Below are 57,671 nucleotides of genomic sequence, written 5' to 3' on the forward strand. Positions count from 1 at the left end.
CTAAAGTTCGACTAGACAAAGTTAAAAACGCAATCAGAACACAATTTCCCATATATTTCATAAAAAATCGCCTTTTTCTCTTGACAGAGCCATTCTTTTAGTGTATATTTGTGCAGTATGCGCCGCAGTTTCATGCTTGTCTGCGGAAAGGAATTATATGCTTGTACCCCTGTTTGCCCAGAGTCGGCCACATTATCTATATCGCCTAAAAATGCTGTTTTGGAGGTTTTTATGCCCGTTGGGGTTGTCTTTTTGTTGCCAAAATTGTATATTATTACACATAATGTGTAAATAGGAGGCGTATGGAAGCGCAAAACGACGAAATCGTAGCCTTTTCCACACCTCCGAAGGACCCTGTCGAAATATGGTTGCAACTGCTGGATTACTGCAAAAAGAAGCGCGCACGGATTCAGTTATACGCCAAGGCCCCAACCGAAGAGGTGAGCTACCGACTGAATATCATCAATCCCCGCGAGGATATTTGTCGATGGCTTTTGCAGATCAAGGAAACACCCGAATGCCTGGAGGTAAAACCCCTGCGCAGACCTGAAGTCGGCGTTGTCGGAACCCCAGTATACGCCTACAGCATTCCCTACAATGATCAACACTACTACCTAGCTTTATGCGAAAAGACCAACCAAAAGGATGAAAAGATTATCACGATAATGTTCATTAAGTCATTAAAAATGGACAACCGTTTCCCGATACTATAGAGGTTCTTATGACTACAAAATGCCCTGTTTGCGATTCTGAAAATATCGAGATTAAAAAGGACTACAGAAAACTGACCGTGCCTTTCGCGGAATCAGTCCTGCAAGAAATCTCCGTATGCCATTGCAAAGACTGCCTGTCGGACATTCTGCTGGATTCCGAACCGAAAAAAATCGTGCAAAGCAGAATGCTCGAGCGAGCTAAAGAAAGCGTCCCCGCCCTGCTGAAAAAAGTTAACGATAACGGCTATTCCGATAGCCGCCTGGAACGGGCCTTGAGCTTGGCCCCGCACACCATCAACCGCTGGAAGCAAGGAGTCCAGCTGTCGGCAGCGGCAATTGCGCTGTCTCGCTTCATGTCTATTTTGCCGGAACTGACCCTTGCTGCGGAGGCAGGCTTTAATGAAGCATATGCCCGCAAGGCCATTGTCAAAAAGACGTTAGATAAGATTGCTGCAATGAGTTCTGCAGCAAAGTCTTTCTATGTGAATACGGATTCATTCTCCGCATTCGGAGTAGTTGCAATGAATAATGTTGAAAATACTGAAAATTCCGGATTGGCCAATTTCGCCCAACCAGCTTTGTTGGAGGTATAAAATGAAGGTTAAATCTTTTGTTCTCTGCGAACAGGTTCGTCAAGAAAACACGGGAAAGTTCATGCTGATTGGCGTGTTCGGCACAGACGCCATTGTCAATAACTTGCCTGCAGAAACCCGCTGGATTAACCCCGTTTTCCTCAGCATTTTCTCTACCCTTGAGGTCGATCGCGAAACAGACGCCGGTTTATATATTGTCAAAGATGAAGTTGACAATGGCAAATCCCTTGTTCCAGAGATGACTCTTGAGATAAAGAAAGACGGCGCCACACACTTCCCGCTACCTCTAAATGTGGGACTGTTACTCAAAGGACCGTCAAACGTCTGTTTGAACATTTATAAAAAGGACACCATGGAATTGGTGGCTGAACTAGGGCGATTTTCCGTAATCGAGCCAAAACAGTAACATCAAAGGGCCCTTTCTAAACTATATTGTCCTTATAACCATAAGGGCAATTTTTTTTATGATTCCGAGCATTCTGGCCAAGCAGATCGAGAAAGGTCTGGGCGACTACATCAAGACGACGTTCCCGATGGCAAACGAACCGTTCAAGGGTTCCGTGGAACGAATGCTAGCCGGCCAAAATGCGGTAAATCACGAGCCCTTTATCGCAGTAAAGTTGCCGTTTCGCACTACCGAGAAAGCGGAATACCCCTTTGAGTCGATCCATTCCAAGGACATCCCTTACATCCATCAGACCAAGGCCTTCGAAAGGCTTTGTGGCGACGACGGACGTTCCTCCCTGATCGCGACTGGCACAGGTTCCGGAAAAACGGAATGTTTCCTTTACCCGATTCTAGAATATTGCTACAAGCATCGCGGCGAAAAGGGAATCAAGGCACTACTGATTTACCCGATGAACGCCCTGGCGACCGACCAGGCAAAGCGCATCGCTTCGCTCATTTTCAATAGCCCGGAACTCAAGGGCAACGTGACCGCAGGCATGTTTGTCGGTGGCCAAGAAGAAAAACCTTCGCTAGTAATGACCGAAACAGATGTCATTACGGACCATGATACCATATTGAACAATCCGCCCGACATCTTGATGACTAACTACAAGATGCTGGACTACCTGTTGGTTCGCCCGAAGGACGCTCCCCTCTGGGAAGACAACAAGCCCGAAACGCTCAAGTATATCGCCGTTGACGAACTCCACACCTTTGACGGAGCTCAGGGCACAGACCTCGCCTGCCTTTTGCGCAGACTCAAGGCCCGCCTCTTTATTCAAAAAGGGTTCCTGTGCTGTATTGGAACGTCCGCAACGATGGGGTCGAAAGACAATTCGCAAAAGATTCGCGAATATGCGCAAGAAGTTTTCGGAGAAACATTTGACAATGACTGTGTCATTACTGAAGACCGTCTGACACCATCGGAATTTTTCGAGCATAGCGAAAGAACATTTAACGCACTACCAAATTCCGAACAGCTTGATGAACTGAACCGACTCGTGACCGAAGGCGACGAAGCTTGCTATTTGAATTTCGCCGTCAAATGCTTTTTCCCTGAATTTAATGATGACCTCGCAACTCCTGAAGGGCGAATCAGCCTCAGCTCAATGCTGATGCACCACGCCTTGTTACAAGATGTAATCAAGTTCATGGGAGGATCATTTTTTCAAATTGCACAGATTATCGAGCCGCTAAAAAATACACATCCTGAACTTACTTCCGTCAACGATCCCGACGCCTTACTCAACGCTCTGTTCGCCCTAATATCACATGCAAGAACAGGGACTCCCGAAAAAAAGCCAAGGCCTTTCCTGAACGTCCAGGTGCAATTGTGGATGCGAGAGTTGCGCCGTCTAGTCGCTCTCGTTTCTGAAAACGATATCCAGTATTCTATCGCCAACGACCTGAACAAGGAACAGGCAAAGCATTATCTGCCTGTGGTAAACTGCAGAGATTGTGGCGCAACGGGATGGGTATCCCTTTTAAACGAACGGAACAATGCTACTGTCGGAAACCTAGACGCTTTCTATAACCGCTACTTTAAAGCCGACGACCGCATCGCGATGCTATTCCCGGGTAAACAAGTTCAGGGAACGGGGACATTCCAAAAATCGACAATTTGTCCGCACTGTTTACAGGTCGCATTGAACGAAAATGTCAAACAATGCGAAAAATGCGGCACCAATACTATACAAGTTGTAATTCCACTAAAGCCGTCTTCTACCGGTCGTGAACGCAAAATGTACGCCTGCCCGTTCTGTGGTAGCCGTAGAGGCCTTTCGTTGATGGGCTTGCGCAGCACCACGGAAATCAGTGCGACTCTTTCGCAAATGTTCGCCTCCAGGTTCAACGACGATAAAAAGACGCTAGCCTTCTCTGATAGCGTGCAGGACGCAGCACACAGGGCTGGATTCTTTAACGCTCGCACCTGGAATTTCGGATTACGAACGGCAATACAACATTACGTGCAAGACGGCGGTTCCGGGAAAAATTTTGCAGCGTTCCAAGATGACTTTGTAGAATATTGGCACGGTAAAATGAGCAATGAAGATTTCGTAAGTTTCTTCATTCCGCCCAATATGGTATGGATGCCCGCATACGAAGAGATGCTTGCAAAGCGCACCCTCGCCAATAATGCAGAGACACAAAACTTAATCAACTTGATCGAAAAGCGTTTACGTTACGAGTTGATGTTAGAAATCGGCATCAAGTCTAATATTGGCCGCACACTGGAAAAATCACATTGCATTTCCATTGAATTTGACGATTCTGAACTGCAGCATGTCGCAGAAATTGTTCGCGAGCGAATTGTCAACGAACTTGGCTCACGCAGTTTTGATTCTCCTGAAAAAGTTTTCGATATCGTAAAAAAATTTGTGAATACGCTGCGCACAAACGGAGCATTTAACGACGAATCGCTTTATGGATTTGTCGTCTCCGGAACAGAATACCTGTTGACAAACGAGAAACACCTCTGGATGCCCGGCAAACAGGGCAATTTGAATGTTCCGCACATTCCTATAAAGGTCGAATCAAAAAAGCCGAAGTCATCTTACTTTGATTCCTTTGCCGATAACAAATACACCAGGCTTATCGAAGAAGCAAATACTGAATTGTTGAAAAATTCAGATAGTGCAGTTCAAATTGCAAATATAATCGCAGACGAACTCATCAATGCAAATATTCTACAAGCCATAGGAAATCCTGATGGATATATCGCCTATGGCCTAAACAAGTTCAAACTAAAGATTGTAAATACAACAGGCGAAATTTCCCAGGATTACTATGGAAATCTTTATAGCCGGGGCGACTTAGCCAGGGTAAACGCAGCCGAGCATACGGGCTTGCTGGAACGCAATACTCGCGAAAAAATCGAAATCGATTTTAAGCGCAAAAAGGACTCCCACAAAATTTGGGACCCGAACTTACTTTCTTGCACGCCGACCCTGGAAATGGGTATCGACATCGGCGACCTTTCAACAGTAGTTCTTTGCAGCATTCCACCCGCACAAGCACAATATGTGCAACGTACAGGGCGTGCAGGCCGTACCGACGGGAATGCCTTGACCTTATCTGTTGCCAACGCAAAGCCACATGATCTGTATTTCTATGCAGATCCGATGGACATGATTCAGGGGACTGTCGCACCGCCCAAGGTATTCTTGAAGGCCTCCGCAGTTCTGAGCCGTCAGTTCCTGGCTTTCTGCCTTGATTCCTGGATTCGCAAAGGCATTCCCGAAGACGCTATTCCTCGCAATATCGGCATGGTTCTTACAAAACTCGATAAGCGCGATTCGGCAACATTCCCGTTCAACTTCCTTGCCTTTGTCAAGAATACGCTCAACAAGCAGTTGCGTTCGTTCCAGGAAATGTTCTCTAATGAACTGGACGATGCAACAGTACGTGAATTGGAATTATTCGCACGGGGAAATAGCGATACTGAAAGCCCGATGTATCTGAAAATTTTGGAATCCTTCGAATCTCAAAAGAAACAGAAAGCATCGTTACAGGCAAATTGCAGGAACCTGAAAAAACAGATTGATGAACTTAAGGCGAAACCGCAAGACAGTTCATATGACGAGCAAATACGAGAACTGAAAGCAGAACGCGGAGCATTGCTCGATGTCCTTCGCGAATTGGGACGAAAAGATATTTTCAATTTCTTCTCTGACGAAGGCCTGCTGCCCAATTACGCCTTCCCGGAAGCAGGAGTTTACCTAAAGGCCGTATTAAGCCGAAAAATCCAGCAGGCAGAATCTACCGATAGCGATGGAACACAACGCCGTTACGAGAAACGCGTTTACGAATACAACCGACCCGCAGCATCGGCGATTAGCGAATTCGCTCCGCTGAACAGCTTCTATGCAGGCGGACGCAAGCTGACGATAGACCAGATTGATCTATCGACAACAAAATCTGCCAAGTGGAGACTTTGCCCTAACTGTTCGCACGCCCAGTTAGAATCCGAAGTGACAAATAGGGCCGCATGCCCCAACTGTGGTTGCACAGGCTGGGCAGACTACAATCAAGTCCGCTCAATGCTCAAGGTTCAACTGGTTTATTCCAATTCCGACTACAACAAGAGCATGATTGGCGACGAAAGTGAAGATCGGGCCAACGTATTCTATTGTAAGCAGCTGCTTGTAGATGTCGACGAAGACCACGATATTCAAAGTGCATACCAAATGGACAATGACGAGTTCCCATTTGGTTATGAGTTCGTGAAAAAAGCGACCCTCCGCGAAATCAATTTTGGCGAAAGCGACAACTTCGGCGATAAATTAAGGATTTCGGGAGTAGAAGACATTCGCAAGGGTTTCAAGGTTTGCAAATGCTGTGGAAAAATCCAGCCCGAAAAAGGCCCTGCCCAGCATAGCTATGCCTGCAAATACAAAAAATCGGACATTCCAAAAACTGAATCCGTTTATGAAGATTGCTTATTTCTGTATCGCCAATTCGATACAGAAATTTTGCGACTGTTGATTCCCGCAACAACCACAGAACCCACACAGACTCGTACAGATTCCTTTAAAGCAGCCTTTATGCTAGGGATGAAGGAATATTTCGGAAACGTGGACCACCTGCGTGCAACTGTGAGCGATGTTCCCGTAGAAAATGCGGATTTCCGAAAGCAATATCTGGTAATCTACGATTCGGTTCCTGGTGGAACAGGTTACCTTAAGCAATTGATGCACGATGAAAATGCATTGATAAGCATTTTCGAAAAAGCCCTAGATGTTCTTGAAAAATGCAACTGCAAAAACGACCCACAAAAGGACGGCTGCTACCATTGCCTTTTTGCATACCGCGACAGCAAAAAGATTGGAAACCTATCTCGGAGCACAGCAATCCGCCTAATCAAATCCATTTTGAGTGGCAAGGAAAACATCAAGAAAATCGACAAACTCCGCAGCATCTCCGTCAATTCACTGTTTGATAGCGAATTGGAACAAATGTTTGTCGAAACATTCCGTTCTATGGGCAATGATTCCCGCAAAATCGATGTCACGGACGACATGATTAACGGAAAGAAAGGCTATATCGTAACAATACGAACCGCCGAGCATACGGCCACATGGTCTGTAGAACCCCAAGTGGAACTTGACGAAACCGAAGGCGTTTATGTTAAATGCAAGCCTGATTTCATCTTGACTCCTTTGCATGCAGGTTCACAAAAGAAAATTGCCATTTTTACAGATGGATTTCAATTCCATAAGGATATCGCCGCCGCTGATACGTTAAAACGTGAGGCAATACGCCGTTCCGGTAAATATCGAGTGTGGTCGCTAAGCTATAAGGATGTTCAGCAAGAACAACTCAAACAAAGCAACTACGCTTCGGCATCGCTTGTCGCAAACAACATGCCGATGGGCACAAAAATGTACAACCCGACAATTAATGCGGGAAACGCAAGCTGTCTAAAACCGGAATCAATGACTCCATTTGAACTTTTGATTCAGTACATGGAATTACCTGAAGCCGAAAAGCTCTTTGCGACTCAAGCAAGAGCATATTCCTTGTCTCTGCTCGACATGTCAAAATTCAAAAATGACAAGGCGTTTGACGATTGGAAATCTACGGTAGAATGGATTGACCAGCAGACCCACTACTGCGATGCCGAATTCGCTTTTGGCAACACGATGTTTGGGAAATGGAATCCCGGAGAACATTTCCGAGATCTAGATATATATGCAGGGATTTCAACAGCAGATGCAAATAAGAACGCATCCGTTCCTGTTGCATGCGTACTGAGGGATGACGAAATCCTGCGTTCTGCAGATGATTACGAATCAAACTGGAACGAACTATGGCATTTTATGAATGTCATGCAATTTGCGGAAAAGTTTATCGCCGTATCGTCAACAGGAATCAACCAGAACGTTTATCTGCATATGCCCATTCCATCGCAAGAGGCAGAAGCAGAAACTACGATTGAAAAAACGCCTTGGGGCGTTATTCTTGAAGAATTGTTTGATGACGAAGCTAGACAATTTGCAGAAAAAGCAAAAACGCAAAACATCCCCGTCGCAGATGAAGTCGGCTACGATTTGGTTAACGAAAATGGAGCCGTTATTGCCACACTGGAACTGGCTTGGACAAGCAAAAAAATATGCTTCATGACGCAAGAGCAGCTTGCCGATAAAGACGCCGTTGAAAAAGACGGCTGGATTATAATTTCAATAGAATCTTTGGACAACAAGGACCTATTCGGAGGAATGACTAATGGCTAATACCGCAAAAGTCGCAATATCTACGGATTTTCTCTCTGCATTTGCAGTGCTGCCCAAGAAAATTCAGGGCAAGGTTACCGAATTTGTAAACAAGTTCCGCAATAACCCAAAGGCTCCGGGAATCAATTACGAAAAACTCGGAGGTATCGACGACAAGATCCACTCCGTCCGTATTGACGACGCCTATCGCGGAATCGTTGTCCGCCAAGAGGAAACCGGAGTCTATTTGCTTCTGTGGGTAGATCACCATGACGAAGCCTACGCCTGGGCCAAAAGAAAACGTTGCGAAGTAAACCCGCAAACTGGCGCAGTCCAAGTTTTCGACGTCCAGCAAGTCGAAGAAAAAGTCAAAAAAAGTGTCAAACTTTTATTTGCAGATGTCAGCGATTCCGATTTAATAAAGTTAAGCCTACCCGAGATCCAGTTGCCCTTTGCAAGGAGCCTCGAAACCAAGGAACAATTCTTTGATGCCGAGAAGGTTTTCCCTCACGATGCATTTGAAAACTTGACATGGATTGTAGAAGGCTTCCCTGTCAACGAAGTACTGGAAATGGTGGCAGAAAACACTGCAAGCACCGTAAAATCCGATAGCCTTGCAACAGCCTTGGAAACACCCGAAAGCCAGAAGAGTTTTGTTATTGTTGATGGCGAAGATGAACTTCGTAGAATTATGGCTGAGCCGCTTGAAAAATGGCGTGTATTCTTGCACCCGTCCCAGCGAAAGGTGGTCCAGAAAAATTTCTCTGGGCCGGCAAGAGTCCTTGGCGGCGCGGGCACAGGAAAAACCGTTGTCGCCATGCATAGGGCAAAATACCTTGCAAGCAAACTGGGCGACAAAGATAGAATCCTGTTCACCACTTTTACCGCAAATTTGGCTAATGACATCAAGGAAAACCTGAGAAAGATTTGTTCTGTCGAAGAAATGCGACGCATCGAGGTCATCAATTTTGACGCTCTAGTAAGCCAATATCTCAGGGAACAAGGATTTTCTGCTGTTGTAAAATACGGTGAAGACATTCAAAAACTTTGGAGCGAAGCCGTTGCAGAAGCATCCGAAAATCTGGATTTCGATGTAGATTTCTTTGAAGAAGAATGGAACCGTGTGGCAATTGCCAATGAGGCGTTGACCGTAGAAAAATATGTAAAGGCGCCCCGAGTCGGACGTGGCACTCGCCTAGACAGAAAAAAGCGTTTAGCCATTTGGAAGGTCTTTGAATGCTACATTAATTTGATGCGAGAAAACCATGTACGAGATGCCAACATGGCAATGTACGAATGCTCTTTGCTGTTGCAAAAGAACAAGAAAGCAAAATACGCCCATATTGTAGTCGACGAAGCTCAAGATTTCAGCGACAACGCGTTCAGGCTGATTCGTTCATTCGCCGGAGAGGAACGAGAGAACGACATTTTTATTGTCGGCGATTCTCACCAGCGAATATATAAAAATAAGCCCATGCTTTCTCGGTGCGGAATCAATATTCGTGGACGCAGTAGCTATCTGAAAGTAAACTATCGCACCACAGAAGAAATTCGCAAATACGCATTCGCCTTGTTGAACGGAATTTCCTTTGATGATTTAGACGACTCGTTTGATGTTGGAGACAAGTGCCGTTCGCTAACTCACGGAACCGCTCCTGTAATTCAAAATTTCAAAGACTTCGACAATGAATTTGATTACATAATCAATGAAATTAAGCGGTTGAATAATGAAGGCGAAGCGCTAAGTAGCATTTGCATTGTAGCAAGAACACAGAAGTATGTGGATATGTACAGCGATGCCCTGAACGCTGCGGGAATGAAGGTGTATGCAATCAAGCGGAACAAATCAGATGACCGTTCAAACGACGGCATTCGTGTCGCCACGATGCACCGCGTGAAAGGTTTGGAATTCAAGTACGTATTCGTAGCGGCAATCAATAATGGTGTTATGCCTCTGAAGTCCGCAATAAAAAACACCGACGAAATTAGTAAGCAGGAGTCGCTCACTTCCGAAAAATGTCTCCTATACGTGGCAATGACCCGCGCGCAAAAAGGCGCCTACATTACCAGCTACGGGAAGAAATCGGAGTTTATTGGATAGAGTTGCAAGTATTTGGTCAATTGACAAACATTCTCTGGATGTTAGCTAATTTCTATAGCCAAGAAATTTCTGCATTTCAGCGAAAGTGACATAGCCATCCTTTTTAGCATCAACCAATTTCTCCCATTTCCCTAGATTATCCCTTATTCGAGAATTAATAAGTTCTCGTAAAGTACAATTTGACGAATCGAGTTCATAAATCCATTTTCCTTTCCTTATTTTTTTGTACACCATGCAAACACTATCGGCATCACTTTGCCTACTACAAGTGTTCCCTTTTCGATAAACCATGTCAATCATCTTGCCGACTTTAATACATCCACTCCTTATGGCATCATCATTATGCGTTAATTGACAAATAATTGCATCTTTATCTCGGATTCGCGTTTTATATAATGTATCAAGAAAATGCAATTCTTTTTTTCGTTCACCCTTTTTACCAGGCAATACTTCTGTTAAAAAGTCGAATTTCATTCCATAATTTTTTTCTATAGACTCTTGCATCTCTGGATAGCCATCATCATCTTCACTCCATAAAACAAAAATAACATCATTTACATCCTTTCCTAATTTCAACAGGTCAACAACACTATCCTTGATTATTTCTTCTTTCTCAATTTGCCGAATTCGTTTTTTATTCCATTCAAACCGACTCTTTAAGCGATCCCATTCAGCATCACTTTTTTCAGATACGAGAAGTGATTTATCAAATAGGCCATCAAACCAATCTACGGCTTTATCTACTGCAGCCTTAGAACCCTTTCCATTTACAGTATCAATGAAATTCGCAGCCTCAAGAGTTCCGCAACCCATTCCATTCTTGGAATAGTTTGCAGACGTAATAATGAGCCGTTTGTCATCAAAAATATAGACTTTGGCATGCAAGCCACTAAAATAACGTACATTATTTTCGTCAGCAACTTCTTCCAAAATCTTTTGTATTGTTGTTGGATTACAGCCAGCATTCTCTAAGTCACAAACAAGTCGAACGTCCTTATCTTCTAAAGCCTCAATAATTTTAAATTTCAATGATTCCGAAATAAATGGACAAGCTATTTTTACACTAACAGCATCTCTAAGCCATTCTCTGAATTTATTGCCTACATTAGACTTGATTGTTCCATCTTTTTCAATTTCATCAAACACTAACATATTCTTTTCCCTTAAGTTTATGCTTTTAATATATACACAAATAATCCAAATGTTCCACCAACACCAGAAAAGGTGGTATTATGGATCGTTTCCGCATAAAGGCGGAGCGGTCCTTTTTTTATGTAAAAGGAGCCCAAAATGCCGAAATAAGCCAGAATTTATAAACACATCCATTGATAAATAAACAAATATGTTGTATTTTAATCTATGAAGTTTAAAGAAATCTGCGACTACGCAAAGAAAAGAGGTTGGGCTCCAAACCTATGAATTACGCAGCGAAAATTGAGAAAGACAAGGACATGGGTTTCGTGGTTTCGTTCCCCGACCTGCCCAACGTGAACGCGTTCGGCGACACGCAGGAGGAGGCCCTCAGGCAGGCGAAGGATGCCCTCGACGGCGCGATGGAATGCGACCTGGATTTCGGCAACACGATGATTCTCCCCAAGACAATGCCCGATTCCGACAAGGGGCTCTACCCGGTCGAACTTTCCCCGCGAATCGAGATTGCATATAAACTATTTGAAGCGCGCAGGGGACAAAAGAAGAGCGAGGTGGCGCGTCGCGCAAACATCACCCCGCAGGCTTACCAGCGTTTCGAGACTCCGAAGGGCTCGCCTTCCGTCGAGACGCTCTATAAGCTGGCGCACGCCCTTGGCAAGCAGCTCGTGGTCGAGTTCGTGTAGTTCGTATTCCGCACATGAGTAGTTGTCAAGGAATACTTGACAACTACTGAACACGAGCTCCCTTCATTTTTACTCGGTCACTTCGACGAGCACTTCGGCAGGCTCAGTGACCTTTTGTTACCCTAACTGTCCGGGCAGTACCAGCTTTTCCTTCTGCGGAAACTCCTTATCGTACTTCTCGAACGCCTCGGGGTTGCGCATGGCGACAAAGTACGGTTCGGGGTCGCGGTAGCTGCCGGTGATTCCGTCGAGGAATCCTTCTTGCAGTTCCTTGCAGAGGAAGTAGGGCGCGTCGCTGTCGGGGTCGTCGGCGTAGCGGATTCCCTTGGAGCTTGCGGCCACAAAGCCGCTCTTGCCGTAGAACGCGATGTTCCCGCAAATCAGCAGGCAGCCAGCACCCATTTCAGCGGCGAGTCGCATGGAATAATCGAGCAGAATTTTGCCGTAGCCTTTGCGCTTGTAGTCGGGGCGAATGCTAATGGGCCCGAAGGTCATCATGCGGATTTTGCGTCCGTCATCGGCGTCGATGTGCGACCACGCGTACATCACGTGCCCGATGATTTCGCCGTCCACTTCCAGCACGAGCGAGAGTTCCGGCACAAAGTCGGGCTCGCTCCTGTAGCAGTGCAGCACGTAATGCTCGGTGCATCCGGGACGGTACACGTTCCAGAAGGCTTCGCGGGTAAGGTTTTCAACGATTTTAAAGTCGCGCGGTTGTTCCGTGCGGATGGTATAATTTTCCGCAATTTTGTCCAATTTTTCCATGCACCCCTTCGTATAGATTTCGGGCATCACCGCGGCGCACTTAACCAACGTCGCGAACGAAACATTAACAAAGGAGTAAAATCATGGAAAATGCTATTCTCGGTAACGATATTTTCGAAAAATTCAACGAGGGCGAGCTTAGGCTCTCGGGCAAAACGGTCGCTTTCAAGGATATCGTCTGGTCCAAGCACCCGACTTTCGAGGGCGTAGAACTCAAGCATATCATCAACGCGAAAGAAACCGGCGGCACGTTCAGCTATCATTTGGTGAGAATCGCGCCAAACAAGAGCATCAAAACGCACATTCACGAAACCCAGCTCGAAACCCACGAGGTTATCGCAGGCAGCGGCATTTGCGTCAATGACGGCGCCAAGCTCGAATATACTCCGGGAGTTATCTCGATTATGCCGGCAAAAGTCCCGCACCAGGTAGATGCTGGCGACCAGGGGCTTTATCTGTTCGCGAAGTTCATGCCAGCGCTTTGTTAAGGAGATCCCCACCTTGGTGGCCATGCGCACTAAGCACTAAAAATGCTAAGTGCTGTCCGCCCGCTTACGCGGGGATGACAGAAAGAGTGATGTTAGCTATCCTTCACCGCTTTCTTGTATTCTTTCGGAGAAAGGCCGACGACTTTTTTAAAGCAGCGGTCCATGTGGCTTTGGTCGTAAAACCCAGCGTCAAAGGTCACCTCGGCTGCGGGCCTTTCTTTGAGCAACTTTTGCGCCTTGCGGACTTTGCACTGCATCTGGAACTGGTGCGGCGTGAGTCCGAAGGCCTTTTTGAATTCGCGTATCATGTGGAACAGGCTAATGCATGCATCATGCGCCATTTGTTCTATCAGGTAAATGTTTTCGGGATTTTCAAGGATGCTTTTTTGCAATTCATCTAACCGCGCGACGGTACTTTCATAATCCCGCGCACAACCCTCAGCAACAATCTCGTCGGGCTCCAACGCGGTACACAGAACCACCATTGAATAGCATTCATCGCCTACGGTCTTGATTTCGTGCAACGTATTCGGAGGAATCTGGAACTGCTCTCCGGCGCCATAAATTTTCGCCTCACCGTTCAGCACCATGCAAACGCGGCCCTCTTCAATATAGCCCACGGTCATGTGCCCGGTATGCGTGTGCGGCGGGTACGACTTGCGCCAATCCTTGTAACGCACGCATTCAATCCGGTCGTTCTTTTTACTGTACGAAATCTCGCTCATTTTCTATCGCCATAGATAACAATTTACCATTCTTTCTACATCCACATTTTGTATATTACGACTAGTTTTCAATTAAGGAGGAAAACAAATGAAGAAAATCACCCTAATTATTTGCCTTTTGGCATGCATCAGTTTCGCACAAACCAGCATTTTTGCTGGGCTTGGTCAAGCTTACCACGGACTCGTCGGTGTAGAACAGACGTTCTTGAACGGGCACCTGTCTGCAAACGCGCACTGGCTGGGTTACGATTCAGACTACGACTTTATGGGCGGCGCGGGCGTGGCTTACCGCTTTAACGGTTTGACCGGCCCGTACGTGTTCCATTCGTCTGAATTCTTGACCGGCAGAACGAACGACCATATTTACCATGAAGATCTGGGCGGCGTCAAAGAAGAACGTTTCTACTACTGGCGTTTGGTATTCGGTTTCGGTCTGCAGCACATGTTCAATGAACACTTGGGAATGTTCTTTGAAACGGGCTTTGAATTCTATGCCGGCGATGGCGGCTATTACACCTACCTCGACATGGACGATGGCGGACTCAGCAATGACGAAATTGCCCTCCCCTTCTCCTTCGGCTTGGTCGTGAAGTTATAAGCTTACGCTGATTTAGCTATCTTTGGTGTATGCCAGAGAAATTTTCGAAATGGGTCGCTTGCTGGGGCAATGCGACCTCTATTACAGACCGCAAAGAAGCAACTTACGCAAAAGACTTGACGCTCCGTTACCCGATTCGCGCCTGCTTTTCGGGCAACAAGTTGCGGTTCCATTTTTCGAACTTGACTGGCACAGAACCTGTGACCATTAGCGAGGCATACGTCGCAAAGTCCGCACAATCCGCTTCAAGCGCCGCATACTCCCCGACCTCCATTACATTCGGCGGCCACACCTCCGCCGCAATCCCCGCAGGCGAAGAAATCTTGAGCGACGAGATCGCATTCGACGTGACTGCGGGCGAAACATTTGACGTAAGCCTGTACTTTGCAGACTTTACGCAGATGAATGCAGGCACGGCCATCACGGGCCCGCTTTCGGGCGGCAAGTACAGCTACGGCAACTTCGCAAAATCGGCAACGCTCCCCGACGACCTGACGCGCAAAACGAACTGGATATACTTCCTGAACACCATCGACATTTTTACCGAGGAAAAGAACTTTGCGCTGGTGTGTTTCGGCGATTCCATTACGGCGCAAGACTGGCCTGATTACCTGACACTCCGTTGCGCACGCGAAGGCTTTAACAACGTGGCGATCATTCGCCGCGCGGTGAGCGGCACTCGCATTTTGCGCGAATACAGTTGCATTACTTACGCGGCTTACGGCCTGAAAGGGGCCACGCGATTCCCGATTGAAATGAACGTGGCAGGGGCCCGCACGGTGATTGTGCAACACGGCATTAACGATATTATTCACCCGGTGGGTGTCGAGGTCAACAAGTTCCGCCCCTGGAGCGATATGCCCACGGCCGACGACCTGATTAACGGCGTGCGTTCACTCTACATTACGCATGCGCGCAAACTCGGTCTCAAGATTTACAGCGGCACGCTGCTGCCGATTTACGGTTGGCGCACCTACAACGAAAACCGCGACATTATTCGCATGGCGTTTAACCAGTGGCTGCGTACTGCCCCTGACTTTGACGGCTGCGTGGATTTTGACAAGGCGGTATGCGGTCACGACAACCCTAAAGCATTTGCAAACGGGTTCGATTCGGGCGACCATTTGCACCCCAGCGCCAAGGCGTACGAGGCCATGGCCGAATGCGTTCCTGAAAAATTGTTGAAATAATTTTGCCTATTTTCGGCGAATTTTGCGAAATAAGATTTTCGTAATGTAAGCTACATCACACTGTTTACGGGTGTAAAATTATTCGTTCCTTACAATATGGCATTCGCTAGGCAATAATTGTATCTTATAGGCATGAATACGAGAGAACTACAAATCGTCAAACAAATCGTGCTGTTGGTTGCCGTTGCTGTAACACTCGGTTTCATCTACGGCTAACCTGCCGCATTTCCTTATTGAACCCCTTTTTTAGAATTGGCATTTATTGCCAATTCTTTTTTTATTACAAGCAACTAGTAGTTGATTGCGATGTAGAGGCTACCGGCACCGAAGCGACGGTCAAAGCTTTCAAAGCCATCCCACAGGGCATCCCATGCGAGGCCGACTTCGAGCTGAATGGCGGAATTGCGGAAGAAGATGACGCCGAGTTCTGCACCGGTGGCAAGACCGATTGCAAAGCTTTCATTTCCTTCGTCATAATGCTCATCGAACTGGACGCCAAGACCCACGCCTGCGCCCAAGAACGGAGTGACGGTTCCTGTGCTCGGGAAGAAACGGCCACCAATCAAGAATACCTCATGCAACTGCCAAGCGTCGCCGAAAGACATGTTCATGTTGTCCACGATGGTGATGGCGGCCTGCGGAATCACTTCGAAAATACGGGCGTAGTGGAATACGAAAGCCTGTTCCCAAGAACGTTTGACATGCAATCCCGTATAATGATGTTCGTAGTTGTGCCACATGGCGGCACCCAAACCATAGCTCACGTAGTTGCGGGTGGGGCGCTTGTGGGCAAAGTTGTCGTTCGGGTCGCCGTCGTTACGGTCGGCAGGCACGAGCACGATGACTTCGGGTTCCGAGCGGCTTGCCGTAGAGGCGTAATTGTCTTCGGCAGGAGCAGCAGGAGCGGCACTTACGTTATCGTCTTCAACGTTGGCAAGCGCACTCTTGACAGCCCCTTCAATGGCCACGTCGAGGTCGTCTACAGAGCCGGCCTTCTGTTTGCCGCTACCGACAACGGTACCGTCTTTGACCTGTTCGCAAACCACCACGAAGGTAGAGCCCATGGTCATCACGTTAGTGCGCAGCTGAATTTCGGCGCTGCCATCGACCGGGGTGTTGCCCGTCTGGCTCACGGAGGCGCGCACAATGGACTGCACCATGTTCGGAGCGTCGGGCGCAAATTCAGCACCTTCGGGGGCAAGGACTTGAACGTTTGCGGCAAGCGAGAACGCTGCCAGAGAAAGGATAGCGGAGAAAATCTTTTTCATGCCATAAAGATAATAAAAGAATTGCTAAATTCAAGCTAAGACGAATCATTAATCATTATCTACAAGTCTATGAATAAAGCCGCTATTATCGTTGCCGTTTCGATGCTTTTGAGCCGCGTGCTCGGAATTTTCCGCGAAATGCTTTTGGCGCATGCCGCGGGCGTGTCGCTCGAAAAGAACGCGCTTGACCTTGCCTTCATGATTCCGGATATTTTGAATCACGTGGTGAGCACCGGATTTTTGTCTATCATCTTTATCCCGATTTTTACGGGCTACAAGGTGGCCGGCGACGAGAAGGGCGGTTGGAAGTTCTTTAGCAATGTGCTGAATACTTTCGGAATTGCACTCTTGATTTTGGTGGTGCCCGCGTTTATTTGGATGAAGGAGCTTTTGCAGCTCTTGACGGTCGAGGGTGCCACGCCGGAACTTATCGAGCGCGCCGCTTACTATGGCCGCATTATTTTGCCGGGACAGGTTTTCATTTTTGTCGGAAGTATTTTGGTCGCGGTGCAGCATACCCGCAAGCAGTTCTTGATTCCGTCGCTGACGGGCCTGATTTACAACGTGGCGATTGTGGGCGGCGGCGCTTTGGGAATCGCGCTCGAGAAGTTCACCGGCACGGAATACGGCCTGGAAGGTTTTGCTTGGGGCGTGCCGGTTGGCGCCTTTATTGGATTCTTTGCTTTGCAGATTTTTGGCGCCCGGCGTGGCGGCGTGCATTACGAGCTCTTGGTGCAGCCGACTCACCCCGATATCGTTCGCTACTTCAAGATGATGCTCCCGATGTCGCTTGGTGTGGGATCCATGTTCGGTCTTGAATTTATTATCAGAAGCTTTGGCGCGAACTTTGGCACGGGCGGTATTTCGAGCTTGAATTACGCTTACCGCGTGATGTACACGCTGGTGGCCGTCTTTGGATTTTCTGTTTCTGTCACGAGCTACCCGGACATGGCCCGCCTTGTTAAAGAAGGCGATTTCGGTCAGCTGAATCGCAAGATTTGGAAGAGCCTTTCCCGCATGTTCTGCATCTTGATTCCGGCGGTGGTTGCCGTGTGGGCGCTCAGCTTCCCCGCGGTGCGAATCCTGTTTGAACGCGGTGCCTTCCAGCGCGAAACGACCGAGGCGATTTCTGAAATTCTGCGCTGGTATTTGCCGGTGAGCCTCGGTCTTTGCCTGCAGGCGGTTTTGGTTCGCAGTTTTTATGCCTGCGAACGTATGTGGGTGCCGACGCTTTTGAATACGGGCATTTTTGCCGCGACGATTCCCGCCTACATTCTGCTGGGCGCGCCCGAGGTGGGACTCGGCATCAAGAGCGTGCCGATTATCGGCGCCACCGGTGCCTTGCTGCAAGTGATTTCGATGATCTTCATGTGGGCAAAAAAGAACGGCACCGACGGCATGAAAGAAGCTTTGCTGAATATGGCCCGCGCCCTGGTTGCCTTCGGCATCATGATTGCTGCCGCTGTCGGACTTGACCGCGTCTCGGGCGCATTCGTGCGCGAAGCAAACTTCGTCGTGCTCGTTGTATACGCCTGCGCTGCCGGCATTTTGCTCTTCACGCTCACGCTGATTATCCAGCGTTACCTCGGAAGCAAAGATGCCAAGGATATTCTCAACGAACTCCTCGGAAAAATAATGAGGAAGTTACATCTGGCGAGATAGGAGATGCCCGCCTGCGCGGGCATGACATTTAACAAAAAAAGTCCGTTGGAAAACCAACGGACTCTTTAATCAAGGAATAACGGTCTTACTTCAAGACAGCATTCTTGCCGCTGACAGAGCCATTATGTTCGATGGTCACCATGTAGCGGCCGCTCGGCACGTTTTCGGAATTCCACTTCAGGGAATTGAAACCGGCCTGGGCGTTTTCGCTCACAAGCTTTGCCACAACAACGCCGTCTGCGTTCATGATGGAGACAACAGCCTTGCCCGCCGACTTCAATTCAAAAGACACGGCAGCGCGGCTAATGCCCTTCAATTCAGCAGAAGAAGCCTTGCTCAGGTTTTGCGAAACTGTTTTCGGTGCAAATTCATCTGCACGATCCACATAGATGCCATTCAGAGACTTCTTGGCAACATTCTTTTCGGACTTGACCAAGGAACCGTTATCCAGAACGGCAACCAGCTGCTTGCTGTTTTCGGCAGCGCTTGCATAGGTTTCGATTTCCTGTGCATTGAGCTCGGCCTTGTTATTGTACCAAGCCGAAACCTTATCGCCTTCCAGGTCCTTCACGGTAATCTGGGTGCGGCGCAATGTTGCAGAATAGGTTTCGCCACCGCTGACAAACGTCACTTCAAGCGGCTTGTTCTTTAAACCACGGAGTTTTTCCTTAGAATAGTCAATGGTCTTGCCAGCCAGCATTTCGCCGTCAACAGCAATAATGACATCGCCTACCTGCAGCTTGGAATCTGCAGCGGGAGTACCCGGAATCACTTCAGCAATCTGAACGCCATCGCGGGTCTGATAAATGGTCACGCCAATACCACCGAAAGATTCGGAAGCAAGAAGCGGAGTTGCCGACACTGCTGCAACAAGAGCAAGCCCGGCCATTTTTGTTTTTAATGTTTTCATTTTAAATTCCTCTTATGATTTGTTCACGCCTACTTGTCGTAGCAAAACTGCTGTTCGTCAATCGTATGTGCTGCGAGGCAGTAGCCGTCAAAACAACCGACCCTATTCCATCTAGAAGAAGGTCCATAATAGTTATAGCCAGAAACCCAGGCAGATGCCATAGCGCCATACCATTTACTGGTATCCTGTTCAGAAACTACGTTGTAATGGTTTCCGCCCAAAACGCCAGCCGACATCTTCACAGTTTCAGACTTTTCACCAGAAAAGACGCGTACAGACAATTCCAACGAATCAGTGCCAATTTTGTCTTTTTCATCCAGAGCGCATCCAATGTAAATCCATCTCGGATAATCCTCGGACACCAGGCAAGAATCCATTGATTCCTTTGAAAAAGATATATCTTCTATGCTTTCGCTTTCCGAAGACAGTCGGCAGAGAACCCTGCTAGAAACTTCATTGCGTTCTACACAGACCTGTTTACCGCCTAAATAGAACTGTACGCTATCTACATCTGATGAGGTGATGAAATTCAATCTCAAAAAACGCTTCGAATCAAAGCACTCTGTTTCTTCTTCATAACAAGAAGTCATGACGAAAGTGATCAATACCAAAAGTAAATTGACGACTCGAAGCATTTTTTGTTCTCCTTATAACAGTTTCAAAATATAGTTAGAAATTCCCTTGTTAGCGACAACGGTATTCGTTTCGTTTTCGAAGGGCACCCACACGATCTTGGTCTGCTGATGAACAACGATGCTCTTAGCATACACAGCACCGTAGAAGTTCTTACCAGACTGGCCAATAATCACGTCTGCATTCGGTGCGATAATTGTACCAGCAAAGTCAGACTGGATATACACAGGTTCAGTACCGTAGTAGTACACTGCAATACGCTTGGCTGCATCAGCCATGTTTCCAACGAGCGTACCGTTCCACTGGAATTCGTTACCCACATGCATGATATAGCTGCCAGTAGTCGGTGCATACACCGTAGCGTTCTTGCGGAACTTCACCGAGCCAATGACCACCTGACCATTCGTGTTGAAACGGAGTTCAGAGCCGGAATTGAAGATGAAACTGGTATTACCCGTAAGACCGAAAATTCCAGAATAGACAGTCGTGCCGGCATCAATAACGCTCTGGCTAGTAATGGTCCAATCAGCATTATGAAGAACAGCGTTATCAAGAATGGGGCTAAATGCTGCAGTATAGGCATCTGCCTGCGTCGAATTTTCGACCACGGTTCCGGTAATGCGTACCGTACCGCTCTGGCGTACCACAGAACCAGCCGTTTCAATAGAGCCGTGAACATAAGACCTGTCGCGCAGAAGCACCGACTTTGCAGAATAGATATTACCTGCAGCAGCGTTAACGCCAAGTCTTACGCCATAGGAACCACTGTAATCCGTTCCGTAAGAGGCAATGGGGCAGAATACTGTTGTATCCAGCAAAGTCACGCAAGAAGATCTGTCGTTGAGCAACAAGTCTTCCTTAGCGAGCAAGGCAACACCGAGGTTCTTGCACTGCGGAGCCACATTACGAGGATACTTAGCCGCATCGAAGCGTTCGCAGTTACGGGCACCGGCAACATAAGCTTCTTCCTGGAAGTCGCAGAAGCCGTCGCCATCAGCATCAATCTTCAAAGCCGGATACAGTTCAGTCGTGTAGCCAGCAACTTCGCATGCCTTAGCATCGTACAATTCCTGGTAATCGCTAATGCCATCGCCATCCGTATCTTCGCTCACTGCGCTGGTACCAAAGCGAGTCGTTTCATCGAAGTCAACAATACCATCATTATCAGCATCAGTAAAGACTGTCGAACGTGCGCTACGACCCTTAGCATACAGAGGCGGAATGTAGTAACTGAAGAACAAATCTCCGCTAATGCTCGAACCTGCAATCTTGTCAATCAAGTGGGCAATACCGCTTCCGATAAGCTTCACAATGACATCCGTTCCCAAGAATGCAATGTTGCAATAGTATCTCCATTCGCTACCACCCATATTGTCCGTATTCAACAGGTGAATATAGACCTTACCATCCATCTTGATCTTATAGCCATTAATCACCATGGAATGGGCGCCTTCATTACCGGCGTTCAGCTGGGACACACCGATGATATTACCAGATTCAAGTGTTGCGATAAGGGTATGGAGCAACGGAGAGCCAACCGACCAACCGCTAACCGACGGAAGGATACCGGCACCGGCATAAGAATTCAAAAGCGATGTATAAGTAATCTGGTCCCACACGCCAAGGTCGAGAGCGAAATTCACGGCCTGCATGGTTTCAATAGGACCACCGCCGTCAACATTCGTCAACTTGCCGCGTACGGCATACATGATTTCGTCTTCAGAAACGCTACCGCCCTTGGCATGGTTAATCATCTGGGCCATGGTAAGCCAGCAACGGTTGGTCACTGCATAATTCTTCGAGCCGTTATAATCGCGCTTGGGGAACACCTTGTCCCAGTTAGCATAATTATAGCCGTTCTTCCAGCTTTCAGCCAGCATTCTGGTATCCTTCATCGCGCAGAATACGCTATTGCCAAAGCAGGCGTTCTTCATGTATTCGCTCTTATCTGCCGGGAATGCCGTGTAGACATACTGAGACTGAATCGAATACTGCAACCACGTCATGTTCTTTGCAATAGAAATCTCTTTCTTGCGAATTTCCACATCACCCGTGAAGATCTGAATCACACCGAACGGGTTCAAACGCTGTACAAAGGAATCATAAATATTGCTGAAAAGGTTGCCGCCATAAACGACCGTATAGACAACCGGGGCCACGTACTTTGTTACCCTCTTCACGGTCTTCTTGGCCCACTTCTTCAACTTCTTGAAGAAGCCACGCTTCAACATACGAGTGTTGGATCTCGTGACAATCGGAGCAGCTTCATCGCCAGCGACAGAGAAGTATTCTTCATCTTCGTCATCTTCGTCCATGGCAACTTCAATGAGGGGTTCTGCAAACCACACATAGTCACCGGACGGGAGAGTCGGAATCCTTACAGCGGTCTGCATGGTGAATGCGCTGTAAACCGTATCGGTAAAGATCACGGAGTCACCCACGATGGAATCCTTGATCACCAACAGGCGATACCATTCCACGCCTTCGACGGCACTCCATTCGAGAGTCAGCGAATCAATATCGTCTTCGCTGTACTGCATCAGAGCCGGCGACAGAATGACCGGAACTTCGTTATCGCCCGGTTCTTCCCATGCGCGGTAGAATTTCCAGTTGCCGATAACACGTGCATCCAGGTACTTGCCTTCTGCATCCGTGTTCAGAGCGAGGCGCTGATCGTCAGCAAGGCCCTGGTTGAATCCCATGTCAAAGTCAGCCTTGACGAAGGATTCTTCGGATTCCCAGAGGCTATTTGCCACGGCAGCCGTTGCATTGTTCGGAGTCCAGCCGTATGCGAAGTAGGCAAGGAGCTTTCCGTCACATTCGGCGTAAAGTTCGCCCTTGTGCGTTGTAGGATCCTGCGTCTGGAAAGCGCCGCTCCAAATCTTTTGATTGAACGAATCCGTCACGGCATCGTTCAGATTCACCGTTGCCGTCTGTCCATTTGCATTACGAATAACAATAGAAGAGGCATCGTTGCTCAAGCGCTGCAAAACCTGCAACGACACGGAATCGTTTTTGACCTGGACGAATTGGACCACAGGGCAACCAGTCTTTTTGCCCGCGTCCAACAGAATGGGCTGGCCGTTGGAATAAACACTTACATTATTTGCCAAGGCAAAAGTGTTCGACTGCGGCTGAGACGGGTCATCAGACTTGGTCCACGTTACCCAATCGTTACCATGCAGGCCAATCGAATAGCCAGAAATGCCGCCGAGGGTATCGCCCGGATACAGCGTCAGGTCCGGGAAATAAATAACGAGTGTAGCATGGTCGGCGCTTTCAAACGTCCAGTTTGCCATACCACCCGGGAGATAATACGGTTCAGGCGGAGCAATTTCGGAGGTATCCTGGACCACATTGTAACGCAATTCAACGTTACGCAGCGTGTCTTCGGAGTTATTCTCCACCCTAAACCTTAACACGGTTTGATTTGTTTGTGAATACTGCTCGTCTAGCGTATAGACAGAAGCAGCGAATGCAGAGGTAGCCATGGCACACGCCATGACCATTTTACGAAAATGGTTCATTCGTTCTCCTTATGTAGTGTAACCTGGCGCGAAAAGTAGTTTATTTACTTAAAAAAAACAAGACAAAATAACGTATTTCTAACAAAATAAAATTTGATGATATGATGCTATTTAGACAAGTAATATCGCGTATATACACGACGTCACACATTGGAAAATTTCAAAAAATTTTTCCATTTTTTCAAATGTATTACAAACAACATATAAAGTATTGAGACAAAAAAAATGTCCGCTTTCGCGGACATTCCTTAAAGAGATTCGCAAAGTGAATTTCGCAATTACTTGCGCCAGCCTTCCATAATCTTCATGCAGCCAGCGAGTAGCTCGGCGGAGCGGTCCTTGGCTTCGGTTTCCACGTAGCAGCGGAATTCCGGAGCGTTGCCGCTGGGGCGCAGGTGCACGATATCGCCAGAATCGAATTCCATGCGGTAGCCGTCCGTTTCATCGATGGAAACGACTTCGCCGTGGAAGGGCTTCGGAGCCGGGCCATCTTTAGGCTTGAACTTGGAAGGCTTTGCAGTGAGGGCACCGAACAATTTGGCGCCGAGTTTCTTTTCGCGGATTTCAGCGAGCTTCGCCTTCGACGTTTCGGTCGAGAATTCCTTGAGGCGGTCGCTGAGCGTAAAGCGCTTCGGGAGTTTCTTGAGCAAATCGACCACGCACATTTTCTGTTCGCGGACCATGACCATCACGGCAATCATCGGGAGCAATGCATCGCGAGTCGGGAGTGCCGGGAGCGTGCGGGTTGTGCGAGTCTCACCGCCGCGGCCATCGCTATCAATGAATTCGCGCGTGAGGTTTGTCTGCAACAGGAATCCGCCGTTTGCTTCGTAGCCAGCGACAGAGACGCTCTTGTCGTTTGCATCCACCAGGCTTTCCATGCCGGCGATCACGTACGGGCTTCCGATTCGCGTGCGGCAAATCTTTTCGAAGGAGCCAGATTTTTCAAGCGACGTGTTGCAACTCACAGGAGTTGCAATGCGCTTGATACCAAGCGCCTGGGCAGCCAAGATGCCCAGCACGTCGCCACGGAGCCACATGCCTACATCGTCTGCCAAAAGCGGGCGGTCGCTATCGCCATCGGTACTGAAAATTGCATCCACGAAATCCTTGTGCGCAAAGTCGCGGGCCAAGTCTTCGTCTTCTTTACGGATAGCTTCGGTATCCACCGGAATAAAGGTTTCGCTGCGGGCAAAAGGCTTGACTGTCGCGCCCAAGCTTTCGAGCACTTTCACCACAATGTCGCGGCCCACGGCGGAATGCTGGTACACGCCAATGGTCAGGCCTTGCAAAGCCTTAGCACCGAAAAATTCCGGATAGCGCTTGCAGTAATTTTCTTCGGCTTCAGTTTCGACCGCCGGAAGTGCGGGGGCATTTTTCAGCATGCCATTTGCATCGAAAATCGCTTCGTCGAAATCCACCGACTGCGAAACAATTCCCTGTTCGTCCTTCTTGGTGATTTCGCCCTGCGGGTGGTTGAACTTGATGCCGTTGCGGTCGGCCGGAATGTGGCTACCCGTGACCATGATGGTCGGGAGAGCCTTATCGATACCGTACAAAGCGATTGCCGGGCTCGGAATGCGGCCGCAGTAAATCACCTTCCAAGAGGAATCTTCGCCGGCTTTGACCAAGGCCTTCAAAATGCGTTCGGTACTCGGGCGCAAGTCGCCAGCAATTGCAATCGTGTGATCGCACTTGTAGCTAGCCTCGCAGTACTTGATAAACGAGCGCGCATACACATAGCACACGCGGTCCGTCATCGCTGTCACCAGGCCGCGGGCACCGCTGGTACCGAATGCCACACCGGACTGTTTCATTACTTCTTGCATCGAAATGCTCATAGACTCTTCCTTAGAAATCGAAACTTCTTTATAAAATAAAAGTAGAAAAGATAGCGGCATCAATCTTTTCAAAATCGTAACCAATGCAGGGCCAAGGCAAAAACACTTGATACAGCCGTATACAGAATCACCGTTTTTACACTAACACCCCCTAAAAAAAGAGGATATTTTCTACTTTGGATGTTAAAATAAGGGATGATTATGCTCAAAAAAATCTTGACCGCAGGCGTTTTCAGCGCCGTAGCACTCAGTGCAGCACCGCTCCTCACCAACGGCGACTTGTCTTACGGTGACGGCGGTTGGTATGTTTGGAACAACCCCGATGGCCCCGCCAAGTACGAAAGCAAAATCGGTGTCGAAGGCCTCGGCGTAAACGGCAGCGAAGGCGTCAAGCTCACGGTGACCGAACTCCCGAACCCCTCTTGGGGCCTGCAGTTGCAACCGCCCAAGTGGCTCGCCGACTCAGCCTACTACAAGCTCAGCTTTAAGGCCAAGGGCAACATGCCCATCAACGCCATCATTCAAGGCGGTCCTCCCGACTGGCGCCAGAAAGAAAGCGCCTCGTTCATGCTGACCAAGGACTGGAAAGAATATTCCATGATTTTCCTTGCCGACCAGAAGGGTTACGGCGTGAACAACGTGACATTCCATGTGGGCCTTGCCAAGGGTTGGCTCCAGATGGACGACGTGACCATCGAAAAAGTCGAAGGCATGGATGACATGACCTGGTACAACAATTCCGCCGCCCGTATCGACAGCCTGCGCAAAAAGGATTTGACCGTGAAGGCCGCCCCCGGCGCCCAGGTGAAGGTGGAACTCATGCGCCACGCATTCCCCTTCGGTACAGCACTCGCCCTCTACCCCACCAAGGACAGCGTTGAAACTTGGTACCGCAAGACCGCCAATAAGTACTTCTGGTATGGCGTTCCCGAAAACCAGTTCAAGTGGCCGGAATACGAACCCAAGAAGGGCAAGATCCGCCGCGAAGAATTCAAGCAGTACCTGGATTACGTGAACGATTACAAGTGGGGCTTCCGCGCCCATACGCTCGTGTGGGGCCACCAGGGTTACGGCTTCGACAAGCACTTCAGTAACCAGGGCAGCTGCAAGGATATCTCGAAAAAGATCAAGGAACGCATCACCCGCGACATGAAGGAATACAAGGGCCGCATCAAGGAATACGACGTGTGGAACGAAGCATTCCACGAACCGTTCATCTTTAACAAGTGCGGCTGGGACCTGCTGGATAGCGCCCACGTTTGGGCACACCGCGCAGACCCCGATGCACGCCTCTTCATCAACGAATACAACGTGGTGTCCGCCGGCGAAACCGATCGCCTGTACGAAATCGTGAAGGGCATGCTCGAACGCAAAGTTCCTGTACACGGCATTGGCGTACAGTGCCACTTCGGTGACCGCCAGCTGAACCCGGCATTCATCAAGGCCCGTCTCGACAGGCTCGGATCTTTGGGCCTCCCCATCAAGGTCACGGAACTTGACTTTGGTGACTGGCAGAAGGGCATGTACTTCGGCGAAGAAGAACAGGCCAAGCGCTTTGAAATGTTCCTGCGCATTGCCTTCAGCCACCCCGCTGTCGAAGGCATTATCCTGTGGGGCTTCTGGGATGGCCGTCACTGGGTCAAGAACGGCGGTATCGTTGCCATGGACGGTCGCGAAAAGCCGGCTGCCAAGCTCATTTACGACTTGTGGCACAAGGTATGGACCACCAACGGAACGTTCAAGGCCGATGAAAACGGTGTCGTGAAGTTCCGCGGCTACCCCGGCAAGTACAAAGTAACCATCGACGGCAAGTCTGAAATGGTTGAATTGAAGTAACGCTACGTCATCGCGCAAAGCTATCTATTACTAAAAGAGCCTCCCGGTTTATCCGGGAGGTTTTCTTTTTTATATTTCACTCCACAAACCATAGTGAGGAAACAATGAAGAGTCTCTACAAAATTGCAGCAATTTCTTTGGCCATGGCATTCGTGGCCTGCGACGATTCCACCTCTGCAAGCGATAACGGCGGCAATGGCGGTAACGGTGGCAGCGCAAACGTCGCCTGCACCAACGAACCTGTAAATTGCCCTGCTATCGAATACGAAAACGAAGTTTACGACCTTCGCGATTGCAACCATTACAAGATTCAAACCTTCGGCACGCAGACATGGATGACCGAAAACTTGAACTACAATTCTTGCGAAATCAACGGTCAAAACTGGTGCTACGGTGGTGACGCAGCCAACTGCCAAAAGTACGGTCGCCTTTACACCTGGACAGCCGCAATGGGCCTCGATAAATCTTACCAGAAGAATTACGCGAACCTGCCCGAAGGCACCGTAACCAAAGGCCTCTGCCCTGTCGGATACCATATTCCGAGCGACGCCGAGACGGACATTCTTATCGCCTATCTAGAAGAGAATAACAATGTGGCCGATTTCAACTTCCAGTTCGGCGGCAAGAATAACTTCGCAGGCTTCGCCGACTTAGACAGAACCGCATACTTCTGGACAGCTGACGAAGACCACTCCGAATTCGGCGGAAAAGAAAACGTCCGCATCTGGAGTTATTCCGAAACCTTCGGCTTCGGTGGCGGTTCCATATTCAAGGACAGCGGACTTTCAATCCGCTGCGTGAAGGACTAAAAATTTCTGCATAAAAGAAAACGCCCCGCGATTTTATCGCGGGGTTTTCTTAATGGTTTGCTCGACGAATCGCGCGGCCTATCGATTAGTAGTTTTCAGCAGTGACTTCGAAGAAGGACTGCGGGTGTGCGCACACCGGGCATGCGGCCGGAGCCTTGGTGCCAACGACAATGTGACCGCAGTTGCGGCATTCCCACACCTTGACTTCGCTCTTTTCGAACACGGCCGCGGTTTCCACATTCTTGAGGAGTGCGCGGTAGCGTTCTTCGTGGCGCTTTTCGATAGCGGCGACCATGCGGAACTTCTTGGCGAGAGCGGCAAAGCCTTCGGCTTCGGCAGTCTTTGCGAAGTCTTCGTACATGTCGGTCCATTCGTAGTTTTCGCCGTCGGCAGCAGCCTTCAGGTTAGCAGCGGTGTCACCGATACCGTCGAGTTCCTTGAACCAAAGCTTGGCGTGTTCCTTTTCGTTGTCTGCAGTTTTCAGGAACAGCTCAGCGATCTGTTCGTAGCCTTCTTTCTTGGCGCAGCTTGCAAAGTAGGTGTACTTGTTGCGAGCCTGGGATTCGCCTGCAAAGGCGGCCTGAAGGTTCTTTTCGGTCTGGGTTCCGGCGTACTTGTTTGCCATAAATTCCTCTCTTGGTTGAAGTGTCTCGAAAAGAATATACACTTTTTTAGGTCGTCCTGGGCAAAAATAAGTCCATTCAGAGCCTTTTTTCTGCAAAATAATATATATCTAAACCAAAAGGAGGCCTTTTATGACCCTCATGATTATCCAGCTTTTGATTGTACTTTTGGCGCTTTACGTGGGCTCGCGATACGGGAGCCTTGCCCTCGGCGCCATTTCGGGAATTGGTCTTGCCATTCTGGTGCTCGGGTTCGGCATGCAACCCGGCAAACCGCCTACCGACGTCATTTATATCATTATCGCGGCAGTCACCTGCGCGGGCATTATGCAGGCTTCGGGCGGCATGGATTGGCTGATTCAAATTGCAGAGCGCCTGTTACGCAAGCACCCGAACCATATCACGATTCTCGCTCCGCTCTGCACGTTCTTCCTCACGGTTCTCGTGGGCACCGGTCACGTAGTTTACACCCTGATGCCGATTATTTGCGACATCTCCTTGAAAAAGGGAATCCGCCCGGAACGCCCCTGCGGTGTAGCTTCTGTCGCCTCACAGGTGGGCATTACCTGTTCCCCCATTGCAGCCGCCGTCGCCTCGTTCGTGATTATCTCGAACGCAAACGGTTTTGAAATCAACAACCTGCAAGTCATCGCAATCACCATTCCCGCTTGCCTTTGCGGCCTCATGGCGGCAGCCGCCGTCTCTTATAAGCGCGGACTCGACCTCGACAAAGACCCTGCCTTCCAGGCGCGTCTCAAAGACCCGCAAATAAAGGAATACATGTACGGAAACACCGCCTCGGTACTCGACAAAGAAGTCCCGAAAGAAGCAAAGCGCGCCGTGTTCATCTTCCTCGGCGCCCTCGCCGTCATCGTGCTCTTCTCCGTGTTCCAGATTATCGGGCATGATATCCGCCCGCAATTCCCGACCGGCAAGGTTGTCGATGGCGTCGCTCAAATGAAGCCGCTCGCCATGAACATCATCATTCAGATTGTGATGATTTCGGCCGCCGCGTTCATGGTTATTTTTTGTAAGGCAGCCCCCAAGAAGGCCGTGGCAGGCGCCGTGTGGCAAAGCGGCATGGTGGCCGTGGTCGCCATTTACGGAATTGCCTGGCTTGCCGACACCTACTTCGCGAACTACATGGACGTGATGCAGGGCGGACTTAAGGACATCGTGCAACATTACCCGTGGGCCATCGCATTTGCCTTCTTCGCGGTAAGCGTGCTCATCAACTCGCAGGGCGCAGTCGTGGTCGCCATGCTCCCGCTCGCCTATAGCCTCGGCATCGAAGGCCCTGTGCTCCTGGGCGTACTCCCGAGCGTATACGGCTACTTCTTTATTCCGAATTACCCTTCGGACATTGCGACCGTGAACTTCGACCGTTCGGGCACCACCGTCATCGGCAAGTACCTATTGAACCACAGCTTTATGCGCCCAGGTATGGTAAGCGTTATCGTCTCAACCATCGTGGGAACAATCTTGGTGAAAATTTTCTACTAGAACATCATCCATTTGCAACAAATGACGGATAAAGTAAGCTTTATCCGTACATTTTGCCGTTCGTCGTAAAAACATTCGCTATGCATTGAATTGTTAGACTAAAAACTTATTTTTTTAATATGAAGTTTAAACACGCGGCATCATTCATACTCTGCATTATATTCGCGCTGTTTTGCACAGGGTGCGTCACGACGAACGTGCACAAGTTCCGCATGACTGCGTCCGAAGCCCCCGAAGTACACGGGGCAAACACGCAGCAGGCCTCTCACTCTTCATTATGGCGATTTACCGGAAAAATCAACTACAACGCCGAAAAGAACGTAAACATCACCAAAGACGTATCTGAAGCACCGGATCTCGACAGGCTTTTCGATGTACCGATAAAGTTCAAGGATGCCTCATACAAGATGGGCGGCCTCGATTTCAGCGGAAAGGTGGATTTTCTCTATAAAGCAAGTAGCTTCGTCATTGGCGGCGGCTTAGGCTATAAAGACGGAATCTATTCGCACCTTACAATGGGTGCAAACTACTCGCATTTCGAGTTCGGCGTATTTCTCGGAGGATACAACCAATACATCGATATGCAATATTCGGGCGATAAGGGTGAGGACTGCGGTGATTCCGACAACGATTGCACGACCTTCAGCAGCCACGGCAACGATTTCAGCGCAAGTGTTTTTGCCGGCCTCTATACAGGTTTTTATCTGGACAAGTTCTTTGCCAACCTCAGCGTAAGTACCTACAGCCCAAACCCCAAAATAGAAGGAACCGACCTAGATGTTCCGGGCATCACGACAGCCTACCTCACCATAGGCTACAGGCTTAACCGCTGGCTTGAATTCAGCGTCGGCGGCATTGCGACCTTCATAGACACTTCCGAGGGGAATAGCTATCCGGGCGTTACCGGCGGCGTAAGCATTTACCTGTAGCAGGCCTGTTTCCCAAACGAACCACAAATTTTCTTTTTTAGGGGCAAAAAAAATGTCCCTTTGTTGTATATTTTAGTTGAAATATTTTATAGGCGGTATTTATGCTGATAGAAAAGATTGCATCCCCTGCAGATGTGAAAAAGATGGACACAGAAAGCCTCAAGGCGCTCGCGGGCGAAATCCGCACAGCCCTCATCAACAAGATTTCACATTGCGGCGGGCACTTGGCACCGAACCTCGGATTCGTGGAGCCGACCATCGCGCTGCATTACGTTTTTGAATCGCCCAAGGACAAGATTGTCTACGATGTTAGCCACCAGAGTTACACCCACAAGATTTTGACAGGCCGCGCCGAAGCGTTCCTGAATCCGGACAAGTACTGGAGCGTTACCGGCTACACCGAACCCTGCGAAAGCGAACACGACCAGTTCATGATTGGCCACACCTCGACTTCCGTGAGTCTCGCACTCGGGCTAGCAACCGCCCGCGACATTAAGGGTGAAAAGGGAAATGTAATCGCTGTCATCGGTGACGGTTCCCTGAGCGGCGGCGAAGCATTCGAAGGCCTCGACAATGCAGGCGAATACGCGACGAACTTTATCGTAGTGGTAAACGACCACGAAATGTCCATCGCCGAAAACCACGGCGGCCTTTACGGGAGCCTCGCAGAACTCCGCGCCACGCAGGGCAAGAGCGAAAACAATTACTTCAAGAGCCTCGGATTTGACTACCTGTACGTAGAACAGGGCAACGATATCGAATCGCTTATCGCCGCATTCAAGCAGGTGAAGGATTCCACAAAGCCCGTGGTCGTGCACATCCATACGCTCAAGGGCAAGGGCTACAGCTTCGCCGAAAACGCGAAGGAAGGCTTCCACTGGGCGGCCCCCTTTGACATTCCGACCGGCGTCGTGAACTGGGGCAGCGGCGAATCGTACGGCGCAATCCTCGGCGACTACCTGATGAAAAAAATCAAGGCCGACCCGAAAGTCGTCGTAATCCATTCCGCCGTGCCCGCAGGCATAGGGTTCTTTGCCGAGCAGCGCAAGGCGGCAGGCAAGCAGTTCATTGACGTGGGCATCGCCGAAGAGCACGCCGTCGCACTCGCCTCCGGCCTCGCGAAAGGCGGCGCCAAGCCCATCTACAGCACGCACGGTACATTCATCCAGCGTACCTACGACCAGCTTTCGCAAGACCTGTGCGCGAACAACAACCCGGCCACATTGCTCATTACCATGTCCGGCGCCGACGGCATGAACGATACCACGCACCTCTGCATTTTCGACATCGCGATGATGAGCAATATTCCGAACCTGGTGTACCTCTGCCCCACTTGCGTGGAAGAAGCAATCGCCATGATGGATTATGCGATCGAACAGACCGCGCACCCGATGGCCATTCGCATTCCGAACGGAGTCGCACATAGGACTGCCGCATTCGACACGGATTACTCCAAGTTGAACACATATAAGGTTGACAAGCGCGGAAGCAAAGTCGCCTTGATTGGTCTCGGTAGCTATTACGCCCTCGCTGAAGAAACCGCAACAGAACTTGCCAAGCAGGGAATCGACGCCACCATCATCAACCCGCGATTTGCCACGGGCATCGACAGCGAAGTGTTGGAAGGCCTGCGCGCCGACCACCAGGTTGTCGTAACCCTCGAAAACGGCGTGATTGACGGCGGCTTCGGCGAGAAGATCGCCCGCTTCTACGGCAACAGCGACATGCGCGTTCTCGTGAAGGGCCTCAAGAAGGAATTCTACGACAAGGTCCCTTACGGCGAACTTATGGAAAGGAACCGTCTCACGCCCAAGCAGATTGTAGAAGACGTTCTGACCGCGCTCAAATAACATCGCCGAAATAACGTCGCCGAAACCAGAATCGGGCCTTTCGCCTGAAATAAGTATATATTTCAGGTATGTCCATCTCGCAACACATATTCCGACTCATGCTCCCCGTGCTCTTGTGCGGAGCTGTCGGGCCGTTCGCCGGCGTGATTCATGCCGCCGATGTCGAGGGAGCAAGTGCCGCGGAAACAAACGTCGCGAAAACAAGTGCCGCTGGAATCGCGGGCGTTTTTGATGCAGGCTGGACAACCGCCTACCAGTCGCAAGATTCCATTACGCACATGCACCAACGCCTGCATGCGCTCGGCATGGAGTATGTCGTTTTGCAATACGCCGCTGTCGAAGCGACACATTTATATTACCCCTCGGAACTGGAATTTCTGCAGAATACGCAGTACAAGAACAATGAGCTTTTCCCGAAAAGCATCGAGGCGGCAAAAACTGTAGGCACCAAGCTTTGGCTCGGGCTCTACTACAATGGCGAAAACTGGTACACTCCGCCGACCGCCGAGCAACTTGATACGCTTACATCAAGGAATCTGAAAGTCCTTGAAGAAATCCATTCGCTATACAGCAGCGAGACTGTTATTGAAGGCGTGTACATTCCGCAAGAAATCGCGCGCTACTATTGGGACGGCCTGCGCAGCGACGCAACCCCGGAAATGCTCACGGAACATTTCTTGAAGCCGGTCACCGAAGCCGCACAAGCGAAGGGCTGGAAGGTGATGGCCGCCCCATTCTATAATCAGAACTTGGAAACGCCCGAGAAGCTGCAATCGTTTTTCGAGAAACTCTTTGCCGCGGGATTCAAGCCCGACATCATCGCCGTGCAAGACGGCATCGGCGCAAACGACGCAGGCAAACTCCATGCCGAAACCGCGACTGTGGGCAATTACGAACGCGCCGTAGCGCAGGCCTGCAAAAAGTATGGAATTGAATTCTGGGTCGACATGGAACTGTTCCACACCGACGACTCGCACGCGCTTGCCGACAGCGCAAGAATCTCGGCACAGCTCGACACCGCATACGCCGCGGGCGCCACAAAAGTCATCGCCTACGACCTGGCCGTTCTCGGAAACGCAGGACTTGATTCCCTCGAAAAGTGGAAGCTAAAATCAAGCGTAGAACCGCCGGCCCGCATCTACAAAACGCCCCGCGAAAGTCGCCGCGCATCCAATGCCCACAGCGAAAAAACGCAGAAACGCGAACTGTTCCTGAACGGGCGTTTACAGGGCAACCGTTCCCTGAACGAAAATTCGCAATACTTCAAGGCAAACGGCGCGAAGGTTAAGCAGAATTAACGCCCACTGGGCCGCAAAAAGTATATATTAGTAGCATGAAGAATTTAGTGGGTTTAGGAATCGCCCTCACCATGGGCTTGGCTACGACTATCTATGCGGAAAGGTGTCCTAACGCATGGCCCGCGGAGGGCGAAAACTACGCCTCCGGCACGATAGACGGTACAAACTACAGTTACGAAGTCTGGCGCGATGGCTACAATGCTTATTTGGAGTGCTACGATGATGGCGGCTACTTAGTTTACTCCAAGGTCGCGGACGCTATCGTGCGCTTTGGTCCCAAGTTCGACGAGCCAAAGACCTTCGACCAGCATGGCAACTTTGCGGCGGACTACAAGTTTCGCACAAAAGGCGGCGGCTTCGGCACCCCCTATTTTCTGGTTGGCATCCAAGGCAATACCACCGAGCCGAAAACCGAATTCTATATCATAGACTACTGGATAATCAAAGATACAGCCGACACATCCACTTTCGGAACCAGGCTCGGCGAATTCACCGTCGATGGCGACACCTACGACATCTGGCAGAACACCGCCAACAGTCACATGGGCGTCCAGGGCGACTCCTCGTTCAAGCAGTATTTCAGCATCCGACGCACCAAGCGCGATAGCGGGCACGTCGACATTACCGCCCACTTCAAGAAATGGGAAGAGCTCGGCCTGAAGGTGGGCAAGATAACCGATGTCATGGCGCTTGTGGAAGGGTATAAGGGGCAGAGTTCCATCAACTATTTTCAAATTGACTACTTCAACATCACCGAATCGGCAGACAGCACCGGCACCACGGCCATTTCAAGGCGTACAAGCCTCCCGCTCCTAAAGGGTGATGCCCGCGTGTTCAACATGCAGGGCCGCTACCTCGGCACCAGCGAACAGAAAATCAGTCCTACCATCAGGACAGTGAAGAAGCGGTAAATTACTTCACGCACCTAACAGACCGCGCTTCGTCTTTGCCGAAGGCGCTGAGCTTGGCGGCCTTGATGCTGAAATCCAGGAGCATGTAATAAGCGAGGCCATCGGGGGTTTCGACGGCGCTCCAGATATGCGCATAGCCGCCGATGCCGTCGAACTTGTCGCGCGTACCGTTTCCGGCGAGGCGGTAGCCTGCGGGCAATGCATTAAAGCCGTAATCGTCCGAGCCGTTCCCTTTCTTAAACCAGCCGCTTGTCGATTTGAGCGCATAGCCGGCAACCTCTGCGCCGCCAACACTTGCAATCAGTTTTTCAAAGTCAGCGCTGTCGGGCAAGTGCCAGCCTTCGGGGCAAACGGTGCGGGCCATGTCCCATGTGTAGAGCCGTCCGTACTTGGAGCATTTTCGGTCGTCACCTTCGGGGCATGCGCTTCCCTGGACTTCGTAATCCATATTCTCGGCCATCCAGGTCTGCGAACCGATTTGCACAATCGCATACGACTTGCCGTCGCGCGGATCGGTAAACGATTCGGAGCAGGCCGCCAGAATAATTGCCGCGAAAACGGAAAACAGCGAAAATCTTGTTATCAAGTGCATCATTCCTTCATGCACCTAAGGCTAAACATTCCATACAACGGACAAAGGCCAAGACTTACATAGTCATAAATTCCCCAACCTTCCCAGCAAGACATATATCTCAAATCTCTTGATGATGTCCAATAGTGAGCGCCCCAACGTTCCACAGAAAACTCCCACGAACCAGCATCATCACGCTCCGCGCCGCCAGAGGGCAACATGGTAAATCCAGACTCATTCGTAAAAAACCTGCGAGCGATAGCCCTGTTTTCATTCATTACATACCACTTGTGCGGGCTCAAAAGATACGTCGCTACATGGAACACCTTGTCGGTCGTATCCCTTTTATATTCGCGGCTAAGGTAGCGTCCCAGCTCAACATAGTCCGAATCCGTCGGCACGTGGTACCCTGCGGGGCAAATTCCCCTCACATGTTTCTTGTCGTCAATGTAATCTGCCGACAAGTCACATTCCGAAGAATCCTGGGGGCATTCTTCCAAGGTCTTGCCAACCGCCACATGCCACGGATAAAGTCTTCCGTGCACAGCGCAATTTGCGGAATCGTCGTATAGGCAGTAGCTGGAATCGGCAGCGTAGTTCAGGTTCTGCGCCATCCAAACCTGGTTACCCAATTTCAAGGTGCGGTACACGTGATTGTCGCGCTCGTCAAGCAGTTCGCCGTATTCCACATCCGGATTCAACAGACCCACATATTGGCAATCGTACTTTGAACAATCATACTTTTTGGAGGGAATCTTTGCAGGCACAAAGAGATCAGACAACGTGTAATCCGAAACGGAATCCCTTCCGATATACAGTTTCGTCAATTCTACGATATTGACATTCTGGTATTCATCTTCCACCTTCACGCGAATCTGATAATAATCCGTATCGCCCAAGCGAAGGTCAATAAGAGTCGTATCCAATGTATTCAGCAGGTAATTGGTCGTATCGTTTTTCAAGACGACAGAATCAGAATAAATCGTCTTGTATTCATCCGAATCATATTCGGCGGCTTCCAGATAAACCTTCGCAAACCTTTCTGCACCATACACGGGCTGCACCAAGTCGAAAGACACCTTGAACTGGGTCATGTATTTGTCGCTGGCCCTATAAATCGAGGCCGCATAATCCTTCGGCATGTTCGCAATTGCAGGGGCATTGCGGCCAATCACGAAAGACGTATCGCTGACTGCTCCAAGAAGCCCCTTTCGAACATTCAGGTTTTCATCGAAGGCCCAAGCCAATTTTTGATCCGTCGTACTGTCTTCCGTATCGTTCCTCAGCAATTTCAGGTACATGCTCGTATCAGGCGCCACAATACCGGAAACCGCCATAAAGCGCAAGGAGTACCGGCCTTCAGGCAACACGTTCCAAAGCGAATCCATAGAATACGAAAGCAACGGCGTAAACCTATCGGGCTTGTAGAATTGCCTTACAGTATCGCCCTTAGAGTCCGTCATTATCATCTTGTAGATATGCTCTTCAAAACGGCAACCTTCGCACAGTATCTCTACGTTCTTGTGTTCTTCGGTCATGTCGAAATCCCAAACAAGATCGTCAAACCTGCGAATCAGCAAAAACACGACATCGTAAGACTTGCCGTAAAATTCCAGCACTACCTTGTAATAGCCATCTACCAGTTTAGACTTTTTATCCAGTTCTGTCAGATTGTAGCTCAGGTGCCATTTACGCGAATTAGCCGTATCCTGCACCACCTTCACTTTAACCGAGCCGACTTTCTTGTACGATTCAGTAGCGCCGATCATTTTGTATTTACTTTTAGCGGCTTCATCGTAATACAAGGTCGCCGAATCAACCTCGACTTCCTTGTCACAGCTAATGGTGTTAACGCTTGCCGTAAAATCAAAATCAAGATCCGCGATATAGGAATCGTTCAAGGGCCAAACCAGGTTCAACACGGGCGGCACACTACAGCGTGTCTCGTAAACCGGCTCACTGCTACTTGACTCGGCTTCGCTGCTGCTCGATTCCTCCGGTGCGCTGGAGCTGTTGTCGTCTCCGCATGCGCACAAGCCAACACAAAATGCAATGGCCAACATGCAATCGAGTAAAATGGAATAATTCTTCATACTTTCCCCTAACACTATTAGTTTGTATTACAATATAACAAAACACCCCCGACTGTTAAGTCGGGGGCGGCAATGGTTCGCGGGGTTCACCCCGCCATTTTTATTTTACGAATGCGCCGTAGATGGCCTTGATAGCCTTCTCGGTATCGGCTTCGTCAACACCGGTGATGATGTTGATCTGCGAAGAACCCTGGTCAATGATGCGAACGTTGACCTTGTTGTCTGCGAGAGCCGTGAAGAGCTTTGCAGCCACACCGATCTTGTTCGTCATGCCGTGACCCACGGTAGCGATGAGTGCGATACCCGGGAACACCTTGATACGGTCGGGGCGCATCTGCTGCGTGATGTCTTCGAGAACCACGTCCTGCACGGCGTCGAGAGCCTTGCTATCTACCACGATGCTCATGGAGTCGATAGCGCTCGGGCACAGTTCGTAGGAGAGGCCTTCGCTTTCGAGCACGGCGAGCACGCGGCGACCGAAACCGACTTCCTTGTTCATCATGGACTTTTCGATGTAGATCATCGAGAAGCCCTTACGGCCGGCAACGCCCGTAATCGGGAGCTTTGCTTCTTCCGGAGTGGGGCCGATGATGGTACCCGGATCCTGCGGGCGGTTCGTGTTGCGGATGTTGATAGGAATCTTCTTGGCGCGGCACGGAGCGATAGATTCGTCGTGGAGCACAGAAGCGCCGGAGTAAGCGAGTTCGCGGATTTCGCGGTAGCTCACGTATTCGATCGGCAGCGGATTTTCGACGATGCGCGGGTCAGCCATGAGCATGCCCGAAACGTCGGTCCAGTTTTCGTACTTGGCAGCATCGATGCCGTTGGCAAGGATAGCGCCCGTGATGTCGGATCCGCCACGGCTGAAGGTCTTGACTTCGCCACGGAGGTTGCTACCATAGAAGCCCGGCAGCACGTAAAGCTGGTTTTCGTCGGACAAGGTCTTCGCGATGTCTTCGTAGGTCTTCGGCGTAATGCGATACTTGTCGTCGAAGGTAATCAGCGGGAAGGTGTCCACGAAGTTTGCACCCAGGTACTTGGCCATGAGGCGGGCGCAAAGGAATTCGCCGCGGCTCACCAAGAAGTCGGTGCTGATGGTTTCAGGATGGTTCTTGAGCTTGTCTTCGAGGCTGTCGAGATCTTCGGAAAGCTTGTCGCCGAGGCCCAGGTCCTTGCAGATTTCGTCGTAGCGCTGGCGGATCAGGTTCCACGGGGTCGAAAAGTCGAGACCCTTGCTAGCGAGGTCGTAGGTGCTGTAGAGGAGGTCGGTAAGCTTGGTTTCCTTAGGATTGCGCTTGCCGGGGGCAGAAACGACGATGACCTTACGGTTCTTGTCGGATTCAACGATGGCCTTGATCTTCTTGAACTGGCCTGCATCGGCGACAGAGCTGCCGCCGAACTTACATACGATTCTTTGACTCATTTTTTCCTTTTGGGCCACCAAACCTCTCAGCTTCGAGCGCAATCGCTTTCCTCGCGACCGTCGTGCCCAAGCCTACCCATCTGGCCAGCCACTTTGGTAATATGGTTGTCTATGTCTGCGACGGTGTTTTTTACCGTTGCGAGCGCAAAGATAAAAATTTTGAATTTTTGTTGCAAGGGGGAGGCCTCCCCCTCGGTGCCACTCCGTTGCCACCTACCCCCTCTGCGGGAGCACCCGCAACGCCCCTTTTTGTAAAAATCTGGGCGCGAATGTAAATTATTCGCGCTTTTGGTATTCAAAGCCTCGAAAAAAGCGTGTATAGTAAGAGGCTTTATGAACAGACACGAATCCATGTTACGTATCGCGGCAAGCTCCGACATCTCGGTGCTCTTGCTGGGGGAATCGGGCAGCGGCAAGGAGGTCGCCGCCCGCTTTGTCCACGCTCACAGCAAGCGGGCGGGCGGGCCCTTTATCGCCCTCAATTGCGGGGCGATTGCCAAGGGACTCACCGAAAGCATTCTAGAAGGCCACCGCAAGGGGGCATTCACCGGCGCTAGCGAAGAGCGCCTGGGGGTGGTGCGCTCGGCGGACCACGGCACACTTTTCTTGGATGAAATCGGCGAGATGCCGCTCGAAATTCAGTGCAAGCTGCTGCGTATTTTGCAGGAGCGCTCCGTAATGCCCTTGGGCAGTTGCGACCCCCAGCCTGTAGACTTTCGCCTGATTTGTGCCACCAACCGCGACTTGCGCGCCGAGGTACATGCTGGCCGTTTCCGCGAAGATCTTTACTTTAGGCTGAACGTGTTTCCCGTGAAAATCCCTCCGCTTAGGGAGCGCGAAGACTTTACGAGCATCGCCCAAGAAATCTGGAAAGAAATCGCCGACCACAAACCGCTTAATGCAAACGAGATTGCATCGCTTTCAAAACGCAAATGGCCCGGAAACGTGCGCCAGCTCAAGAACGTATTGCAACGCTATTCGCTTTTAAAGCCCTACGACATTACCCTGGGCAACGTGCTTACCGACGAATTCAGCGAGCCCACCACAGTCGCAGACTCCTGCACTCTATACCAGACAAAGCCCAAGCGCATTGCCGAAACGCCCGAATGGAATTTAATTTGTTCAGAACTTTCCAAGAACAGTGGCAACAGGAGCATCACCGCACAAAAACTAGGCATCAGCCGCGGCTGCCTCAATTATCAAATCCGAAAACATTCCAGTTGAATTAGAATCGAATGCCAAGCGTCAAGTAGTGGTAGCCACCGTCAAACGCTTTCTTGGGGCTGTAAGCGTAATCGAAATGCGCCATACCGATAGCGACGCCAAGGCCGGCACTGATACCGTCTTCGGTATCGGGGCGCACCGCATAACCCATGCGGAACGCGAGCAAGTCGGCGTAATTCAGTTCGCCACCGAATCGCCATTCGGGGTCCTGCATATCGGCGCGGCGGTAAGCGTCAGCAGACATGTGCAAGTTCCAATTGCTCTGCAAGTCAAAGAACTTTGCAATCGGCAAAATGCCCGTAATGCCTGCCTGCAATGCCATCGGGGCAGTTTCATCTTCGCCGTCGTAGTCGCTCATGTAGCCAAAGTTCGTAAGGGTCGCGCCAAAGGCAAAGTATTCGTTCACGCGGTAAGCGCCACCGATGTCGCCCAAGAACGCAAGTGCCGATTCGTCGTCAATGGTCTGCTGGCACAAGCGTGCCGACAACGCCCAGTTGAAAACCTTGCTGCGGTTGCCGAGGCCCGCCGAGAGTACCCAAGCGTAGGCACCGTATTCCGACGTCTTGAAGCCTTCTTCGTCGCGGCCCTCGATGCCATCGTAACCCAGGAATTCAAAACCTGCCGACGCCGTGAGCGGGAATTTCCAGAATTCGAACGGGAGCGCCAAATACGCCGTCGTAAAATCGTCGGCCGACATTTCCGGGAAAATAATATGGTTAATGCCCGCCTCGGCTTCTTGAACCGCGGACATAGCCAGCGGGTTACGCGAAATTTCAGAAGCATTCGCCGCATCGGCAACACCCGCCCCCGAAAGGCCGGCAGTCCTAGCCGAAGCATGCATCGAAAGGAACTTCATCGATACCCCGCCCGCATCTACGTTCCAATGCTCCCCGGCAAAAGCAAGGGAACACGCAACAAGACTTATAGCGAGGATCTTCTTATTCATGCCCTACAAGATACAAAATTTCAAAGTTATTCTTCAGCCCGATTGTAATGATTTATTGCAGAACAAGAGTCTTTAACAATATAAAGGCCCCGGCAATAAGCCAGAGCCATTTTTATTCTACTCTATGTCAAACATCTTCATCGGAAGAACGCGTCTTTGTTTTGCCTTCAGCACTTCGAGAACGACCGTACTTTCTCCACCCTGCGGCGTTGTCGTCTTGACCGTTACTTTCTTAAGCGTCCCCGGCAGCGGGCAAGAATTATCGCAATATTCAAACTCGCTTACAGCATTCGCTCCATTTACGACCACATTCATCTTTACCACACGTTTCTTCTTTTGAGAATAATACAATGTAGGTTTCGAAGGATCCTTGGGAGTAATCTTCCAAAGGTTACCTTCTGCAACAGGATTGTTGTAGTCTTCAGGAGAACCCATCTGCTTGTTTACATCTGCAGGATTCTGAGCAGGCATATTCTGCGCCGGAAGTTTCTTCCCGGTTTTCAAATCCGTCACCTTCATACGGCCATTATTCTGCACCATTTCCATCTGCATCATGCTTGATTTGATGGTGGTAATGGACTTCGTCTTTCCCGCAGTAAGTATGGCCATATTCACAACCTGGGAAGGCATATTGGGAAGTGTCACCGTAGTGCGCATCTGCATCTCGCAAGTATCCGGGAATGCTGATTTTTTCTGGTTGTCAAAGACCGTCTGTAGACTCAGTGCATTGGCTTGAATGACAACAAAGGAAACGGCGGCAAAAATTTTAAACAAGTTATTCATTATTTATCCTTACAGCAAAGATAGATTTTTCGTTGATTTAATTGAGCCATTCACCTTGAACATCAAATACGTTTTATTCATGTCAATACCGGCCCAGTCAACCCGCACAAATTGTTCGCCCGGAGCAAGAGTACCGGCAAAGATATTTTTTACGGGAGCACCCTTTGCCGTCACTAGACTCAGTTCTACATAGGACCAGTTATCCATCGTGACAACGAGTCCTTCCGGCGTACGTATCACGGGTATGGAATTGCCCGGCGCACGGTAGCCGAAATCGACATTATATACGGAATCCGGGTTGACTTCATCCGGAGTGGACAAAGTCCAGGCAGGCACATTGCCATAAAGCATGTACCCCGTGGAATCGAATACGCATATGCCGCGAGTTTCACGCACAGTCGTTCCCAGACTATCGTGACTCGGGTCATCGTTCGCATTCCATATTTCCGCCCAACCCGGCAAGTGCAGCGCAACCTTCACCGGATTCTGCCACGTCTTACCCGCAGCAAGCGGCTTGTCGCAATGGACCGTCACCTGCCAACGGCCAGAGCCGAGGTTTTCCATCGAAGCCGATGCACATTCTGACTTGTCGTCGAGTTCATAATCAGGTGCGAGCCCCTCTTCCACAAAGAAGTAGTAACGCACATCAAAGTTCTTCAACACAACATTACCTGTATTTTCAACCTTGAAGTGAATCTCACTAGCCCGGTGGTCTTCACGCATATCGGACGCAAGCACGCGAACCTTGGCCTCGAGCGATACAGGATCTTCCATCTCGGCGCAGGAACCGCCAATCAGGTTATTGTCGCTGTCAAGGACGATAACGCCCACATCCTCGTAGAACCCATCTATATTCGCAGCAAGCCCAGAGTACGGATCCACAAAGGACGGATCATCGGAGGCATCCCACGGAATATTACCGGAACTAAAGAGTCCGAAATGCGGTCCATCGCCACTGAACACAGTTCCGGCAACAGGAATCGTCTCGGTAAACATCCATTCTACGTAACCCGTATTGGCGCTCTCGGAATGAACTGCGGGGAAAGTCTCCACATTATTCGGCCAATAGCGTTCAACACTGGCAGTCGCAGCATCTTCGCCACGGAAGTAGTAGCGAACAGAGAATCCATTCAAAGGTTCATTAGACACGTTGCGCAGACGGATTCTCGGACGGAGCGTAGATGTTTCCGGATAACCTTCGTAACGCAAATACGACTTAACCTTGCGAACTGTATCAGCAGGCGTAATTCCAGCCACCTTGTCCGAAGTACTTATACCCCAGGCAATCATCGAAGCCGGAATATTGGCGGTCGTGAGAGCTGCTCCGCCAATCTGGACACCGGCAGGAACCTTCAGTGTCAACGTATGTGCACCCGCCGCGAGATGGACGGACACGCCAGAAACAGTCACCGCGCGCCAGGTATTGGAAACGGAGGCAATCCCCGTCAGCAAACTTGATTCGCCGACATAGACCGGCTTATCGCCCGCCATAACAGACCTTGCATACAGTACGACATTGTAGTCTGCAGCATTTTCGACGATTACGGACATCGTGAGTGTCGCCGAATCACTCGATTCAAGATACTTGTTACCAGCCACAGAGCAGGAGAACTGATTAGAGAATCCGCTCACGGCATCCATATCCTTCACGGCAACAACAATGATATCGGAAACTTCACCAGCATCGGTTACGGGCTTCGAAAGTTCCTCAACCTCAGCAGCAGTCAACGCACGCGAGTACATGCGTATATCTGCAACATTACCGAGATAAGATAAGAAATCACTACTTTTGCCCATAGAGAACACGCCTTCAAGTTCACGATCCAGCATAATACCAGACTTTTTAGAAGCCTTCAATTCACCGTCTACATAGAACTTCACATTAGCGGAATCCACTGTCACAACAACATGAGCCCATGTTTTTTGGTTAGGCAGAATAGAACCCGATAGCCATGAGTTCGAACCTTCTATCAATTCAAGTACACTACCACTTTGCACTAATTTTATATCAAGTCCATTTACGCCCGTGAAACCAAGAATTCTACGCCAAGTTCCATAGGAATTCCCTCGTTTAATGCGGGCCTCAAAGGAGTATGAATCTGTGCTGCCAAAGTCAACTATTCCGTTTCCTTCAACATAATCTGCTTTGTTTTCAAAATAAAGACCGACATCGCTTCCCCACGGATTTTTCATCTTCTTATACAAATCTAGATCATGGCCTGTTCCTAACAGTTCATGTACTATGCGGCCACCACTTTCACGTGCCGGATACCACAGGGCAAGTTCTGTCGGATACGGGTAAAGTTTTTCAGATACATATTTCTGTTCCGCATGGTTATGACCATAGTCTTCCACACGAACTTCCATAGAGAGATAGCAACCAGTACATTCAGCAAGTTGCTTTCGAGAAATACGGACACTAGCCGACACATGACCGACAGAATCCGGTATTACATTCATGACACGCAAAGTATCGCCACCGAACACCGGCGTCACGATCACGCGGGCAATACCCGACTCGGAATCATACACATCCGCAGTCGCCGTAAAGATCCGGTCAAGAACCTCGGAAGAATCCTGCACAGAGAAGTTCCTAATCGCAGGACGTAGAGAATCCGTATAGACTCGCGGGCCTGCCATTTGCATGTCCATGCCGAGAGCCGAGACGCCTATATACCGAGATTCATATACACCAGTAGAAATCTTACCCAATTCGGACGTTCCGGCAGCCTTGGCCCCATCATAAATTATTGTATCAGGTATTTCGCCGCGGATTTCAGCAACGATGCGACCGTCACGATAAAGCGATACTAGACCATAACCCGGATGCGTACAACTAGCACCATAGGCCATGTAGCCATTGTCGAGACCAAGCCACAATGAGTCAGACGGAACGGAGCAGGCAAACTGCGTATTCACGGTCAACGCACGAGCCACCGCCGGAGCTGCAGGCAATTCAACCACGGAACCATTCGAATCCGGCTCACTCAACGCAACCACAAACACATAACTCGTATCAATATTATTATTACGCGACGGCAACATCACATGTGCAAAGCCATTGGAATCCGCCGTAAATGCAAGAGTGTCTGGCGGGGTGACATCGTCACGGTTGGCCCACAACGCGTCATCATCTACATACAACTTAAATCTCGATATGCCATCCACACGAACTGTGCGATTTGCAGTCGAGGCAATTTCAGGCAAGACCGTCACACTGAAGTTCGGAGTTTCTGCAATGGTGGAATCCATCGCTGTAAACACAGAGAATGTTTTTGTCTCAGCGGAAATTAGCAGATAGGCCCACGTGGAATCATTCCCAGCACAACGTGGATCTGTAGATTTGTTATTACATTGAAGAGGCTTTGCACCATCCAGAACATCACTTCCGTCTGCATTCAAGAATCCATAGAGAGCATTATTGAGCGGGACAAATTTTTTGCCTGTGAAATCCACCTTGTACAATCTTACCGTCTGCGGAGTTGCACGCATCGCCACCATTTCCTCACGACTTATTTTCATCTGTACGCGCGGAAGAGCAGACGAGTTTGCAAACGTCATTGACGGCAAGACTTCTACAATCGGGCCCTTGAGAGCTAGGTTGTTGAATACTTCAAACGAATAATCCTTCGCATCTACAGTACGAACAGTGATGTTTTTGACCGTATCTACAGAATTCTTCGGGAATGTGACACTAACTTCCTCGAACAGGGACTTGACCGTCTTATAATCAGACGAATCTACTAAACTACCTATCACCATATCGAACTTGCTAAAGTTGGACATTGTACGATCATCATCGCCCCACAGAAGCATAAGTTGCGTATTTCCTTGCAACCTGTTCACGTCGAACCAGCCCAAACGATACCAACCGCTCGAATCGGCCTTCAAGGAATCCCTCCATACTGAATCAAGCATGTTTTTGGGATACGCATAGAAAGCATCCCCATTCAAATATGCAAGTCGGTAATTTATTCCGCTATCTAGATAAGCCCTAACCTCAACAAATTCCTTCGGGCGTTTAACAGTAATTGAGTCCACATTTCTAAACTTCACCAGCATATTCACAGAATCGGGGAAAAGCCTATCAAGCAACAAATGCGAATGCTTACTAGAATCCAAATGCATCAGTTCAGCACTATTCACCACAACATCATTCACCCAAACATCATCGTTACGATAAATCTGATTTCGTGTCAGAGTATCAACATTAGGACGCACAGGCGATTTGGCTTGAGGATCCTTCGACATGCGGTAGAACGTGTCCACCATCAACGAATCTGCCTTGATATAGAGTATTTCAGCATTGTTCGACAAACTAAACACTGATTCAGGGACTTTAATATTACTCAAATCCAACTTAAGCGATTCAACCTTGGCATGCACACTGCCACCAACAAGTTCACTATTTATTTTTACCGCGGTATCAAGCCGAATGTAATATTGATTCGTTACATTATCGTAATCATCCGAAGAAGGCTTGACAGTAAAAGCAGCATCGTTCTTGCCAATTTCAGATGCCATGACAACATTCATATACAGATAATCTTGCGGAGAATTAAAGACACGGCTTGCTGCATTCTCGATATTGTTTATAATAGAATCATGAGTAACTAAGGACAACCAAGTCGAATCCGTATAGTCGCCATAGTAATAATGGGCTCGTGAACCAAGATTATAATACTTGTAACAAAGAGACATTCCATTATTCACAAAATTCCAGTCCTGTCCGCTATCCTTACATACCGAGTCCTTGACAAGTTCGGTTACACTTTTCGCAGCTGGATAAGCAATCGTGTCACGATGCCTTACAGAACTCCAGCGGGTATTGCGACCTACAAAGAATTCCACATTCGTATTAGCAGCAAAATACGGAGTATGCTTGACCGTATCAGAAATTCCCGAATACTTTATCTCACAAAAACCTGGTATTCCCATTGCCGCAAGGATATTTGTAGAATCAGAATTGCATTGGTCAGAAGGCTCATAAGGAGCTAAATCACCCAATACTTTCGCCTCAAAAAAATCGTCCTTACTACTTGGAGTATAGAAGCGTAAGTCAAAGCGTGCGGCCTGCGAATAAGCTGAGTCCTCATCCGCAAACAAAAATGTGTTCAATCCGCCCTCAAGATAGCTCGACGGGAAATAATGCAGCCTTTGCGTTTCAAACGGAGTCAACAGGCCGTATGTTTTATCGAATTTCCACTCATTTCCGTCATGATACGACCCCATGCCAACAAGGAAAGCATCGTTTTTCACCCTTCTTAAACTATCCAATGCAGCCCAATAGCCACTACCATCATTACCGAATACAGTCATATTCGTGTGATCAAAGCGAACTGTTCGATTTACAAGGTTGTCCATACCGAAGGCAGCATTCCAATAAGCCGTATCAGGGATTGTATAAGTCACATTAAATTCAAGTTTTGTATAAGCATAATGATCACCTCCTGTTCGATTTATCACAAAATTATCCGTATAATACTTTCCATTTGCACCAGGATTGATTTCTATCTTAAACAAATTCGCATTCATGTCATAGTTAGAATCGCCATTCACGCATACGGAATCCAACGTCGAATCGCTCCTGCAACCCGGTTCAACGACATCAAACGAATACCTAGGTCCGCAATCATGTCCATAACTTTCATGTGGACTAGGGAATTTAATTTCAGTCGTTCTAATCTTGTCAAGAGTCCATACTTGATACTCGCTTTGCTTTATGGGATCATAGCTTATCTCATCAAGAGGCGATTTGTTATATGCAGAAAATTCATCCAAAAATTTTTGCCACCCAGAAAGCGTGAATACCGTTATGTCATAGGCATTCTCATCATATTTTTTGAAATCATATCCATAATAACCAATAGCGTCATTCGCCTTCTTGGACTCAGTCAGGGTAATGCTCTTTGTCATCGAATTAAAATGAAGCGTATCTACGAAAATTCGTTCATGCTGCTTCACACCTTCTTGTTTACAATCCGTAAAAGGATAATAATCACCACAATCAATATAGAACGTATTGTAGCGCAAATAGCGAACCGCAACAAGATCCAATTCCTTCCTATGCCTCTTGATGGCGAGGCTAAAACGTTTCGGGTCATAACCGATTATCTCCTGAGACCCAGAAATCTGCCCAGTCAAGGGGATTTCACCATTTCGCAGGGAGTCCGGCAATTTCCATCCGGTAAGATTGGCCTTTACAAGATAATCGGCAACAGGTTCATAACGATAAGCACCGACCCTGCTATCGTATAAGGCTTCTGAAACGTGGATAGAAGGGACCGTGACATGCTCATTTTTCGGATTATCTGGAGTCATATCTACCATCGTTTCGGCATGCTTAACCTTGAACACAGCCTCAGCTGTCGTGGAATTTTCACCATCCATTGAATTGGCCACAATCAAAAGCTTGTATTCACCTATTTCCAGTTTAACATGTCCCTGGCCATCCTTCCCATTCCAACTAACCTGGTAAGCGGTATCACTAGAATTAGCACGTCTTTCCGTCGTCGAAATATCCTGCAATTCAAACGTATCCAAATCGTTTACCACATAGATACCGACATATGCATCCCTATTCTTGATTCCGTACTTAGCAACCATCGTTCTAAGCCATAGAACCCTTTTTTCACATGCGTTCTCATCGGTCGTATCCAACTTGCACACTTTAGTCGAATCATTTTTCAATAACACAAAATCAGGCAATGTATCCGCAAGCGAAATTCTCAAAGAATCCGGCACAATCTCAACGGAAGCCGTATCAAGGAACACATGCGGATTAGAAGCGACATTTTCCGTCACCTCCGCATAAATCGTCATCTTACCCGAAGCGGGATATTTCCCCGTCTCGGTCGTGCCAGTCCAGGCAAAAGTCAACCCATAGGCACGCGGATTCACAGTCCATCCCATAACCAAGGGATTGAGAGAATCGCTACCGATTTGACCGTCAGCAATCCAGTAGAAGCCGTCATCACCACTGCTTCCGAAATAGACCTTCATTTTCGGCAAAGTCGAATCACCATAAAGGACCGTTCTAGATACGCGGAACGCTTCCGTAGCAGTCATCACCACATGTCCGGAATCCCCAAACAAGAACATCTCGTGGCTAATTTTTGAAGGAGGAATCCATTCAGGGAAATCTTCCAAATAGGAATTTATGGTTGCCGAGAACAGCCCCATGTCAAAGGCCACGGACCGTGATTCACAACCGCTGTAACTGCAAACATCCCCAAAACCAGAAGAATCATAGGAAACCTTCAAGGTGTCACCTGCAACAAGCCCCTTCCATTTCAAATGATACTGACCATCCAGTTCATAGAACCATACGGCAGAAGAGTCGGACGAAGTATCGGCGGGAACCCCATAATATGGGTTGCACCACGCTCTTGAGACAGACTCATCAAACATGCCGACATGCATAGAATCTTCAGCATAAACTCGTAGGAAATAGCTACCGTTAAACTTTCCAGACTGATATAACGACAATCTAAGGGTATCCGTCCCTATATGCATGGCGGTATCGGGTTTTGACGAAAAACGCCAATTAGGATTATCACCAAACAGGTCGTCCCGACTATCCCCAAGCAAAATCAACGTTGTATCTGTTTTCCACAGGTTATCAGGACCATCAATACAATTTTCTCCAGCACACACTCCAAGTTCTATGGCAAACATACCTTCCAGATATTTATTTTCACCAATCTTGCGGTCAAGATAGCCCAGCACGGCATCATTGCTCTGCGAAACCTTGGAAACATTTCGATGCGAACTGTTCTGCAATGCGGAAACGACAAAAATATTGGATGTTTTCCACTCAAGGGCGCCGTCTGTGCCCAAGGAATCAATATTGGCATACCGCAGCCTGTAAATGGTATTTAAAGAGTCCTCAAGTTTCACCGGCGGAGCCACACCTGTAATGGCAATCAACGATGTATATACAGCAGAATCACGCGGTGACGATATTACCGGAGTTCGTTCACCGATGAAAAATAAATCTGTTTTCACGGAAGCATTACCCGCAGCATCAATACACACGGCCTCAAGAGAACACTTACCACGCATATCGCCAATAGAATCCAGATTGAACGTGACCGAATCGTTCTTCAGAGTCTTGTTCGATACTTTTTTCCACGATGTCGTTCTTCCAGAGCCACTCACCTGATAATAGCAGTTCATGCCAGTACGGTTGGAATTCACATCGTTATGTTCATCCACGACAATTTTTGCCGAGTAACTATTGTCAGAATCTGGATAAATCAATTTGGTACTTACAAGACTTTCGATGTAAGGAGCAGTCTTGTCGACACGGAGTTTTTTTGGTAGCCTGTAAAGCGAATCGTTCTTTGCGGCATCACGCACAAGGGCGCGTATTTCGTAGTCACCATCTTCAAGACGCATACCTGCCATCTCGGTCCACGACGTATCTGCAATATCGCCAGCCGTCACATGGACGGAATCTCCCGCATGGTCAACCTTCGTTGGATCTCCATCATGAACAAATTGCCAAGCTATCGTCACGAGTTCCGAATCGCGGCCATCCAGCGAATCACGCACAACATACGATATTTTCAGCAGGCTATCATATGAAGCGTAGGCAAATGACGAATTTCGCGCTGGCTTCTTGTCCTGCAATTGCGGATAAAGGCTCCCCGATGAAGAGGCAGTCTTGAGTCGCGGATTGAGCAGTTCCGGATGTTTCGTATCAACGAAGAACGTATCATACGTCACGAAAACATTTAGGGAATCATTCGAATCAGGCCATAACGATTCGGGAACATTTCCCGGACTTCCGGCAATGACATCAACAAGATTATTCATTTTCATGTAAGTATTTTTATCAGGCACGGCGTTGTCCACCGCATAGGTCCTGATTCTATAATAGCCGTCATTGTCCCTGACAGAATTACGCACCGCATCGTTCCACTGAATTGCAAACTCCGGAGTACATACATCATACAGGGCTGGAAAATCTGCCACTCGCGAATAGTTCGAATTTCTAGAATTGCCATTCGCCTTTTCCAGGGAAATGCGCATGGCCCGAATATCGGGACTGTTCGCCGAATCTGCCCATGCAAAACGGGCCACGAACGACATGCTGTCAGGATTTACCATCTCCCCCTCAGCCACAATATTGAATATGGGTGCAGTCGTATCCACACTGAACGACACATTGTAAGTATTTGACGAATCTTTACTGGCCGTATCGGAAACCATGTTGCGGATATCCACCACGAATGCCCAGTGATATTTGCCTTCGGCAGGATGACCTTCATCCCATTTCGATGTAAAATATGCCGTGGACAAATCCTGAAGGCTCCCCGTAGAATCGCGAGTTGTGTCAACGTACGATTCGTACACCATTGACATTTCTTTCGAAGAACCGGGCGCAACATTTGTATCGCCAGATTCCAGCACTATACTGTCCTTTGCTCCCATGACCCTAAATCCTTGGTATCCGAGAGCACTTGCATAGGCCTTGAAATCCTTTATCTTGTTCAGCACCATGTTATGCTTCGGCCATACAGGATCAAGCATATTTGCAGTAGCCTTAAAAAGGTAATAGAATCGTTGCGTATTGGAAAGGCCAATCTTGTTCACCGTCGAAATCGTGACTGTATTTTGATTGTCTTTCTGGATAGCCAGCAAATTGTTGTAACCGTATTCACCTGGGACAAAATCAAACTGGCCATTTTTCTTGACGGGGTGGGGAACCGTCCGCTCTTTCAAGCAAAGAGAATCTTTCCCCTTGCTATCGGGAACATACACCGAATCCATTATGTTTTTCCAGGCACCACCACCACTCCGTGTGTACACAATACATACGTCATTCGCATCAGGATCTTTCGTTATATCGCACTCCCAAGCAATCTCTTCCTGATAGTTAAAATTCATGCGAATTTGACGTAACCTGTGCGGCATCAAATCATCCACAATAAAGGAGTACTTTTCAATCCAATTATCAACCGTAATTGCAGGCACGTTGTAACGCTCCACATGACGGATGGGGACAATCGTATCGTCAGGCGCTCCGTCCGATTTCAAACCAGGAACTTTTTCCCAACGGTCCACCTTTACCCCCATCTTGGACCAGTCAGATTCCGATTTGAAGCGGAGAGGCGTCGTTAAGCTCGAAAGAGGCAAATTCTTTTGTGTTGAATTCAAGTCATTTGCCGACTTGAAAAGACCTATAGCACAGTTTACACCATTTTTTGAACCAATGTAATAGCAGTTACGATTCAAGGAAGAAGCATTACGTGCAGAATCAGTCATTTCCTGCAGCGCGTCCAACGTCGCCACATCGTTCAACGCCAGATTCACGAAAGGCCTCTCGTAGAGAAAATCTTCCATAAGATAAGGAGTCCAACTCGTATCACCATCTTTTATACGGGAATAAGAACTTTCTTCTTCAGAGAACCATGTTTCCTGAAATTCTTTTTTCAATGGCAATTGGTGCGACTTGCCCAAATCTTTGAATCCACCAATTCCATCTTTAAAAGTATAAACCCCTGTAGCAGTTAAAGCCAATAATCCGGATGATGCAATCGCAATCTCTCCAGCAGTCTTCACCGCTGGGCCACCCCAAATTTCCGCAGCAATACCGAACACCTCACAGGCAACAACTGTTATTTTCATTGTTGCCAAGAAAGGAGTTACCCAATCATCTTGACGCTTAGTATATTCCGCAGCGAAAAAATCAGAACGTTTGACATCTACCATTGGTGAATTTAACGATTCCGTACTATCCGCCATCCCAGAAGAAACAGATACCAACGAAGTTCCTTTTTCCCATACATTTATATTCCCTACCATACCCATCAAAAAACCGCAAAAGGCGTTATTGAAAGGAATAGTTTCCCAATCAAAATGGGTAAAAAAGTTTCCTATTGCAGAAACGTAGCTGTTCGGGAAGACCCATCCAATAGCAACACTTGCTGGATAATCATCTTCCAAATCCGTAAAAGTCATACTCTCTCGCCCACCAAGCAACCTAAACATCGGAAGAGAATCGTGCGGTGAAATACTTTTTAATTTGCTCACGTGATCACTTTGTCCATATCGAGACGGATTTAAATACGCAACCAAAGGGTCTTCGTCTCTGTAATGCTGCAAATCCTCTTTCCAATATTCTAAATAGCCCCAAACCGCAGGAGACATATTTGCAGCAATGAAAGCCATACCTGCATAGCCGTATGCAGCATACTTCATAAAACCATTTTCCCAAGGAATCATCGCTAAACCAAATGCAACTCCAGCATTCCAAATAGCTCCCGAAACTATATTTTGCGCAACGGTAAAATGATCCCACATTCTCAATTGAGCATTCAATGCCCCTGTTCCCTCATGAGGAGAATCAAGCGTAATAACTTTATCTACATCACCATAGTAATAATCGCTATTCTGAATCCATTCGCGCGAAGCAATGCCGCCCATCGAATGACCGACAAGAATATAACGGGAAGGAATCTGTCTGTATAGATCTGGATGACGACGTATAGAATCAAGAGCAACCTGACCAAAATCCTTTCGTCCAGTACTTGCATTATCAAAAACAGCCCTTACTTCCTGAGATTCTTCAACAAGGGATCTTCTGTGCCCACAGCCATCCCATTTTCTATCACCTAATTCGCGAGCATTATTTACGGAACTATTTGCCGGATTAACGAACGCACGCCAAGAATAAATGTAAGGAAAACCTTGACTACGTCGATAATCTGAAAAAGGGTTAAGAGAATCATAACTCGTTGTATCTTCAAAAACCAGCGATTCCAGCCAACTCGTTAAGCGATCTTTATCATGATAATACCCAATATTTGCACCTTTATCACTTGTCGTCAAATACTTATTTTCTTTAACAGCTTCGAGAGTTTCACTAGAGCAGTTCTCAATACCCTTATCTGAACCGTAGGCTCCATGAACCATAAGTATATTATAATTTTCAACCGATTCCATCGGTTTAGGAACAGACCAGGATTCACAAACTATCGTTAGCATCCACAATAAAATCAAATGTCTACGCATTACTCTTACTCCAAATTCACAACAACTTCATCATTTTCATAAAATGTCAAACCACCACGCCATATCACACCAGAACAAACTACTTTGCCATCAATAAGACTACATAAATTAGCGTTAGGTTGCAAAATATTTCCCCAGAAATCACCAACACTAAATTTTATTGGAACATCAATAGTATCAACGCCATTTCGCAAAAGAACAGCTTCAAAAGGAAGCTCTCCGGGCATAAAGCAATACACATCATCGCCCCATGCTCTCACGTCGTCACATTTTTCAGTCCATTTCAGGTTTTCATCCAACCTTTTATACACAAGAGTCTTCGAAATTGTATCCAAAATCGCATATTGGCATGAATCTCCACCACGAGTCAGCTTATTACCTTGCGCATAAATTTTTCCATCAAGCCATGTTCTAAGTTTTCTCACATTAAAGCCTACGGAACATCCGTCTTTATTCTCCTTAACATTCACCTTATATGGTTTTTTTCCTATCTTCCAAAAGGAATACACATTCCCCATGTCGTTTGTCAAATGATTTACGTTTCCACCCCATATTACAGAATCACTCAGCTGGCCCAATCCATAGTTGAAATTTTCCTCCATACCGTTGTCCAGTGAATCAATAAACACCGGCCCATCTAACTGCACTCGATAATTGTAAATAAAGACAGCCTGATTTCCTTTACCACTTCCAACCTGGTCACCATCTTCATCAGTTCTTTCATACCAATTCCGTGCATTATACGCAATCACCAAAGAGTCATCAATAAAACCGACAATAGATTTTTCAGTTCTATGTTCAGCCCACTCAAAATGGGTACCCTCATCAAACCAGCTAGAGCACCCCCACATGCTTACGCAAGCAAGCACAAAACACAAGGCACAAAGGCGCCTTGCATACATTTTACTTACAATCCAAAATTTCATAGGAGAATCCTCCAGATTCCTAATCCTAAATTTTTTTGCAAATTAAAAATCTATTCGCTGAGTGTCAACAATTTGTATGCAATTTATAACAACAAACTACCAACAATTATTAACAGATGGCTATTTTTTGAAAAAAAAGCGTTTGTTCTAAATTTGTTTACAAATTATATTTTTGTTACGCCAGATTAAATTCATTTTTAAAATACAGGATAATCCCTGACGCATCTGACAGAAAAAAGCTCCGTTTTATTGATTGCTTCAAATCTTCCACGAAAACATACATCATCATAAACATACGCAAGTTGTTCATTATATTCATCTACAGTCCACAACACGGCGCACTCTCCCAATTTATGGAACCCCTCTCCATAACCACTAGGTTTTAAATTGAAGCCATATTCATCCGTCCCCTTTAAGCTATCCGGCCACCCATCTACAGATCTTAAAAGAGCTTCAATCTCTCTTATACTTGATTTAGGATGTCGAGCCAATAAAAAATACCAAAGTTTTTCTCGGTAATCACTCTCTGTTGGCATGCGCCAACCTTCAGGACAAATTCCACGTACATTCGAACCCAAATTGTACAATCTTGCGCCACCCTCCACACGTGCAGTATCGCCAATAGCAACACTCCACCAATACAAGCGACCATAGCGCTCGCAATTTACCGGATTTTCATCATAGCACGCACTATTTATCTCACGTGAAGAGATAAATGGCCTATTATCGCACTCAATTATATCACCTCTACCATCTGTACAAAGTTCATGAAATACGTAATAATTCAGATTTTCCGCCATCCATTCAAGGCCATTTATAACTGTGGTCTTATATGTATGGCCGTCTCTAGCATCATATAGAGTCCCAAATATTGGTTCATAATCAGGTACAGCTTCTGCCGATGCAGAAGAACCCTTTTCTTCGCTGCAACTACAAAGGAGCAGAGCTATAGCAAAACTGAAAACATGTTTTATCATAAAGTCCTCATACAAAAAGTACAAAGAAAACTTCATCTCGCGCTACCGGTACTCGTCAATTGCTTTTTCCAAATAATGCCCAGAAACAAATCCGCCAGTAATACCGACAACAAACGAAGCGGCCGAGCCAATGAAGAGGTATTTGTTATAAGGATTTTCAGTCACAAATCCACCCACAAGCATCATTCCACTAGCCCCTGCAAAAAGATATGCAAACGCCCTAACCCAATTAGACGCCTTAGCATAAGGTCTAGAATATTCGTTCGCGAGCAAATATCGCCTCATCTCGGACAAATCGTTCACGACTTTTCCATCTAGATAAAACTCCGTACCTATCAGCAAATCATCGTAGTATATCATATGATGTTCACTGGACACATCTTCTACATTTTCTTCCGCCAGCACATCTTCTTGTTCAGCAGGTAACACCTGTGCAAACAAACCACAGGGAATCAGCAACGCCAATACAATCGCTTTAAATAGGTTTCTCATCGGCAATTAATTCCATTATCGATAATCATCAATTGCAATATGCAATTCTGTCACCGACGTGATACCTAGAGCCAATCCTGCAGCAAACGATACACCCCAAGAAATCCCAATAGCTTTAGATCCCGTGGCAAGAAAAAGAGGACACGCAACAGCTGTATACAAAAGACTCCCTACCCCCAAAAACCACGTTACACGAGAAGCCCAATAATTTCCACGCGATTCCGGGTTCGCCTTTAAATATGGATAAAGCTTATCCACATCAACCTTTTCATAATCCAGTTTATATTCCCACTTCAAAAGCCCCACTTCACGATACAACATCTTGTGGCAAAGCATCGGATCTTTTTCAAAACAAGTATTACCATTGACATCATATCCATTAACAGCATCTACCTCAATACTATCTTGAAGTTCGCTTTTTAACGTGTCAGGTAACACCTGCGCAAATAACGCGCAAGGAATCAAAAACGCAAGGGCAATCGCTTTAAGCAGGTTATTCATACACTAGAAAATATTGTACTGAACAGAAAGACCGAAACCACCGACAAACAGAGTTTCGTTATTGTTGCCATTCCAACTACGGGTCTTGCCATAACGCCAATGAACCATGTTGTAGTTCGCCGTCACGCCAACAAGCAAGTTGTCCATTACATAATAACCCAAACGGAATCCGTATTTCGGGTATAAACGTTCCTGGTCAATAAATTTTTCGCCGACCTTTTCTTCCATGTAATCCGAAAAATTCGAATAGGTCAGCAAGTACGAAAGACCGCCAAACGCTTCAACATAAACATTATGAATCTTGACAGACCAAGAAACCAAATGGATATCGAGCATATACAGCGATACACTCTCGTCGCCATCGTCGTACGAATACCCCGCACGCGTGAGTCCAAAGGACATCTTGTAGTCCACCATATTTTCCGGTTCGTCAAAAACACCAACGCC

38 protein-coding genes (1 of these 38 running past the window's edge) are annotated in these 57,671 nt (G+C 48.2%); 18 read left to right on the forward strand and 20 right to left on the reverse strand.

The window, feature by feature from the left end; translation table 11 throughout:
* Window positions 1-302: 302 nt before the first annotated feature.
* From QZN53_RS07695 to QZN53_RS07715, 5 genes are read left to right on the forward strand one after another with little or no spacing between them, the layout of a single operon-like run.
* Window positions 303-713, forward strand: a complete 411-nt coding sequence (locus QZN53_RS07695) for a hypothetical protein (RefSeq protein ID WP_163438443.1) — start codon at window positions 303-305, stop codon at window positions 711-713.
* Window positions 714-721: 8 nt separating this feature from the next.
* Window positions 722-1,306: a hypothetical protein gene (locus tag QZN53_RS07700; protein WP_163438444.1), complete on the forward strand. Its 585-nt coding sequence runs from the start codon at window positions 722-724 to the stop codon at window positions 1,304-1,306.
* Between the two features lies 1 nt (window position 1,307).
* Window positions 1,308-1,712 (forward strand): hypothetical protein, encoded by a 405-nt coding sequence (locus QZN53_RS07705; protein WP_163438445.1) that lies wholly within the window; start codon window positions 1,308-1,310, stop codon window positions 1,710-1,712.
* A gap of 58 nt (window positions 1,713-1,770) precedes the next feature.
* Window positions 1,771-7,986, forward strand: coding sequence for a DEAD/DEAH box helicase (locus QZN53_RS07710; protein ID WP_163438446.1), 6,216 nt, complete (start codon window positions 1,771-1,773; stop codon window positions 7,984-7,986).
* Complete coding sequence (locus QZN53_RS07715; RefSeq protein ID WP_163438447.1) at window positions 7,979-10,066, forward strand: UvrD-helicase domain-containing protein; 2,088 nt, start codon at window positions 7,979-7,981, stop codon at window positions 10,064-10,066. Before QZN53_RS07710 ends, QZN53_RS07715 begins: the two co-directional genes overlap by 8 nt.
* Window positions 10,067-10,111: 45 nt before the next feature.
* Here QZN53_RS07715 and QZN53_RS07720 read toward each other — a convergent pair whose 3' ends face one another.
* On the reverse strand, window positions 10,112-11,218 hold the full coding sequence (locus QZN53_RS07720) for a phospholipase D family protein (RefSeq protein WP_163438448.1): 1,107 nt from the start codon (window positions 11,216-11,218) through the stop codon (window positions 10,112-10,114).
* Between the two features lie 263 nt (window positions 11,219-11,481).
* Here QZN53_RS07720 and QZN53_RS07725 point away from each other — a divergent pair, with 263 nt between their 5' ends.
* Window positions 11,482-11,901: a type II toxin-antitoxin system HicB family antitoxin gene (locus QZN53_RS07725; protein ID WP_163438449.1), complete on the forward strand. Its 420-nt coding sequence runs from the start codon at window positions 11,482-11,484 to the stop codon at window positions 11,899-11,901.
* 117 nt (window positions 11,902-12,018) lie between these two features.
* On the opposite strand, the gene QZN53_RS07730 is transcribed toward QZN53_RS07725, so the two are convergent.
* Complete coding sequence (locus tag QZN53_RS07730; RefSeq protein ID WP_163438450.1) at window positions 12,019-12,666, reverse strand: GNAT family N-acetyltransferase; 648 nt, start codon at window positions 12,664-12,666, stop codon at window positions 12,019-12,021.
* Window positions 12,667-12,749: 83 nt separating this feature from the next.
* Here QZN53_RS07730 and QZN53_RS07735 point away from each other — a divergent pair, with 83 nt between their 5' ends.
* Window positions 12,750-13,154: a cupin domain-containing protein gene (locus tag QZN53_RS07735; RefSeq protein ID WP_205428131.1), complete on the forward strand. Its 405-nt coding sequence runs from the start codon at window positions 12,750-12,752 to the stop codon at window positions 13,152-13,154.
* Between the two features lie 92 nt (window positions 13,155-13,246).
* Here QZN53_RS07735 and QZN53_RS07740 read toward each other — a convergent pair whose 3' ends face one another.
* Complete coding sequence (locus QZN53_RS07740; protein ID WP_163438451.1) at window positions 13,247-13,879, reverse strand: AraC family transcriptional regulator; 633 nt, start codon at window positions 13,877-13,879, stop codon at window positions 13,247-13,249.
* Between the two features lie 88 nt (window positions 13,880-13,967).
* On the opposite strand from QZN53_RS07740, the gene QZN53_RS07745 reads away from it, so the two are divergent.
* Together QZN53_RS07745 and QZN53_RS07750 are read left to right on the forward strand one after the other, a co-directional pair.
* Window positions 13,968-14,477, forward strand: a complete 510-nt coding sequence (locus QZN53_RS07745) for a hypothetical protein (protein ID WP_163438452.1) — start codon at window positions 13,968-13,970, stop codon at window positions 14,475-14,477.
* A gap of 29 nt (window positions 14,478-14,506) precedes the next feature.
* Window positions 14,507-15,667, forward strand: coding sequence for an SGNH/GDSL hydrolase family protein (locus tag QZN53_RS07750; RefSeq protein WP_163438453.1), 1,161 nt, complete (start codon window positions 14,507-14,509; stop codon window positions 15,665-15,667).
* A gap of 290 nt (window positions 15,668-15,957) precedes the next feature.
* Here the strand turns inward: QZN53_RS07750 and QZN53_RS07755 are convergent, their stop codons facing one another.
* Window positions 15,958-16,935 carry an acyloxyacyl hydrolase gene (locus QZN53_RS07755; RefSeq protein ID WP_163438454.1) on the reverse strand — a complete coding sequence of 326 codons (978 nt, stop codon included), beginning with the start codon at window positions 16,933-16,935 and terminating at the stop codon, window positions 15,958-15,960.
* 69 nt (window positions 16,936-17,004) lie between these two features.
* Here QZN53_RS07755 and murJ point away from each other — a divergent pair, with 69 nt between their 5' ends.
* Window positions 17,005-18,597, forward strand: coding sequence for a murein biosynthesis integral membrane protein MurJ (murJ, locus tag QZN53_RS07760; RefSeq protein WP_163438455.1), 1,593 nt, complete (start codon window positions 17,005-17,007; stop codon window positions 18,595-18,597).
* Window positions 18,598-18,682: 85 nt separating this feature from the next.
* Here the strand turns inward: murJ and QZN53_RS07765 are convergent, their stop codons facing one another.
* The 4 genes from QZN53_RS07765 to QZN53_RS07780 form a co-directional block, all read right to left on the reverse strand.
* Window positions 18,683-19,507, reverse strand: a complete 825-nt coding sequence (locus tag QZN53_RS07765) for a PDZ domain-containing protein (RefSeq protein WP_294652346.1) — start codon at window positions 19,505-19,507, stop codon at window positions 18,683-18,685.
* A gap of 29 nt (window positions 19,508-19,536) precedes the next feature.
* The gene (locus QZN53_RS07770; RefSeq protein WP_163438456.1) at window positions 19,537-20,046 is read right to left on the reverse strand and encodes a hypothetical protein; all 510 of its coding nucleotides are present in this window, start codon (window positions 20,044-20,046) and stop codon (window positions 19,537-19,539) included.
* A gap of 108 nt (window positions 20,047-20,154) precedes the next feature.
* Window positions 20,155-23,667, reverse strand: coding sequence for a hypothetical protein (locus tag QZN53_RS07775; RefSeq protein ID WP_163438457.1), 3,513 nt, complete (start codon window positions 23,665-23,667; stop codon window positions 20,155-20,157).
* Between the two features lie 278 nt (window positions 23,668-23,945).
* On the reverse strand, window positions 23,946-25,508 hold the full coding sequence (locus QZN53_RS07780; RefSeq protein WP_163438458.1) for a phosphomannomutase: 1,563 nt from the start codon (window positions 25,506-25,508) through the stop codon (window positions 23,946-23,948).
* A gap of 201 nt (window positions 25,509-25,709) precedes the next feature.
* Here QZN53_RS07780 and QZN53_RS07785 point away from each other — a divergent pair, with 201 nt between their 5' ends.
* Entirely contained in the window at window positions 25,710-27,344 is a 1,635-nt protein-coding gene (locus tag QZN53_RS07785) for an endo-1,4-beta-xylanase (RefSeq protein ID WP_163438459.1), read from the forward strand.
* 104 nt (window positions 27,345-27,448) lie between these two features.
* Window positions 27,449-28,153, forward strand: a complete 705-nt coding sequence (locus tag QZN53_RS07790) for an FISUMP domain-containing protein (RefSeq protein WP_163438460.1) — start codon at window positions 27,449-27,451, stop codon at window positions 28,151-28,153.
* An 85-nt stretch (window positions 28,154-28,238) separates the two neighbouring features.
* On the opposite strand, the gene rbr is transcribed toward QZN53_RS07790, so the two are convergent.
* The gene (gene rbr / locus QZN53_RS07795) at window positions 28,239-28,778 is read right to left on the reverse strand and encodes a rubrerythrin (protein WP_073057415.1); all 540 of its coding nucleotides are present in this window, start codon (window positions 28,776-28,778) and stop codon (window positions 28,239-28,241) included.
* A gap of 130 nt (window positions 28,779-28,908) precedes the next feature.
* On the opposite strand from rbr, the gene QZN53_RS07800 reads away from it, so the two are divergent.
* The 5 genes from QZN53_RS07800 (at window position 28,909) to QZN53_RS07820 (ending at window position 35,267) form a co-directional block, all read left to right on the forward strand.
* Complete coding sequence (locus QZN53_RS07800; protein ID WP_163438461.1) at window positions 28,909-30,279, forward strand: anaerobic C4-dicarboxylate transporter; 1,371 nt, start codon at window positions 28,909-28,911, stop codon at window positions 30,277-30,279.
* A 119-nt stretch (window positions 30,280-30,398) separates the two neighbouring features.
* Window positions 30,399-31,208, forward strand: coding sequence for a hypothetical protein (locus QZN53_RS07805; RefSeq protein ID WP_163438462.1), 810 nt, complete (start codon window positions 30,399-30,401; stop codon window positions 31,206-31,208).
* Window positions 31,209-31,309: 101 nt separating this feature from the next.
* Window positions 31,310-33,058, forward strand: coding sequence for a 1-deoxy-D-xylulose-5-phosphate synthase (locus QZN53_RS07810; RefSeq protein WP_163438463.1), 1,749 nt, complete (start codon window positions 31,310-31,312; stop codon window positions 33,056-33,058).
* 68 nt (window positions 33,059-33,126) lie between these two features.
* Window positions 33,127-34,356, forward strand: a complete 1,230-nt coding sequence (locus tag QZN53_RS07815; protein WP_163438464.1) for a DUF4434 domain-containing protein — start codon at window positions 33,127-33,129, stop codon at window positions 34,354-34,356.
* 35 nt (window positions 34,357-34,391) lie between these two features.
* Window positions 34,392-35,267: a glycoside hydrolase family 11 protein gene (locus QZN53_RS07820; protein ID WP_163438465.1), complete on the forward strand. Its 876-nt coding sequence runs from the start codon at window positions 34,392-34,394 to the stop codon at window positions 35,265-35,267.
* 1 nt (window position 35,268) lies between these two features.
* Here QZN53_RS07820 and QZN53_RS07825 read toward each other — a convergent pair whose 3' ends face one another.
* The 3 genes from QZN53_RS07825 to QZN53_RS07835 form a co-directional block, all read right to left on the reverse strand.
* Window positions 35,269-35,862 carry a fibrobacter succinogenes major paralogous domain-containing protein gene (locus QZN53_RS07825; RefSeq protein WP_294652357.1) on the reverse strand — a complete coding sequence of 198 codons (594 nt, stop codon included), beginning with the start codon at window positions 35,860-35,862 and terminating at the stop codon, window positions 35,269-35,271.
* Window positions 35,859-37,931 carry an FISUMP domain-containing protein gene (locus QZN53_RS07830; protein ID WP_163438466.1) on the reverse strand — a complete coding sequence of 691 codons (2,073 nt, stop codon included), beginning with the start codon at window positions 37,929-37,931 and terminating at the stop codon, window positions 35,859-35,861. The genes QZN53_RS07825 and QZN53_RS07830 overlap by 4 nt, the downstream gene beginning before the upstream one ends.
* A 100-nt stretch (window positions 37,932-38,031) precedes the next feature.
* Window positions 38,032-39,354 (reverse strand): aspartate kinase, encoded by a 1,323-nt coding sequence (locus QZN53_RS07835; RefSeq protein WP_088628924.1) that lies wholly within the window; start codon window positions 39,352-39,354, stop codon window positions 38,032-38,034.
* A gap of 333 nt (window positions 39,355-39,687) precedes the next feature.
* Between QZN53_RS07835 and QZN53_RS07840 the strand changes: the two genes are divergently transcribed.
* The gene (locus tag QZN53_RS07840) at window positions 39,688-40,578 is read left to right on the forward strand and encodes a sigma 54-interacting transcriptional regulator (RefSeq protein ID WP_163438467.1); all 891 of its coding nucleotides are present in this window, start codon (window positions 39,688-39,690) and stop codon (window positions 40,576-40,578) included.
* 1 nt (window position 40,579) lies between these two features.
* Here QZN53_RS07840 and QZN53_RS07845 read toward each other — a convergent pair whose 3' ends face one another.
* The 8 genes from QZN53_RS07845 to QZN53_RS07880 form a co-directional block, all read right to left on the reverse strand.
* Window positions 40,580-41,524: a PorV/PorQ family protein gene (locus tag QZN53_RS07845; RefSeq protein ID WP_163438468.1), complete on the reverse strand. Its 945-nt coding sequence runs from the start codon at window positions 41,522-41,524 to the stop codon at window positions 40,580-40,582.
* Between the two features lie 117 nt (window positions 41,525-41,641).
* Window positions 41,642-42,307: a hypothetical protein gene (locus QZN53_RS07850; protein WP_163438469.1), complete on the reverse strand. Its 666-nt coding sequence runs from the start codon at window positions 42,305-42,307 to the stop codon at window positions 41,642-41,644.
* 9 nt (window positions 42,308-42,316) lie between these two features.
* Window positions 42,317-54,328: a LamG-like jellyroll fold domain-containing protein gene (locus tag QZN53_RS07855; protein ID WP_163438470.1), complete on the reverse strand. Its 12,012-nt coding sequence runs from the start codon at window positions 54,326-54,328 to the stop codon at window positions 42,317-42,319.
* Between the two features lie 5 nt (window positions 54,329-54,333).
* Window positions 54,334-55,254 (reverse strand): hypothetical protein, encoded by a 921-nt coding sequence (locus QZN53_RS07860; protein WP_163438471.1) that lies wholly within the window; start codon window positions 55,252-55,254, stop codon window positions 54,334-54,336.
* 197 nt (window positions 55,255-55,451) lie between these two features.
* Window positions 55,452-56,231: an FISUMP domain-containing protein gene (locus QZN53_RS07865; protein ID WP_163438472.1), complete on the reverse strand. Its 780-nt coding sequence runs from the start codon at window positions 56,229-56,231 to the stop codon at window positions 55,452-55,454.
* Between the two features lie 42 nt (window positions 56,232-56,273).
* Entirely contained in the window at window positions 56,274-56,723 is a 450-nt protein-coding gene (locus tag QZN53_RS07870) for a hypothetical protein (protein WP_163438473.1), read from the reverse strand.
* A gap of 15 nt (window positions 56,724-56,738) precedes the next feature.
* Window positions 56,739-57,224 carry a hypothetical protein gene (locus tag QZN53_RS07875; protein WP_163438474.1) on the reverse strand — a complete coding sequence of 162 codons (486 nt, stop codon included), beginning with the start codon at window positions 57,222-57,224 and terminating at the stop codon, window positions 56,739-56,741.
* A gap of 3 nt (window positions 57,225-57,227) precedes the next feature.
* Window positions 57,228-57,671 carry the 3' portion of a hypothetical protein gene (locus QZN53_RS07880; RefSeq protein WP_163438475.1) on the reverse strand. It continues 138 nt past the right edge of the window, so only the last 444 of its 582 coding nucleotides appear in the window; its start codon lies beyond the right edge, outside the window — the gene reads right to left on this strand; the stop codon is at window positions 57,228-57,230.

This window comes from uncultured Fibrobacter sp. (assembly GCF_900316465.1).
Lineage (GTDB): Bacteria > Fibrobacterota > Fibrobacteria > Fibrobacterales > Fibrobacteraceae > Fibrobacter.

What these genes read in the sequence shown, in the direction of transcription:
- QZN53_RS07875 (WP_163438474.1), bottom strand. Translation starts at nt 57,224, where the DNA reads ATGAATAACCTGCTTAAAGCGATTGCCCTTGCGTTTTTGATTCCTTGC.
- QZN53_RS07820 (WP_163438465.1), top strand. Translation starts at nt 34,392, where the DNA reads ATGAAGAATTTAGTGGGTTTAGGAATCGCCCTCACCATGGGCTTGGCT.
- QZN53_RS07865 (WP_163438472.1), bottom strand. Translation starts at nt 56,231, where the DNA reads ATGATAAAACATGTTTTCAGTTTTGCTATAGCTCTGCTCCTTTGTAGT.
- QZN53_RS07710 (WP_163438446.1), top strand. Translation starts at nt 1,771, where the DNA reads ATGATTCCGAGCATTCTGGCCAAGCAGATCGAGAAAGGTCTGGGCGAC.
- QZN53_RS07845 (WP_163438468.1), bottom strand. Translation starts at nt 41,524, where the DNA reads ATGAATAAGAAGATCCTCGCTATAAGTCTTGTTGCGTGTTCCCTTGCT.
- QZN53_RS07780 (WP_163438458.1), bottom strand. Translation starts at nt 25,508, where the DNA reads ATGAGCATTTCGATGCAAGAAGTAATGAAACAGTCCGGTGTGGCATTC.
- QZN53_RS07805 (WP_163438462.1), top strand. Translation starts at nt 30,399, where the DNA reads ATGAAGTTTAAACACGCGGCATCATTCATACTCTGCATTATATTCGCG.
- QZN53_RS07750 (WP_163438453.1), top strand. Translation starts at nt 14,507, where the DNA reads ATGCCAGAGAAATTTTCGAAATGGGTCGCTTGCTGGGGCAATGCGACC.
- QZN53_RS07705 (WP_163438445.1), top strand. Translation starts at nt 1,308, where the DNA reads ATGAAGGTTAAATCTTTTGTTCTCTGCGAACAGGTTCGTCAAGAAAAC.
- QZN53_RS07765 (WP_294652346.1), bottom strand. Translation starts at nt 19,507, where the DNA reads ATGAAAACATTAAAAACAAAAATGGCCGGGCTTGCTCTTGTTGCAGCA.
- QZN53_RS07815 (WP_163438464.1), top strand. Translation starts at nt 33,127, where the DNA reads ATGTCCATCTCGCAACACATATTCCGACTCATGCTCCCCGTGCTCTTG.
- QZN53_RS07730 (WP_163438450.1), bottom strand. Translation starts at nt 12,666, where the DNA reads ATGGAAAAATTGGACAAAATTGCGGAAAATTATACCATCCGCACGGAA.
- QZN53_RS07840 (WP_163438467.1), top strand. Translation starts at nt 39,688, where the DNA reads ATGAACAGACACGAATCCATGTTACGTATCGCGGCAAGCTCCGACATC.
- QZN53_RS07735 (WP_205428131.1), top strand. Translation starts at nt 12,750, where the DNA reads ATGGAAAATGCTATTCTCGGTAACGATATTTTCGAAAAATTCAACGAG.
- QZN53_RS07715 (WP_163438447.1), top strand. Translation starts at nt 7,979, where the DNA reads ATGGCTAATACCGCAAAAGTCGCAATATCTACGGATTTTCTCTCTGCA.
- QZN53_RS07695 (WP_163438443.1), top strand. Translation starts at nt 303, where the DNA reads ATGGAAGCGCAAAACGACGAAATCGTAGCCTTTTCCACACCTCCGAAG.
- QZN53_RS07755 (WP_163438454.1), bottom strand. Translation starts at nt 16,935, where the DNA reads ATGAAAAAGATTTTCTCCGCTATCCTTTCTCTGGCAGCGTTCTCGCTT.
- QZN53_RS07855 (WP_163438470.1), bottom strand. Translation starts at nt 54,328, where the DNA reads ATGCGTAGACATTTGATTTTATTGTGGATGCTAACGATAGTTTGTGAA.
- QZN53_RS07830 (WP_163438466.1), bottom strand. Translation starts at nt 37,931, where the DNA reads ATGAAGAATTATTCCATTTTACTCGATTGCATGTTGGCCATTGCATTT.
- QZN53_RS07810 (WP_163438463.1), top strand. Translation starts at nt 31,310, where the DNA reads ATGCTGATAGAAAAGATTGCATCCCCTGCAGATGTGAAAAAGATGGAC.
- QZN53_RS07740 (WP_163438451.1), bottom strand. Translation starts at nt 13,879, where the DNA reads ATGAGCGAGATTTCGTACAGTAAAAAGAACGACCGGATTGAATGCGTG.
- QZN53_RS07785 (WP_163438459.1), top strand. Translation starts at nt 25,710, where the DNA reads ATGCTCAAAAAAATCTTGACCGCAGGCGTTTTCAGCGCCGTAGCACTC.
- QZN53_RS07745 (WP_163438452.1), top strand. Translation starts at nt 13,968, where the DNA reads ATGAAGAAAATCACCCTAATTATTTGCCTTTTGGCATGCATCAGTTTC.
- QZN53_RS07720 (WP_163438448.1), bottom strand. Translation starts at nt 11,218, where the DNA reads ATGTTAGTGTTTGATGAAATTGAAAAAGATGGAACAATCAAGTCTAAT.
- QZN53_RS07870 (WP_163438473.1), bottom strand. Translation starts at nt 56,723, where the DNA reads ATGAGAAACCTATTTAAAGCGATTGTATTGGCGTTGCTGATTCCCTGT.
- QZN53_RS07790 (WP_163438460.1), top strand. Translation starts at nt 27,449, where the DNA reads ATGAAGAGTCTCTACAAAATTGCAGCAATTTCTTTGGCCATGGCATTC.
- QZN53_RS07850 (WP_163438469.1), bottom strand. Translation starts at nt 42,307, where the DNA reads ATGAATAACTTGTTTAAAATTTTTGCCGCCGTTTCCTTTGTTGTCATT.
- QZN53_RS07800 (WP_163438461.1), top strand. Translation starts at nt 28,909, where the DNA reads ATGACCCTCATGATTATCCAGCTTTTGATTGTACTTTTGGCGCTTTAC.
- QZN53_RS07860 (WP_163438471.1), bottom strand. Translation starts at nt 55,254, where the DNA reads ATGAAATTTTGGATTGTAAGTAAAATGTATGCAAGGCGCCTTTGTGCC.
- QZN53_RS07825 (WP_294652357.1), bottom strand. Translation starts at nt 35,862, where the DNA reads ATGATGCACTTGATAACAAGATTTTCGCTGTTTTCCGTTTTCGCGGCA.
- murJ (WP_163438455.1), top strand. Translation starts at nt 17,005, where the DNA reads ATGAATAAAGCCGCTATTATCGTTGCCGTTTCGATGCTTTTGAGCCGC.
- QZN53_RS07700 (WP_163438444.1), top strand. Translation starts at nt 722, where the DNA reads ATGACTACAAAATGCCCTGTTTGCGATTCTGAAAATATCGAGATTAAA.
- QZN53_RS07725 (WP_163438449.1), top strand. Translation starts at nt 11,482, where the DNA reads ATGAATTACGCAGCGAAAATTGAGAAAGACAAGGACATGGGTTTCGTG.
- rbr (WP_073057415.1), bottom strand. Translation starts at nt 28,778, where the DNA reads ATGGCAAACAAGTACGCCGGAACCCAGACCGAAAAGAACCTTCAGGCC.
- QZN53_RS07775 (WP_163438457.1), bottom strand. Translation starts at nt 23,667, where the DNA reads ATGAACCATTTTCGTAAAATGGTCATGGCGTGTGCCATGGCTACCTCT.
- QZN53_RS07835 (WP_088628924.1), bottom strand. Translation starts at nt 39,354, where the DNA reads ATGAGTCAAAGAATCGTATGTAAGTTCGGCGGCAGCTCTGTCGCCGAT.